The sequence below is a fragment of the Streptomyces sp. NPDC048275 genome (assembly GCF_040652275.1).
In the GTDB taxonomy this organism is placed as follows: Bacteria; Actinomycetota; Actinomycetes; order Streptomycetales; family Streptomycetaceae; genus Streptomyces.
Map to the genome: position 1 here is coordinate 1 of NZ_JBEZLR010000048.1, position 57,671 is coordinate 57,671.

The following is a 57,671-nucleotide window of genomic DNA, read 5'->3' on the forward strand; positions in this document are numbered from 1 at the left end:
TCCGAGACCAGCCGGCCCGCGATCACCACCGTGCGGGTCTGCAGGGTCGACCTGGGCCGAAGCAACGTCCGGCTCGCTCACCCGTGCCAGGACCGCCACAGCGCCGCATAGGCACCGTCCGCGGCGACCAGCTGATCGTGGCTGCCCAGTTCGCTGATCCTGCCGTTCTCCACGACGGCGATGACATCCGCGTCGTGGGCGGTGTGCAGTCGGTGCGCGATGGCGACGACGGTGCGGCCGTCGAGAACGCGGGCCAGCGAGCGTTCCAGGTGACGGGCCGCGCGGGGGTCCAGGAGCGAGGTCGCCTCGTCCAGGACCAGCGTGTGCGGATCGGCCAGCACCAGCCGGGCCAGCGCGATCTGCTGGGCCTGGGCCGGGGTGAGCGCGAGCCCGCCCGAGCCGACCTCGGTGTCCAGGCCGCCGTCGAGGGCCTGGGCCCAGCCGTCGGCGTCGACCGCGCCGAGCGCCGCCCACAGCTCGGCGTCGACCGCTCCGGTCCGGGCCAGCAGCAGGTTGTCGCGCAGGGAGCCCACGAAGACGTGGTGCTCCTGGTTGACCAGGGCCACGTGGGAGCGGACCTCTTCGGCGGGCATCCGGGACAGTTCGGCGCCGCCGAGCGTGATGCGGCCGTCGCGGGGCGCGTAGATCCCGGCGAGCAGCCTGCCCAGCGTGGACTTGCCCGCTCCGGACGGGCCGACCAGGGCGAGCCGGGTGCCGGGTGCGACCTCCAGGGAGACCTCGCGCAGCACGTCCACGCCCGCGCGGTAGCCGAAGTGCACCTGGTCCGCGAGCACGTCACGTCCGTCCGGGGCCACCGACGGGTCGCCCGCGGCCGGCTCGATGTCCCGGACACCGACCAGCCGGGCCAGCGAGACCTGGGCCACCTGCAGCTCGTCGTACCAGCGCAGAATCAAGCCGACCGGGTCGACGAGCATCTGCGCGATGAGTGCACCCGTGGTCAGCTGACCCACACTGATCCAGCCCTGCAGGACGAAGACGCCGCCGACCACGAGGACCGAGCAGAGGACGGTCACGTGCGTGACGTTGACGACCGGAAAGAGCACCGAGCGCAACCAGAGGGTGTAGCGCTCCCAGGCCGTCCATTCCTTGATCCGGCGCTCAGACAGGTCGATGCGGCGCGCGTCCAGGCGATGGGCCTCGACGGTGCGTCCGGCGTCCACGGTCTCGGCGAGCGCGGCGGCGACGGCGGCGTAGCCGGCGGCCTCCGACCGATAGGCGGACGGCGCCCGCTTGAAGTACCAGCGGCAGCCGACCACCAGGATCGGTACGGCGATCAGCACCGCGGGGGCGAGGGGCGGCGCGGTCACGGCGAGTCCGCCGAGCAGCAGTGCCGCCCACACCACGCCGATGGCGAGCTGCGGCACGGCTTCGCGCATCGCGTTGGCGAGCCGGTCGATGTCCGTGGTGATGCGGGACAGCAGGTCGCCCGTCCCGGCCCGCTCCAGGACGCCGGGCGGCAGCCCCACCGACCGTACGAGGAAGTCCTCGCGCAGATCGGCCAGCATCCGCTCGCCGAGCACGGCGCCGCGCAGTTGCACCTCTCGTACGAACACGGCCTGGACGACGAGCGCGACGACGAACAGGGCGACGGTGCGCTCCAGATGGAGCTCCCGAGCATGGTCGGAGACCCGCTCGACGACGGAGCCGAGCAGATAGGGGCCGACCATCGAGGCCACCACGGCCACCGTGTTGACGGTGATGAGCAGCACGAAGGCCCGGCGGTGCCGTTGGAACAGTTCGGCCACGTAGGCGCGTACGGTCGCGGGGGCACCGACGGGCAGGGTGTTCGCCGTCGTCGGGGCCGCCGGGTCGTACGTCGGTGGCGCCACGCCGATCATGCGGTCTCCTCGATTTCTTCCAGTTTTTCCAGTTTCTTCAGGTCATCCAGGCTTTCCAGCTTCTCCAGCGCGCCGCGCGGAGCGGGCTCGTCCTCGGTCTCCCGGGTGACCACGGCCCGGTACCGGGGCTCGCTGTGCACCAGCTCGCGATGTACTCCGACCGCCGCGACCTCGCCCTCGTGCACCAGTACGACCCGGTCCGCGTGGTCCAGGAGCAGGGGCGAGGAGGTGAAGACGACCGTCGTACGTCCGGCGCGCAGGGAACGGACGCCGTCGGCGATACGTGCCTCGGTGTGCGAGTCGACGGCGGACGTCGGCTCGTCCAGGACGAGCACCCCGGGATCCGTGATCAACGAACGGGCCAGCGCCAACCGCTGGCGCTGGCCACCTGACAGGGACCGTCCGCGTTCCGTGATGCCGGCGTCCATCGGGTCCGCGGCATCCAGCGCCCCCTGGGCGAGTGCGTCCAGGACGTCGCCGCACTGGGCGGCGGCCAGTGCCTCGGCGGCGCTCACCGCACCAGAGGAGGGCACGTCGAGCAGCTCGCGCAGCGAGCCGGACAGCAGCACCGGATCCTTGTCCTGGACGAGGACGGCCGTGCGCGCGGAACCGAGCGGCAACTCGTCGAGCGGTACGCCCCCGAGGAGCACCGAGGTGCCCTCTTCGGCGGGGTGGCCGCCCAGCCGTTCGGCGAGCAGACCCGCCGCGTCCGGATCGCCGCACACCACGGCGGTGAGCCGTCCGGCGGGTGCGAGCAGTCCGGTCGCCGGGTCGTACAGATCGCCCTGCGGCACCTCGGCCGAGCGAGATCCGCCGCTGTCCATGGCCCGTTCGAGGGACAGCACCCGGGCGGCCCGCTTGGCGGACGGGCGCGAGAAGGAATACGCCATGGCGATCTCGGTGAAGTGCCGTAGCGGGTAGGTGAGCAGCATGACCGCGCTGTACACGGTGACCAGTTCGCCGACCGTGATCCGGCCGTCGCGGGCCAGGTGCACGCCTTGCCAGATGACAGCGATCAGCAGCAGTCCGGGCAACAGCACCTGAATGGCCGAGATCAGCGACCACATCCGGGCACTGCGCACGGCGGCCCGGCGGACCTCCTGGGAGGCGCGGCGGTAGCGGTCGAGGAACAGTTCCTCGCCGCCGATGCCGCGCAGTACCCGCAGGCCCGCGACGGTGTCCGAGGCCAGCTCCGTGGCGCGTCCGGCCTTCTCGCGCTGGAAGTCGGCACGCCGGGTGGCGCGGGGCAGCAGCGGAAGTACGGCGAGGGCCAGGGCCGGCACGCCCACGGCGACGATCACGCCGAGCGCCGGCTGGTAGACGACCAGGCCGACACAGACCAGCACGACGGTCAGTGCGGCCGCCGCGAACCGCGACAGGGCCTCCACGAACCAGCCGATCTTCTCGACGTCGCCGGTGGACACGGCGACGACCTCACCCGCCGCGACACGCCGGGTCAGCGCGGCGCCCAGCTGAGCGGTCTTGCGGGCGAGCAACTGCTGGACGCGCGCGGCGGCGGTGATCCAGTTGGTGACCGCGGCACGGTGCAGCATGGTTTCGCCCAGTGCGACGCCGACGCCACACAGCACCATCAGCCCGCCGGTCAGAGCGAGTCGCGCGCCGGAGCGGTCGACGACGGACTGGACGCCGAGACCGACGCAGAACGGCAGCGCGGAGACGGCCACGAAGTGCAGCAGCCCCCAGGCGAGGGACTTGAACTGTCCGCCGAGCTGATTCCGGCCGAGCCACCACAGGAATCGGGGACCCGAGCGGGCGTCAGGCACACCCGGGTCGGGATACGGAAGGTCTTGAATCTGCATGACGTCCCAGTGGCTCGTGTCAGGGGGTGAGGGCGGCTGTGGAATTCCGGCGACCGGCCGCCCGCGGAGGTCGCCAACAAACCGTGAAAGGGTCGCGTCACGACGTAGCCGAAAGCAAACGGTTTTTCTCCTCAGGGCAAGGATTCGGCCCCGGCGTGGGTACGTCCCCGGGCGCAGCCACGGCCCTGGCTGCGGCTACGCCCGTGACCGGGTCCGTAACCGGGTCCGTTTCCCGGCACTCCGTCAGATGCTCAGGCACGCACCGCATACCCGGTCACGCGCCCATGCCCGATTACCCGCCACGTGCCCGGAGCGGGCACAGGCCCAAGCGGCGTAAGGAAAAGTGTGTTTATCCGATATGTGGTGAAACGATGGGCCGCATGCGAAAAGACGGTGCGATGCGTAGGGGGCTTGTCACGGCAGCGTGCGCTGTCCTTGCTGTGCTCCTGTCGGCTTGCGGTGGTCCGGAAGGACGGAATGAGGTCGTGAAGGGGCGCGGCGGGGCCGGCAGTAAGGCCGCGATCACTCCGGCGCCCGCGGTCGAGCGCCCACGGATCCCGGGCATCGGGGATCGGATGCAGGCGCGAATCCCGTCCCGTTCCCGCCAAGTTCTGGCGGTGTACGGAGACGGCAAGGACTCCGCCGACTCCATGGCCGTCCTGTATGTGAAGTCTGGCTCCACCTGGGTCGAGCGGGCCAAATGGCCGGCGCACAACGGGAAGAGGGGTTGGACCACAGACCATCAAGAGGACGACTTGCGCAGTCCCGTAGGGGTGTTCACGCTCAGCGACTCCGGCGGTTTGCTCGACGACCCGGGCACCCGGTTCCCGTACGACCAGTCGGAGTCCTATCAATCCCCTTATTACTGGGACGAGTCGCACTGGCACGACTTCGACTACGTCATCGCCATCAACTACAACCGCCGCGAAGGTACCCCGCCGGACGACCCGATCCGCCCCCTCGGTCAGTCGAAGGGCGGCGGTATCTGGCTGCACGTGGACCACGGGAGCGGGACGTTGGCGTGTGTGAGCGTGTCCAGGGAGGCCATGGAGTATCTGCTGCAGACGCTTGACCCGGATCAGCACCCGGTGATGGTGATGGGGGACAGGGAGAATCTGAAGGCGTAGTCGTCGTGGCCGACCGGCGTGCACCGCGATGCGGGGTCCCCGAGTGCCCATTGCGGCGCGGGTCGACTCCCCCGTAGAACACCGCACATGAGAAGACGGATCATCATGTCCATGCTCGCCGGAGCGACCCTCGTGGCGAGCACCTTCCTCGGCGCGGGCCCGGTCCGGGCCTCGGCGGCACAGCTACCGGTCGCGGCGGTGACCGCGGACGGGCCCGCCGAGTTCGGCACCGACTGGCACGACCCCCTGATCGCCGCCCCGCCCATCGAGAAACCCGCCACCAAGTCCTGCGAAGTGACGCTCGCCGAGGCGCAGTTCCGTGACTTCACACCGTACCGGGGCACATACACGCCGCCCAGCGGCTGCGGCGACCGCTGGAGCAAGGTCATCCTGCGGCTCGACGGCAAGGTCAAGGGACGGCAGTTCGACCGACTCGGCTATGTGCACGTCGGCGGCGTGGAGATCTTCCGCACGTCCACCCCGCAGCCCTCGCCCGACGGCATCGAGTGGTCCGTGGAGAAGGACGTGACGCGTTACAGCGACACGTTCCGCGGCGGCCGCGACGTCGAGATGCTCATCGGGAACGTCGTCGACGACACGTACACCGGAGTCCTCGACGTGAAGGTCACGCTCACTTTCTACTCCACCGAGAAGACCGCCAAGCCTGCCGCCGCGACGACCCCGGACCGCGTCCTCACCCTCCAGAACGGCACCCTCACCACCCCGCGCAACAGCGAGCGCATCGTCGCCGAGGTGTACGCGACCGGGTCCGGCGGCGGCTGTGAGGAGTACTGGTATCTGACGGTGCCGGACTCCGCCCCGTACTCCTGCAAGGCCGAGGGCGGCCCCTACCGCGAAGTGCAGATCAAGGTCGACGGTCAACTCGCGGGCATCGCCGAGCCGTTTCCGACCGTGTGGACCGGAGGCTGGTCCAACCCCTTCCTCTGGTACGTGATTCCGGGCCCGCGCGCCTTCGACATCAAGCCGATCGAGTACGACCTGACACCTTTCGCCGGGCTCCTCAACGACGGTCGCCCGCACCGGGTCGACGTATCCGTCGTGGGCGTCCCCGAGGGGCAGACGGGCTGGAGCACGCCGGTCAACGTCCTCGTCTGGCAGGACGCGCGGCGCGCTCACGTCACGGGCGAGCTCGCCCGGGTCGAGACGGGCGACCTCGCCAACTCGTCGACGTACACACCCGGTTCGGAACACCGCCTCGACACCGAGGGCGGTCACCGACTGACGGTCGCCGGATACGTCGACACCTCGCACGGACGAGTGACGACCACCGTCAGGCGAACGCTCACCAACGCCTCCGTGCACCGCTGGAGCGACGGCGAGAACACGGACGGGCTCAAGGCCACCTGGACCGACGACGAGACGGTCACCGTCGACGGGCGTGGACCGGCCAGGGTGACGCGTACTCATCACATGTACACGATGGACGGCACGACGACGCTCGGCGCGGGGGACCGGCTGCGGACCGTGCTGACGCTCGGCGACCTGGCGGCGGTCGACGAGACGCACGGCGGGCGGCGCACCGCGTGGTCACGGCTCGACGACACCTACGTCGGCGACGCGACGTATACGGCGAACGTGCCGCGCGATCAGCGGCACGCCGTCGGCACGACCAGCGAGCGCTACCGCCTGTACGGCTCGGACGGCTGCTACGACCGGGAGTTGGTCACTGCGCAGGGTGTGCTGACGCGGGACCGTGGCGGCTGCTGAGAACGCCGAGTCCATCGATGAGGAACGGTACGGCAGTTCCATGATTTACATGGACGTGACACGAAAGTATCCGGCGGCATAAGGAACTCCTCAATAGTGATCGGCGCGGAAGTGCTTTTCCGCATACCAGAAGTCCCCTCTGGAATCCGCTCTGGAAGCCCCCCACGGAGGAGTGCCCCGTGCCGCCGTCTGTACCGTCCCCGCGACGCGTCGCACGCATACTGCGTACCTCACTGTTCGTGCAGGTCCTCTGCGCGCTCATGCTCGGAATCGTCGTCGGAAGGTTGTGGCCGGACACGGCCACGACCTTCCAGCCGCTCGGCGACGGCTTCGTGCGTCTCATCAAGGCGGTGATCTCACCGCTCGTGTTCTGCGTGGTCGTCGTCGGCATCACCAAGGCCGGTGACCTGAAAGCCTTCGGCCGGATCGGGCTCAAGGCCCTGATCTGGTTCGAGGTCGCGACCACGGCCGCGCTGCTGCTCGGCCTGATCGCCGCCAACGTTGTCAGTCCGGGCTCCGGCATGAACGTCGACCCGTCGACGCTGGACGCCTCGGCGGTCGACGGCAAGACCGGGGGCGGCTCGTTGCCCTCGACCAGTGAGTTCATCCTGGAGGCGCTGCCACAGAGCGCGGTCGGTGCCTTCGCCGAGAACTCACTGCTCCAAGTCCTCGTCCTCGCCTGCCTGGTCGGCGCGGCGCTACTGCACCTCGGCACCACCAAGGTGCCGAAGATCCTGCCGGCCATCGAGCAGGTCCAGGATGTGGTCTTCGCGATCGTCGGCTTCATCATGAAGCTCGCCCCGCTCGCGGTGTTCGGCGCGATGGTGCACCTGGTGGGGGAGTACGGGCTGGGCGTCATCAAGACGTACGGCAAGCTGATCATCCTGTGCTACGCGGTCGCGCTGCTGTTCCTCGCCCTGCTCGCCATCGCCCTCAAGGCGGTCACCGGGCTCAGCCTCTGGAAGTTCGTCCGGTACACCCGCGAGGAGATGCTGCTCGCGCTCGGCACCGCCTCAAGCGAGACCGTGATGCCCCGCATGATGCAGAAACTGCGCCAGGCGGGCTGCCGCGACGACGCGGTGGGTCTGGTGCTGCCGACGGGGTACTCCTTCAACCTCGACGGCGCCTCGATCTACCTCTCCATCGGCACGCTCTTCATCGCCCAGGCCGTGGGCGTGGACCTCAGCCTGAGCCAGCAGATCACCGTGATCCTGGTGCTCATGCTGACCAGCAAGGGCATGGCCGGCGTGCCCGGTTCGGCCTTCCTCGCCCTGTCGGCGACGGCCTCCTCTCTCGGTGTCATCCCCGCCGGCGCCGTCGCCCTCCTCCTCGGCGTGGACCGCATCATGGACTCGATGCGCGTCGCGACGAACCTCCTCGGGAACTGCGTCGCGGTCTTCGCGGTGTCCCGCTGGGAGGGCGCGCTCGACATGGAGCGGGCGAAGAAGGTGCTGGACGGGGAGATCGCGTTCGTGGAGGAGGACGACGAGCCGCAGGGCGCAGGGCCCGCGCGGCCTGAGCCGGCCAAGGCCGAACTGCCATCCCGGTCCGAGGTGGAGGCGGAGGCGGCCAAGGCCGACGTACCCGCACAGTCCGTGCCGACCGAGGCCGATGGACCCGCGCGGTTGGCCAAGGAGCCTGCCCCCGAGGTGAGTTGACCGACGTATCCGGCACGGGGCGCGGGCTTCAACTCCGAGAGTGCGGAGTTGAAGCCCGCGCCCCGTCGTGCTGTCCACAAGGCGGCCTGAACTGCTTGCAAGGCCACCCCGGCGCCGCAGGCGGTCTCAGCAGCGGGGCTTCAGCCTGGGCATGCCGTCCACCAGTGTGTCCAGCAGTCCGCCGAGCACCTCGCGCTGCTCATCCGTCAACGGGGCCAGGATCTCCTCCGCCGCGGACCGGCGCGCACCGCGCAGCTCACCCAGCGCCGTGCGCCCCTCGTCAGTGACCTCGATCCGGATCACCCGCCGGTTGGTCGGATCGGGGACCCGTCGCACCTTGCCGCTCGCCTCCAGGCCGTCGACCAGGGTGGTCACGGCCCGGGGGACCACTTCCAGGCGCTCGGCGAGATCGGCCATGCGCGGCGGCGAGCTGTAGTGCGCAAGTGTGCGCAGCAGCCGGGACTGGGCCGGGGTGATACCCAGACCGCGCCGCTCCAGATGGCGCTTCTGGATGCGGTGCACGCGGCGGGTCAGCCGCAGCAGTTGCTCGGCGAGCAGGCCGTCGGCATCGGGGGTGGTCATGAGGGAACAATATCAGGATGCCGTTCATTGTGAGTATAGGTAACAATGAGCTAAGCTCCGCTGCAGTAACCGTCGCCTCACCTCCCGTAGGAGCCCATGCGTCCCGACCAACCCACCTGGACCCCGTCGCCTGCCGAAAGTGAACAACCACGGCAGGTGCGCCGCATCCTGAAGCTTTTTCGGCCCTACCGCGGCCGTCTCGCGATCGTCGGCCTGCTGGTCGGCGCCTCGTCCCTCGTCACCGTCGCCACGCCCTTCCTGCTGAAGGAGACCCTGGATGTCGCGATCCCTCAGGGCCGCACCGGCCTTCTGAGCCTGCTTGCGCTGGGCATGATCGTCAGCGCGGTCGTCACCAGTATCTTCGGCGTCCTGCAGACCCTGATCTCCACGACGGTCGGCCAGCGCGTCATGCACGATCTGCGCACCGCCGTCTACGGCCGGTTGCAGCGCATGTCGCTCGCCTTCTTCACCCGGACCCGCACAGGAGAGGTCCAGTCCCGCATCGCCAACGACATCGGTGGCATGGAGGCGACCGTGACCTCCACCGCCACCTCGCTGGTCTCGAACCTCACCAGCGTCATCGCCACGATCATCGCGATGATCGCCCTTGACTGGCGGCTCACCGTCGTCTCGCTGCTCCTGCTGCCGGTCTTCGTGTGGATCAGCCGACGCGTGGGCAATGAGCGAAAGAAGATCGCCACCCAGCGCCAGAAGCAGATGGCCGCGATGGCCGCCACCGTCACCGAGTCGCTCTCCGTCAGCGGCATCGTGCTCGGCCGCACGATGGGCCGCGGCGATTCGCTCACCAAGGCCTTCGCGGCCGAGTCCGACAGCCTGGTCGGCCTCGAGGTGAAGTCGAGCATGGCGGGGCGCTGGCGCATGGCCGTCATCGGCATCGTCATGGCCGCCATGCCCGCCGTCATCTACTGGACCGCGGGCATGGCCCTCCAGTTCGGCGGCCCGTCCATCTCGCTCGGCACGCTCGTCGCCTTCGTCTCGCTCCAGCAGGGGCTGTTCCGCCCTGCCGTCAGCCTGCTGTCCACCGGTGTCCAGATCCAGACCTCGCTCGCGCTCTTCCAGCGCATCTTCGAGTACCTCGACCTGCCCATCGACATCACTGAGCCGACGGACCCCGTCCATCTCGACCAGGTCAAGGGTGAGATCCGTTTCGAAGATGTCGAGTTCCACTACGACGACAAGAGCGGCCCGATTCTCGACGGCATCGACATCACCGTCCCCGCCGGAGGCAGCCTCGCGGTCGTCGGCCCGACCGGCTCGGGCAAGTCCACGCTCAGCTATCTGGTGCCACGGCTGTACGACGTCACGGGCGGGCGGGTCACGCTGGACGGAGTCGACGTACGCGACCTGGACTTCGACACGCTCGCGCGCGCAATCGGTGTCGTCTCCCAGGAGACCTACCTCTTTCATGCCTCGGTCGCGGACAACCTGCGCTTCGCCAGGCCCGACGCCACCGAGGAGGAGTTGCGGGCTGCGGCCAGGGCGGCCCAGATCCACGACCACATCGCGTCGCTGCCCGACGGATACGACACGGTCGTGGGTGAGCGCGGCCACCGTTTCTCCGGCGGCGAGAAGCAGCGCCTGGCCATCGCCCGGACCATCCTGCGCGATCCGCCGGTCCTCATCCTCGACGAGGCGACCAGCGCCCTGGACACCCGCACGGAGCACGCTGTTCAGGAGGCCATCGACGCGCTGTCGGCCAACCGGACGACGCTGACGATCGCGCACCGGCTCTCCACCATTCGGGACGCCGACCAGATCGTGGTCCTGGACTCCGGCCGCGCGATCGAACGCGGCACGCACGAGGAACTCTTGGAGCGGGAAGGGCGCTATGCGGCCCTCGTCCGCCGAGACGCCCAGGTGGAGCCGAAGGGACTTCAGCTGGATCCGACAAGATGACGATATGCCGGGTTTGTGGTCATTGGCGGGTTACCGTGCCCGCATGCAGATGAACACTCCGCCACGGAGCACGATTCGACTGACGCGCCGGGGCCGGGTCGCCCTCATCGCGACCGGAGCCGTCGTGGCGGCCGCCGCCGTGGCGGTGCCGCTGCTGCTGACCATGGGTACCGAGAAGACGCGACCCACGTCACTCGTGATTCCGGAGGGCTGGCGCGCCGGCCAGATCTACGAGGCCGTCGACAAGGCCCTTGCCCTACCCCCGGGTGCCACCAAGAAGTCGCTGGCCAAGGCCAAGCTCAAGCTGCCCAACGACGCCGAGGGCAACCCCGAGGGCTACCTCTTCCCGGCTACGTACCCGCTCGAGAAGAAGGCGACCCCGGAGTCCCTGCTGACGTTCATGGTCGACACCGCGAACAAGAAGTTCAGCGGCAGCCCGATCACCGCGGGCGCCCAGCGCAACGCGATGAACGTCTATCAGGTGGTCACCATCGCGAGCATCGTGCAGGCCGAGGCCGCCACCAAGGCCGACATGGGCAAGGTGGCCCGGGTCGTCTTCAACCGCCTGCAGCGAGGCATGCCACTGCAGATGGACTCCACCCTCAACTACGCGCTGAACCGCTCCACGCTGACCACGACCATGGACGACACGAAGCTCGAGAACCCCTACAACTCCTACCAGCGCATGGGGCTGCCGCCCACGCCGATCGCCAACCCCGGCGAGGAAGCGCTGCACGCCGCGATCAGTCCGACCCCGGGTGACTGGCTGTACTTCGTCACGGTCAAGCCGGGCGACACTCGCTTCACGGCGAGCTATGAGGAGCAGCAGCAGAACGTCGCGGAGTTCAACAGATATCGCAAGAGCGCGTCGGCCTCGCCCACGGCGTCGTCCACGGTCTCGTCCACGGTGTCGTCCACGGCCTCGCGCTGAGCCCCGTCGACCGGCGCGGCCCGTGGTCAGGTGCCGACCGGCACGCCCGCCAGCAGCCGTCTGATGTCCCGTACCGCCGCGCGCCCGGCCCGGTTGGCGCCGATCGTGCTGGCCGAAGGCCCGTAGCCGACCAGATGGATACGCGGATCGGCGACCGCGCGGGTCCCCTCGACGCGGATGCCGCCGCCCGCCTCACGCAGCCGCAGCGGTGCCAGATGGTCGATGGCAGCGCGAAAGCCGGTCGCCCACAGGATGACGTCGGCGTCCAGGCGCCGCCCGTCGGCCCACTCCACACCGTCGGGGGTGATCCGGTCGAACATCGGCTGGCGGTCCAGCACGCCGTCGTCCAGCGCCTGCCGGATCGCGTCGTTCAAGGGCAGCCCGGTCACCGAGACGACGCTCTTGGGTGGCAGTCCCTGGCGGACGCGTTCCTCGACGAGTGCGACGGCCGCCCGGCCGATGTCCTCGCTGAAGGGCCCCTCGCGGAAGACGGGCGGCCGCCGCGTCACCCAGGTCGTCTCGGCCGCGTACGGGGCGATCTCCATCAGATGCTGAGTCCCGGATGCACCCCCGCCCACGACGACCACCCGCTGCCCGGTGAACTCCTCGGGCCCGGGGTACTGCGCTGTGTGCAACTGCCGCCCCCGGAAGGTCTCCTGGCCCGGATAACGCGGCCAGAACGGCCGGTCCCAGGTGCCCGTGGCGTTGATCAGCGCCCGCGCCGACCAGGTACCGTCGGAGCTCTCGACAAGCAGTCGCCCGTCGGATCCTTCCCGCACGGCCTTCACCTCGACCGGCCGCCGCACCCGCAGATCGAAGGTCTGTTCGTAGGTGTCGAAGTACTCCGCGATGACGTCGGAGGACGGACGGGCGGGGTCCGCGTCCGTCAGTTCCATGCCGGGCAGTGAGTGCATTCCGTGCACCTTGCCGTACGTCAGTGACGGCCAGCGGAACTGCCAGGCACCGCCCGGCCGTGGCGCGTGATCCAGCACCACGAAGTCCCGCTCCGGCTCGAAACCGGTGCGCCGCAGGTGATAGGCGCTGGACAGTCCTGCCTGCCCAGCGCCTATGACCACGACATCTACTTCGCGCGCCCGCGCCTCGGTGTTGTTCACGCTTCTACTAACTCGGCCGAGGGCGGAGATCTTCCCGCCCTTCGGCGTCCACCGGCGACCCATCACCGACCGGAGGTGTCGGCGGCGCCCCTCGGGCAAAACGACACCGCGACAACGGGTGGGGCCCACTCGGGTGTGGAGCCTGCGGTGCGGGTGAGAATGGGATCCATGTCCGATGCCTTCACCACCCGACTCCTGACGCTCTCCACCGGTTCGGTCGAGACCGTGGTTGACCTCACCCACGAATGCGGGGCCTTCTTGAGAGAGGTGGCCGCCGGCCGCGACGGCCTCCTGAACGTCTTCGTGCCCCACGCCACCGCCGGAATCGCGATCATCGAGACCGGCGCCGGAAGCGACGACGACCTCCTCGCCGCTCTGCACTCCCTGCTTCCCGCGGACGACCGCTGGCAGCACCGCCACGGCAGCCCCGGCCACGGCCGTGACCATGTACTCCCCGCCTTCGTCCCACCCCACGCGACGCTGCCGGTGCTGGGCGGGAGGCTGGAACTGGGGACGTGGCAGTCGGTATGCCTGGTGGACACGAACATTGCTAAAGACAACCGTCAGGTTCGTCTGAGCTTCCTCGGCTGACCAAGATCACTCGCGGGGGCCGTGCCGCCAATTCTCCGTACCATGCGTGCGCGAACGGAGAGAAACATGCGCGGTACGGACCCAAGTGTGATCGAACGTCCCTATGACGGATGCGGCAAATGTCTGCTCGGAGTGCGGCGGCTGTCGCGCGTGAAGCTGGCAACGTCGTCCCCCGAGCGCCAGCGGGAGAACGTGCTCACTGCCGCCGCCTCCGTCGGCGCGCACATCATCGGCTGGGCGGATGACTGGGAGGTCTCGGGCGCCACCGACCCCATGACCCGCCCGAAGCTCGGCCCTTGGCTTCGCGACGAGAGGGGACCTTACGACGGCTTGGTCGCGGCTGTGGTGGACCGGCTCGGTCGCAACGTCGTCGATTGCCTGAACACCGGATACAAGATGCGGGATGAGGAGAAGATGCTCGTCACGTACGGGCACGATGGCGCCTGGGATCTTGACGATCCCGCCGACGAGAATCGTTTCACCATGGAGGCCTGGGGCGCACAGATGGAACTCCGCGCGATCCAGCGCAGGAACCGCGACGCGACGATCAAGACCCGTGCTGCCGGCCGCCCCAAGGGCAAGCCGTCCTACGGCTTCCAGTATGTGCGGAAGGTGATGGGAGGCAAGATCGATCATGTCGAACTGCACCCGCACGCCTCCGAAGTGATATGCGAGGTCGCCCGTCGCATCCTGGCCGATCCCGACAACGTCACCACCAGTAGTGAGGCTGCACGCCTCAACCGTGCCGGAGAGCTGTCGCCTGCAGATCACCTGGCCGTGATGTACGGCAAGTCGGCCGGGGGACGCCCATGGTCTCCGCAGAGCCTGAGGAACATCCTCCTGTCGGAGGCCACCCTCGGCTACCTGATGCACCGGAACAGGCCGGTGCTTGGAAGGGACGGCAACCCCGTAAGGCTCTGCGAAGGACTGTGGGACCGGGCGACGCATGAGGCGTTGAAGAAGGCCGTACTCGATCGGAAGGTTCCTTGGACACGCCACTCGAACCGTGAGTACCTTCTGACGTACGTCGCCCTGTGCGGACAGTGCCACACGCGCTTGTACACCCAGACGTCGAAGGACGCTCCTCCGCGCTATACATGTACAGCCCGGAACAAGGGCTGGCGGCATGCTCAGCCTCGATCCACCGCGCGATAGTCGGTCTGCGGGCGACGAAATGAAAAGAGGTGCCCGCTGGCCTGGGATGATGGGAGTTCCTACGCCCTCATCAGTCCCACGAAGCAAGGCACCTCGTAAGTGAAAGTCTCCCACAGCCCGGCGACGCTGTTCGCCGCGTTCGACGACCCGGACCTGATCGCGCATGCCGGGCTGATCCCGACGATCCGGCTGGCCGAGCGGTGTGGTCTGCCCCGGTTGGTGGCCGAGAAGGTGAAGCTCACCGGCGCGAGGAACGGTGCCGGTACGGCAGCCGACGCAAAGGCCCTGTCGATCGTGGGCGGCATGATCGCCGGGGCGGACAGCATCGACGATCTGGACGTTCTTCGGCACGGTGGACTGTCCCGCCTGTTCGGCGGGGTGCGCGCCCCGTCCACGCTGGGGTCGTTCCTGCGTGCCTTCACCTGGGGCCACGTACGCCAACTGGAGTCCGCGATGCGGGCGTTCACCTGCAATCTCGCGGCACACACCGGCCTGGTCCCCAAACGGGACGAGGTGGTGTTCGTCGACATCGACTCAAAAGTCAAGCAGGTCTACGGGCCGGCCAAGCAGGGCGCCTCGTTCGGCTACACCAAGGAGCGCGGCCTGCACTTCCAGTGCGTCACCGTCAAGACCGCAACCTGTGCTCCGGTCATCGTCGCCACCCGGCTGCGCAAGGGCTCGGCAGGCTCCGGCAAGGGGGCGGCGAGTCTGCTGCGCGAGGCCCTCGCCACGGTCCGGGCGATGGGCATCACCGCGAAGATCATCGTGCGTGCGGACTCGGCGTACTTCTCCCACAAGGTGGTGGACGTGTGCTGGAAGGCGGGCGCGCACTTCTCGCTGGCCGTAGCGGTGAAGAAGACGATCCGCGAGGCGATCGCGGGCATGGACGAGTCCGCCTGGACACCGATCAAGTACACCAGTGCGGTGTGGGACGCCGCCGAGGAACGCTGGATCTCCGACGCCGAGATCGCCGAAGTCCCGTTCACCGCGTTCACCAGCAAGAAGAAGGTATTCCACACCACCGCCCGGCTGATCGTGCGCCGCGTGAAACGGCTGAACCCGAAGAGCGTGCCCGAGGGGCAGGCCGAGCTGTTCGGCGTCTGGCGCCACCACGTCATCTTCACCGACAGCCCCTTCGTCCTGGCCCAGGCCGAACCCATGCACCGCGAACACGCCGTCGTGGAACAGGTCTTCGCCGACCTGGAAGACTCCGCGCTCGCCCACCTGCCGTCGGGGAAGTTCACCGCGAACGCCGCATGGCTCACTCTCGCAGCCACCGCCTACAACCTCACCCGGGCCGCAGGTCACCTCGCCTCTACCTTCCATGCCAAAGCGCGGACCGGCACCATCCGCCGCCACCTCATCCACGTTCCGGCCCGGATCGCCACCAGGGCGCGGACGATCACCCTGCACCTCCCTCAACGCTGGCGCTGGGAAGCGGACTTCACCGATCTGTGGACCGCCACCGGCCAGCACCTGCGGACCTGACCCAGCTGTCCGACGCCCGCCCGCGACCAGGAGGAACCTTCGGAGAACCCGCCACCGGGACGGCCACCCGGCAAAACGTGCTGCCCAAACCCGGAATCAACACCACAACCCCACCCGAAATCGAAGATCAGAATTCACGCGGTGGATCGAGGCTCAGGAGCTCGCCGCCGAGGTCGCCGGCGAACGCGTCGACGCCCCAGTCGCCCGGGTTCGCGGCAATCATCCGTACGCCAGGTGTGGTCGACCCGGCCAGCTCGGTGATCATCTTCTCGAAGTCGTCCCTGGCGCCGCCGAGCCCCCCGCTGCGGACGATGTGGACCGCGAAGCTGATGGGAGGCACCCCGGCCCCGACCGCGTGTGGTTCCCGCACTGTTCCCCGCTGATTGGCCTGCCCCACCCTCGAGGCTCTTTGTTAATTCTCGTGACGCAGGGTCAGTGCGACCGTAACCCCGGCCGCTTGATGGATCAAGCCCAGTGTGATGAAGACAGCTCCTGGATCAGGCTCTCGGCTCGGCATCTCATTCCGATGGTGTTTCGGCAGCCTGCTGGATCGGCCACCGGATGGGGCGCGAAGGTGCTGCCGGTTCGCGGGCCCAACGCGGGCTGCGCTCAAGAAGCAGGAGGCCTCGGCCAAGCGCCCAGCCGAGGCCGCGGTGTCCCAGCGGATGCTGTAAACGGTGGCCGCTACCACCGGAGTCTCCCTGGACGGAACGACGTCCGCGGTGCAGGCGAAGGCCGAGGAGTGGATCACGCCCAAGCCCCAGCACGATGCCGTTTCCGCAGCGTTGACAACCGCGATCTCGCCCGAACTACGCGGCCTTGGGACACTCCGCACGCGCTCCTGGCGCGGATTCATGGACTACGCCGTACTGGAGCGACAGAGCGGTCGGTGCGGCATTTTTTCCCTGGACACCGCCGACTTTGCCAAATTTTGATCTTGCGATGCGGTCTCTTGGCATTGACTTTACGATCACCCGCATCGTTATGTACACATCTCAAGTGTGAATACGTTGTGAGTGAGTGATGACAGGTATATGGGCCCGACAACCGGGCCGTAGTAGAGCAGTTGGCGCACTGCTCGGTGTGATGCTGGCCGCCGGCCTGGTTCCAGGAACCGTCGGCTACGCCATGGCCGAGACGCCGACACCCGCCAGGGCAGGTACGGGGACCACCGACAGCCCTGACGGCCCGGCCGCCGCGGCGTCCGAGGCCCAGGCGCTGGCCGAGGCCGAGAAGTCCGGCGAGGCGGTGGAGGTCCTGTCCCAGCGGGGAGAGACCACTGAGGTGTTTGCCACTCCGGACGGGAACTTCGAGGCACGGGAGTATCTGCGGCCGACGTGGACGCGTGCCGAGGACGGCTGGAAGCGCGTCGATACCGAGCTGGCCGCCACCGAGGGCGGGACGGTCGCGCCCAAGGCGGCCACCGTGAACCTGGAGTTTTCCGGGGGCGGGGCCCAGGATCCACTGGTGCGGATGGAGCGTGCTGGGCGGACGATGAGCCTGTCGTGGCCCACCGCGCTGCCCGAGCCGCAGCTGTCGGGGGCTATGGCGACCTACCCGGACGTGCTGCCGGACGTCGACTTGCGGATGACCGCGCAGGAGGACGGTTTCACGCAGCTGCTCGTGGTCAAGTCGGCCGAGGCCGCCAAGAATCCGAATCTCGCCGAACTGCGGTTGGGGCTCGGGTCTGACGGTCTGAAGGTCAAGGAGAACGCCCAGGGTGGCCTGCGCGCGGTCGACGGCGCCACGAACGGCACCGTCTTCGAGGCGCCGAAGCCGGTCATGTGGGACTCCAGCCCCGGCGAGTCCGCCCAGGCCCCGAGTGTTTCTGGCAAGACCCTCACCGCCACGACCGCCACCTCTGGCGCCCCGGCCGGTGAGCCCGGCGCCGGTGAGTCCGGCAAGCTCGCCCCGGTCGGCGTGGACCTCCCGGCCGGCGAGAACGAGCTGGTGCTGACCCCGGACCAGGACGTCCTCAAGGGCGCGGACACCAAGTACCCGGTGTTCATCGACCCGCAGTGGTACTCGCCGCGCGCATCCGCGTGGACGATGGCGTCGAAGTACTGGGCGTCGTCGCCGCAGTGGAAGTTCAACGGCGACTCGGACGCGGGCCTCGGCTACTGCGGCTGGTACTACTGCCAGCCGTACGACACCAAGCGGCTCTTCTACCGCATGTCCACCTCGGCGTTCGCGGGCAGGACGATCCTGGAAGCCAACTTCGTGGTCCGCAACACCTGGTCGGCTTCCTGCTCGGACCGCACGGTCGAGCTGTGGGACACCGACCCCATCTCGGACCAGACAACGTGGAACTCCCAGAACGTGGCCGGGTTCTGGAACAAGCAGCTCGCGTCGGACTCGTTCGCGTACGGCTACTCGGGTTGTTCCTCCGCCGACGCGGAGTTCAACGTGAAGTCCGCGCTGCAGGCGGCCGCCAACGCCAGGGACCCGTCGATGACGTTCGGTCTGCGCGCGGCCAGCGAGACGGACGAGTACGCCTGGAAGCGGTTCTCCGACAAGGCGTTCCTGCGGGTGGAGTACAACCGCCCGCCGGGGCAGATCAAGATGTCGCAGCTGACGATGGAGTACGGGGGCACCTGCAAGGCCCCGTCCAAGCCCGCGCGGATTCGCACCCTGGGCACGATCTACGCGAACAACATCACCGACCCCGACGGCGACAGCGTCTCGCTGGAGTTCCAGGCGAAGTGGGACGGCGGTTCGTGGACCCCCGGCCGGAGCACGACGAGGTCCTCGGGTTCCTCCTTCGCGATCAGTCTCCCTTCGTCGATCCCGCCGAACAAGACGGTCAACTGGTACGTCCGCTCTTACGACGGAGGCCAGTTCTCACCGTGGTCGAACGCGGGTGACCCGACCGGCTGCTACTTCGTCTACGACACGAACGTGCCGAAGGCTCCCTCGATCACCTCGGGCGAGTACCCCAAGTCCAACCCTGAGGACCCCGAGGACCCGTGGTTCGACGGCGTCGGCAAGTACGGCTCGTTCACGATCGACGGCGTAGAGAGTGATGTGACGAAGTACTGGTTCGGCTTCAACGCCGACCCCAGTTCGAAGAACACGCTGCTCACGAGCGGCGGTGCGCCACAGATCGCGAAGATCCTGCCGGACGAGCCCGGTCTGAGGTTCGTGACGGCCCAGGCCTTCGACTCGGCGGGCAACGGCAGTGAGATCCGTACGTACCAGTTCCGCGTGAAGACGGGTCAGCCGGAACGCTCCATGTGGCAGCTCGACGAGGCCGCGGGCGCGACCACGGCGACGGCCACTGCGAAGGACCGCCCGGCGACGCTGTACGGCGGCCCCACGCTGGGCACGGCCGGCGCCAAGGGCAGCGCCGTGACGTTCGACGGCGTCGACGACTACGCCAAGACGGACATCCCCACCGTGGCCACCGACGGCGGCTTCTCGGTGTCGGCCTGGGCGCGGCTGTCCAAGGCGCCCGGCACGGCGGCGGTCATCGCGGCCCAGCCCGGCAACCACGCGCCCGGCTTCGAGCTGTACTACTCGAGCGCCTACGACCGCTGGGCGTTCAACCAGTACACGGCGGACACCGCCTCCGCGACGCCCGTGCGCGCGATGGCGCCGACCGCGGGCGGGGTCACCGTCGGCAAGTGGACCCACCTGGTGGGCACCTACAGCTCCGGCGCCGACGAGATGAAGCTGTACGTCGACGGCGTACTGGTGGGCACGACCGCGTACTCCACGCCGTGGGACGCTCGCCGGGGTCTGCAGCTGGGCGCCGGTTCCTACAGCGGAGCGCCCGGCTCGTTCTTCCCGGGTGACATCGACGAGGTGCAGATCTTCGACAAGCCTCTGTCGCAGTCCGAGGTGACGGTGCTGGGCGGCAAGACGTCGCTGAGCGCCGGGCGTCCGGCCCGGATGGTCTTCGCGATGGACGAGCCGGCTCCCGCGACCGAGCTGATGGGCAAGCAGGAGCTCGTCGACGCCACCTACCAGGGCGGCCCGACCGCCGGCGCCGAGGGCGTCGCAGGCAACGCACTGACCCTGGACGGCACCGACGACTACGCCACCACCAACCGACCGCTGCTGGACAACCAGCGCAGCTTCGCGGTGTCGGCGTGGGCGAAGCTCCCGTCGGCCAAGCCGACGCACGCGGGCGTCATCGCCACGCAGCTCGGCACCACCAAGCCGGGCTTCGAACTGTACTACTCCAGCTCCTACGACCGCTGGGTGTTCAACAACTACTCGGCGGACTCCGCCACGGGCACCCCGATCCGCGCCATGCAGGCCGAGGGCCAGGTCGCCCAGGCCGGTACCTGGGCGCATCTCGTCGGCGTGCACGACACGGTGGCCAACAAGCTGCTGCTGTACGTGAACGGCACGCTCGCGGGGTCCACGACCCTGTCGACGAGCTGGTACGCGGGCGGCGCCTTCCAGATCGGCGCCAGCAAGAGCGACGGCACGACCACCTCGTTCTTCCCCGGGCAGATCGACGACGTACGAATGTTCGACCGTGCGGTGTCGGGCGACGAGGTGTACCAGCTGTTCAAGCAGCGTCCGCTGGTCAAGAGCCGCTGGATGTTCGAGACGACCGCCGGAACGGCCCCGGTCACCACCCCGGACGCCGTGAGTACCACCAACCCGCTCACGCTGCACGGCGGTGCCGTCCAGTCGGGCACCGCCTTCATCGACGCCGGCTCCATGGAGCTGAACGGCACCACCGCGTACGCGACCGCCGCAAGGGTCCCGGTGGACACCTCCGGCAGCTTCACGCTGACGGCGTGGGCGGTGACGCCAGCTATACCCGGCGGGCCCGTGACCGCGTTGAGCGCGGAGGGAGCCAACCGCAATGCGTTCAACGTGCGGTTCGTCCCCGACACCGTCGACCCGGAGGGCAAGCCCGGACGCTGGCAGCTGTCGCTGACCGACACCGACGACCCGGCCGAGACGCCCACCGTGGTGCAGGTCGACAACGGTCTGCTCTCCGACGCACGCCAGTGGAACCACCTCGCCCTGGTCTACGACGGTTTCACCAAGGAGGCCCGTCTGTACGTCAACGGCAACATCGCCGAAGTCGCCTGCAAGGACGACAACGGCGACGGCGAGGCGGACGAAGCCGGATGCGAGGACCTGGTCCCGTGGGCGGAGAACGCGCTCGCGTTCAAGTCCACATCGCTGCAGATCGGCCGCTCCCGCTCGGGCACGGCCGCCGCGGGCACGTACTTCCCCGGCCTGGTGGACGACGTCTGGACCTTCCAGGGCGCACTGACGGACGCACAGGTCGCAAAGCTGTCGAGCACGTGGTTCGACGTGCCGACAAAGGTGCCCGGCGACTGACCAGGCCCTGATCAGACAGGGTGCCCGGGGCCGCTGCGTCCCGGGCACCCCTTGATTTCCTCTTGATCGAAGAAACGAGTTTATTCATGGATGGCAGAGCGCGCTCCTGGCGCGTAGCCGCCCTGGGGCGCAGAATCGCCTTGGCGACATCGGCGGTCATGGTCGCCACGCTGCTGCAGGCAACGGCGTTCACGCCGGTCGCCGAGGCAGCGGGCAAGGGACGCCCCAAGGTGTCCGAACCGGACAAGCCGGTGGCAGGCACGGCCGGCACGAAACTGAAGCCGCGCACGGTCCAGAAGGGCCCCCGCACCCCGAAGGACGAGCCGAAGGCCGACTGGCCCGACGCGGGTTCCACCCTCGTCACACTGAAGGAGCCTGCCGCCAAGGCCGGTAACCCGGTGGCGGCCAAGGGGCTCCCGGTCGCGCTGAACACCCCTGCGAAGAAGGTGAAGTCGGCGACCGGCGGCACCATCGAGGCCAAGGTCGTGAGCCACACGGCCGCCTCCAAGGCCGGTGTCGACGGGGTGCTGTTCACCCTGAAGGCCAAGAACAAGGCATCCTCCGGCACGGTGGGCGCCACTGTCGACTACGCGGACTTCGCCGAGGCGTTCGGCGGAAGCTACGCCTCCCGGCTCACCCTCGTGGAGCTGCCGGCTTGTGCGCTGACCGCGCCGAGGAAGAAGGCCTGCCGCACCACCACCCCGGTGGTCACGGACAACGACACCGAGACACAGACGCTGACCGCCCGGTCGGTGTCGGTGAGCAGCAGCTCGCCGACCCTGCTGGCCGCGACCGCCGGGGACGCGGGCAAGACCGGTGACTACAAGGCGAGCCCGCTGTCGCCGTCGGCGACCTGGAGTACCGACCTCAACACCGGTGACTTCGGCTGGTCGTACGAGATCCCAGTGCCCGAGGTGCCGGGTGGCCTGGCTCCAGGCCTGGGCCTGACGTATTCCTCCGGATCGGTCGACGGTCGTACCGGCAACACCAACAACCAGTCCTCGTGGGTCGGTGACGGCTTCGAGCTGTCGCCCGGCTTCATCGAGCGCCGCTACAAGCCGTGCGCCGACGACGGGCAGACGGCCCCCGACGGCATCAACAAGCCCGGCGACCTGTGCTGGGGCTACGACAACGCCTACATCACCTTCAACGGCAAGGGCGGCGAGCTCGTCCCGACCGGGACGACCGACGAGTTCCGACTCAAGAAGGACGACGGCACGCTCGTCAAGCGGCTGCGCAACACGACGCTGGCCAACGGCGACGACGACGGCGAGTACTGGCGGGTGACCACCCCCGACGGCGCGCGCTACTACTTCGGTTACAACCGTCCGTCCGGGTGGGCCGCGGGCAAGGATGAGACGAATTCGTCGTGGACCGTGCCCGTGTTCGGCGACGACTCCGGCGAGCCGTGCAACAAGACGACATTCGCAGACTCCTGGTGCCAGCAGACGTGGCGGTGGAATCTGGATGCCGTCATCGACGCGCACGGCAACAGGATGACGTACTACTACGGCAAGGAGGAGAACTCCTACGGCCGCAACCTCAAGGCTGCCGACGACACCCCCTACACCCGCGGCGGCTACCTGAAGCGGGCCGAGTACGGTCTGCGTGCCTTCTACGACCAGCCTCTGGCCAAGGTGGAGTTCACCAACTCCGAGCGGTGCATACCCGACGCCAACACCACCTGCTCGTCCATCTCCACGGACTCCTACTACTGGTACGACACCCCGTGGGACATGAACTGCGCGGCGGCCACCGACTGTGACAGCGGGCGGCTCTCGCCGACCTTCTGGACCCGCAAGCGGCTGACCGGCATCACCTCCTACGTCCTCAACGCCGGCGCCTACAGCAAGGTGGATTCCTGGGCGCTGACCCACCGCTGGGGCCAGGCGGACGTCGACTACCAGCTGCTCCTGGACTCCATCCAGCACACCGGCCACACCGCCACCACGCCGATCGCCCTGCCGAAGACGACGCTGGCCTACACCCAGCTGGCCAACCGGCTGGACCAGACCGGTGACGGCTACGCGCCGTTCATCAAGGCGCGTCTGTCGAGCGTCGCCGACGAGCACGGCGGCCAGATCGACGTCAACTACTCGGCTCCGGCGTGCAGCGCAGGCTCCCTGCCGACCCCGGAGACCAACAGCACCCGCTGCTTCCCGCAGATGCTGGGCGGCTCCGACACCCAGGCACCGGAGCAGCACTGGTTCAACAAGTACGTCACCACCTCGGTGACCGCCACCGACCGCACCGGCGGCGCGCCGGACGCGGTGACCGCCTACGAGTACCTGGACGGTGCTGCGTGGCACTACGACGACGATGACGGTCTGACCAAGGAGAAGAACAAGAGCTGGTCGCAGTGGCGCGGTTACGGCCACGTCCGGGTCAAGACCGGTGGTCAGGGCGGCGCCGCGTACCTCAAGACGCAGCAGGACAGCTGGTTCCTGCGCGGCATGGACGGCGACCGGCTGAACAAGGACGGCGGCACCAAGTCTGTCAGCGTCACGCTCGGCACCGGTGAGGGCGACCCCATCACCGACCACGAGTCGGCGGCGGGCTTCACCTACAAGACCGCCAAGTACTCCGGTCCCGGCGGCAGTGTCCTGGAGAAGACCGTCGAGCGGCCCTGGCGCCACGAGACCGCGAAGAAGACGCGCTCATGGGGCACGATCACCGCGAACTACACCGGCACGGACGAGTCACGGACCTGGACATCGCTGGACGACGGGGCGGGCAGCCAGTGGCGCACCACTCTGGTGGACTCGACGTACGACACCGTCGCGGGCCGTGCCACCCAGGTCGACGACAAGGGCGACACGTCCGTCACGTCCGACGACGTCTGCACCCGCACCACGTACGCCACCAACGCCACCGCCAACATCCTCACCCTGCCCTCGCGGGTGGAGACCGTCTCGGTGAACTGCGCGGCCACGCCGGACCGCACCAAGCACGTGGTCTCCGATGTGCGCAGTGCCTACGACGGCGGTGCCTACGGCGCGGCGCCGACGAAGGGTGACGAGACCGCGACAGCCAAGCTGACCAAGCACAGCGGCACCACGGGTACCTACCTGGAGTCCGGTGCCACGTTCGACACCTACGGCCGCCCGCTGTCGGTCACGGACCTGACGGCGAACGTCACGGCCACCGAGAGCACCGCGCCGGTGCGCACCGCGCGTACCGACGGTCTGACCAGCACCACCGCCTACACCCCGGACACCGGCTTTCCGACGACGGTCACCAACACCACGCCGCCTGCCAAGGCGGGCGACACGACGACCACGCAGACGATCACCACCACGATGGACGCGCTGCGTGGTCTGCCCACCCAGGAGAAGGACACCAACGGCAAGACCAAGAACTTCACCTACGACGCGCTCGGCCGCGCCGACAAGGTCTGGATGGCCGACCGCCTGACCGGTCAGACGCCGACCTACGACTTCGACTACTTCATCGACGAGGGCAAGCCGGTCGCGGTCCGCACCCTCACCCTGGACAACGGCGGTGCCCAGACCATCGCCTCGTACACCCTGTACGACGGTCTGCTGCGGGCCCGCCAGACCCAGGACGTCGGCCCGGACGGCGGGCGGCTGATCAGCGACAAGTTCCACGACGAGCGCGGCTTGGTGGCCAAGGAGTTCGCGTCCTACTACACGACCGGCGCCCCGAACCGGGAGCTGTTCAAGCCCATCGACGCGCTGAGCGTGGAGACGCAGACCTGGCACACGTACGACGGTCTGAACCGCGAGATCACCACCAAGCAGATCGCGGGCAACGGTGACGGCGGTGCCGACCTCGGCACTACCACGACCACCTACAACGGCGACCGCACCACGGTGATCCCGCCCACCGGCGCCACCGCGACCACATCGCTGACCGACGCCCGCGGCCGGCTCGCCGAGCTGCGCCAGCACCACACGCGCAGTGCGACCGCCACATACGACGCGACCAAGTACGCGTACACGCCGTCCGGCAAGGTCTCCCAGGTCACCGACCCGGCGGGCAACGACTGGTTCTACGAGTACGACCTGCTCGGCGCCCGGACCAGGGCTGTCGACCCCGATCAGGGCGAGAGCTTCAGCACCTACGACGACCGCGGCCGGCTCCTCACCACCGAGGACTCCGAGAACCGGATCCTGTACAGCGTCTACGACCAGCTCGGCCGTCAGACCGAGCTGCGCGACACCAGCGCGACGGGCACGCTGCGCGCCTCCTGGACGTACGACACGATCATCGGCGCGAAGGGCCACCTGGCCTCGGCGACCCGGTATGTGAACGGCGCTCAGTACATCAGCAAGGTCACGATGTACGACCAGCTGTACCGCCAGATGCGCACCTCGATGACGATCCCGGCCAGTGAGGGTGCCCTCGCCGGCACCTACCAGACGGGCACCAGCTACAAGCCCTCCGGTCTGGTCGCGGGCGTGACCTACTCGGCGGCGGGCGCCCTGCCCGGCGGCTCGTACAGCTACAGCTACGATTCCGCCCTGCGTCCGGTGTCAGTCCTCGGCGACGGCTTCCAGGCCGACACGATCTACTCCAACACCGGCAAGCCGCTGCAGTACGCGTACGCCTCCACGGCGGCGGGCGCGAAGAAGACCTGGGTCACCAACACCTACGAGTGGGGCACCCAGCGCCTGGCCACCTCCCGTGTGGACCGCCAGGACATCGCGGGCGTCGACCGGCACAGCACCTTCGGCTACGACCAGACGGGCAACGTCCTGTCGGTTGCGGACGTCTCCCGTGCCGGTACCGACACCCAGTGCTTCGTCTACGACCACCTGCGCCGCACGACCGAGGCCTGGACCGAGGGCGACACCGCCTGCTCCGCCACGCCCGCGTCGGGCGTCGTCGGCGGCGTAGCGCCGTACTGGCACTCGTACACCCACGACAAGACGGGCAACCGCAAGACCGAGACCCTGCACAACGCCACCGGCGACACCACCCGCTCCTACGTCTACCCGCCGGCGGGCGGCCCCCAGCCGCACGCGCTGACCGAGGTCAACGAGTCCGGCCCGAACGGCACGTCGAAGACCAGCTACCTCTACGACAAGACCGGCAACACCACCGACCGCGTGATCCGCGGCACCACCCAGAAGCTGGTGTGGGACGCCGAGGGCCACGTCACCAAGGTCACCCAGCCCGTCGAGGGCAAGCCCGACGAGATCACCGACTACGTCTACGACACCGACGGCAACCGGCTGATGGCCCGCGGCCCGAACGAGACCACGCTGTACGTCGGCAACACCGAGGTCGTGCTGCCCAAGGGCGCCACCACGGCCAAGGCCACCCGCTACATCGACCTCGGCAGCGGCAGCCAGGCCGTCCAGTCCGACGACGGCACGATCACCATCACCGTCGCCGATCACGTCGGCACCGGCCAGCTCCAGATCAAGACGGCCGGCCTGGGCCTGTCCCAGCGCCGCACTCTGCCCTTCGGCGGCAACCGCGGCACCGCGACCGGCACCTGGACCGGCAACAAGGGATACGTCGGCGGCACCGACGACACCAAGACGACCGGTCTGACCCATCTCGGGGCACGTGAGTACGACGCCTCGCTCGGGCGGTTCATCTCCGTCGACCCGGTCATGGACCCCAACGATCCGCAGCAGATCAACGGGTACGCCTACGCCAACAACAGCCCCGTCACCTTCGCCGACGCCGACGGCCTGAAGTACTACCCCGTCTCCGGCCCGTGCGTCCCCTTTCCCACGGCCGGCTGCAAGTGGAAGGACGACGGCCCCGGCATCGCCACTAGCAGCAAGGGCTACTACGACGAGCCCAGCAAGAACGGCAACGGCAACCAGTCCAACACCGGCTCTCCCGGTGCTGACTACCGCTGCGGATACTCGGGCTGCTCCACCTCCGGTATCACCGGTTACGGGTCGGGCGCGGACAAGGCCACCGAAGCGGCCATGGGGCACGACGGGCCCGTTCCCACTCCGATCAGCTTCTGGGACATGGCGAAGGCCATCGTTCTGCCGGACATCGACGAATGGAAGGCGTGCAAGAAGAACCCCGGGCTCAACTCCCACTGCGGCTGGGCCGCGACGGACCTGCCTGCGGCCAAGGCGCTGAAGCTCCTGAAGGTCCTCCCGCTGGGTAAGGCGAAGAAGGTGGACTGCAAGTGCTTCCTCGCAGGCACCGACGTCCTCATGGCCGATGGCAGCACCAAGAACATCGAGGACATCGAACTCGGTGACAAGGTCGTCGCCACAGACTCGGAGACGGGGGAGAGCAGTGAACGCGAAGTCACCGCGACCGTCGTCACGGAGGAAGACAAGCGCTTCACCGAGCTGACGATCGCCACGGAGAATGGCGAGGAGCACCTCACCGCGACCGACGGGCACCCGTTCTGGTCCGTCTCGGAGCACGACTGGATCAGGGCCGGTGACCTGAAGCCGGGCATGACCCTTCGCACCGACGAGGGCCGCTCGGTTGAGGTGGAGGCCACGCGCCACTACACGGACCACGTGCGGACGTACAACCTCACCGTCGAGGGAGTCCACACGTACTATGTGCTGGTTGGCGACACTCCGGTCCTCGTGCACAACACCGAATGTCCGACCGGGGACGAATCGGCTTCGTCCTCATCCTCCAAGAAGAAGCGCGTGGAACACCTTCAGCCCGACCGGAAGGCCGAGGGGGACCACACGGTCTTTGGATTCGACGAGAACGGGCGGGTGATCCGCTACCAGACCTGGCTCCTTGAACCGCGCGCGCCGTCGGGATGGCGGCTCGGCCCCCGGTTCCGGGGAATCGGCAAGCCGCACAGTGGTGTAAATCCGCCTCTGTACTATCCCAAGGGTGGCGGGTACGGAGAGTCCGCCACTGGCGACAACCTTCCTCTGGGGTATTAGGCATGGGCATCCATGAAGCCGCGGACGACGTGCTCAGGAGGAGTGCGAGTGCTTCGTTCTCCGAGGCCGCAGACCTCTACGTCGCTCTGTCTCTGGGCCGTCTGTACTGGCCGGAGACCAGGCTGGTGAACGAAGCCGTCTTCCTCGCCCTCAACCCAGGGGACGCGGAGGAGATCGAGCGTCGAGTTGCCGCGTGGAACGAGTCCGGCGAAATGACCTGGAGTCAGTTCGTCGACAGTTTCAACGCTTTCGACGTCCGGTATCTGTTCGCCCAGTGGCCGGGGCATCCAGAAGCCCTGGAAGAGGCCGAGATGCTCCTCGCGCAGCTCCTGCTCGAAGCATGGGCAGCCAAGCTGCGAGCCGATTTCCCTGATCGCGCGTTCAGCGTCGAGCTAGACGACGACATCGAATCGGACGGCCCACGCATCTTGGTGCGACAACCCCGCACCCGACAGTAGGTCCGGCTGACATAGGGGCCCCGCCAGGTTTTCCTGGTGGGGCCCCTCTTCGGCGTTCAGGGCCCACTCGCGTCAGGTTGCTTCTCGCCCTGGTCTCGCGTGGCGAGGGTCTGGGGCGTCGCTCGCTGGCCTCTGCCATGGCGGAGGCGACCTGGGCTCTGGAAGACACCCGTCGCCCCACAGTCGACGACCTTATGCTGCTCACCTGCGACGAGGTCCAACGACTATTTATCGCCCTGGTCATATGCCCCGTCCACGACGCTACCTACGAGCTCGGCTGGTCCACCTGGCGACGCTGCCACCAGGCCCGATCCCAGGCCAGCCACTACCGGCGCCAAGCCGCACAGGGACGAAGGTCACGAACTACGGCTGGAGTACTGGCCCCTTCAGTTGTAGTTCAGGGCGAGTTCACGAGTCCGGCGTCTGCGATGGTGCTCGTTGGCGTCGGCCTGGTGATGTCGTCGCCAGCGTGACCACCACAGTCCGTGGGCGGCCCGGCCGTGCTCGGGTGGGGGCGGCGGGTGGATGAGCGTAAGGAGCTTGCGGATCTCGGCCGCGGTGTAGGGGATGAGCGGTTCGGGGCTGATGATGTCCTCGTGCTCCCCCCTTTGGGCTCCTCATCAGGCTCGTCACCGCTGAGGGCTTCCCAGAGCGGTGCGGGGGCGTCGGCGTCGTCTGTGGCGGCCTGTACCGCCAGGAATGCGGCGGCCAGCATCGACAGGGTGATGTGCCGGTACCAGCCGTGCCAGTGGCGCACCTCGTAGTCGGCCAGCCCGCACTGATGCTTGCCGAGTTTGATCGCGTTGGGTGTGGCCGATGGTGAATCGGGCCCGCTCAGGTCGCCTGCTTCAGGCGGATCCGGGGTCCACACTCCGTGAGTGCGAGGGTTGCAGGACAACGCTTCCCGGCTGTGACCACCCTGAGAGGGGCGGCCGCAGCAATCGGCCGGGTGTGTGGCGGAACCGGGTAGCCTGGGTTGTCTTAACGGAGTTTGGTGGATACGAACAGGGATAATCCCAACCGTCAGGTTCGCTTGTCGTTTCTCGGACAGCCCTGATGCGGCCATGATTGTAGGGCCGATTCCCTGACCTCGGGCAAGGTCACGAAGCCGGACGGCACGGGCGCCCTGGCCTCCACCACCTACGGCCTGTCCTGCGGTGGATCTGGGATGACGTCCGACCGTTGGATTGCCTGGATGACGCCGGATCCGAGGAGAGTCACCATGAGAGCCCCGGCCGGTGCGGTACCCACGGTGGATGCGAGATTCTGGGCCGCAGTGTTGGAGAGTGCTCTATCCGGTGGCCTCTCCTCTCCCGACGTCCCCAGCCACCGACGCCTCACCGTACGCGAGTTCGCTCGCCAGGAGAGCGGCGCCCACGACCCCCGCGCGGGGGCCGAGTTCGGACATGACGATCGGCAGATTGCCGGTGGCGAGGGGAAGCGAGCGTTTGTACACGACGCTGCGGATCTCGGCGAGCAGGGGATAGCCGAGCCCGGACAGACCGCCGCCGATCACGATCATCGACGGGTTCATGAAGCTGACCAGCGTGGCGAGGACCTGGCCGACCCGGTGGCCGCCGGCCCGGACCAGGTTGACGCTCGTGCTGTCGCCGCCGCCAGCGCACTCCGCGACATCCAGGGCGGTCAAAACCCCCCGCTCGGCGAGCCGTTCGGCAAGGGCGGGCGACTGGCCGGACCTCGCGGCCTCCGTGGCGTCCCTGGACAGCGCCACCCCGCCGAAGTACGCCTCCAGACAGCCGGTGTTCCCGCAGGAGCAGACAGGACCGTCCGCCTCGGCCTCGACCTGGACGTGCCCGATGTCGCCGGCGCACCCCTCCGCGCCCCGGTAGATACGGCCGTGGTGCTGCATGCCGGAGCCGATTCCGCTGCCGATCTTCACGAAGAGTAGATGGTCGACGGTCCGAGCGACCCCGCTGTGCTGCTCCCCGAGGGCCATCACGTTGACGTCGTTGTCGACCACGACGGGGCAGCCGTGCGCGCGGGCGAGGGTGTCGCGTACCGGAAAGCGGTTCCAGCCCACCATGATCGGCGGCGAGACGGGTACGCCCTCGCGGAAGCTGACCGGACCCGGCAGACCGATGCCGATTGCGTCGAGCCGCGTGTAGTGCCCCTGGTCGGCCATCTCGCGCAGGAGTTCACTGACGCGCCCGAGTACGGCGACCGGTCCGGAGCGGATGTCTGCGGGCTCGGAGCAGGAGGCCACCGGCGCGAGCGCGCCGTCGGTGATCTCGATGTCGATGGAGCTGGCGCCCAGATCGACGGCGGCGAACCGCACACCAGGGTCGAGCTGGACGAGGGTGGAGCGCCGCCCGCCGCGCGACGCGGCGGGGCCCGCCTCACGGACCCGCCCGGCGGCGAGCATGCGGTCGAGTTCGCCGAGCAGCCGCGGGCGCGGAACCTCCAGCCGGTCCGCGAGTTGGGCGCGGGACAGCGGGCCGTTGTCACGCAGCAGACTCAACACGCGGTACTGGATGTTCACGGACTCACTTCCTCTGGACGCCCTTGGACAGCTTTCGGGGTTGTCGCGGGGGCGGTACGGGGCCGGGCACCGTATCGCCCGGCAGGGCTCGTGCTCGCGGGGCCGCAGGGGTGCGGGCGACTTCCGGCAACTTTTTCACAGAACGCCGAAAGTTGCCGCATCGTTGACGGAACTCCCTCGGCGGGGACCTCACCGCCCGGAAACAGGCCCCCGTCACGGAGTCCGGGGACAGAACTGCCCCGCCGATGACAGCGGGGCAGCTCCGTCCGTCCCGGTGTCAGCCGGTGGCGCCTGTCTTCAGCGCCCGCGCGCTCCGTGCCAGGGCCGCGCCCGCCGCGCTGTCCGGCACCAGGGCGGTGTCGGACGTGTAGCCGGCGAACGATTCCAGCACGGCCGCGGCCTGACTGGTGCGGCCGGCGTCGGCGTGCGCCTCGGCCTGGGCGAGCCGTACGGTCAGCCGCTGCTGTCCCTGCGCCGTGATCAGGCCGTCGGCCCGCAGCTGGGTGATCAGCGCGCGGATGTCCGCGTAGGAGGTACGGGTCGTGAACGCCACCGTCTTCGTGGTGGTGTTGCCGGCCTTGTCCCGGGCCTTGACCGTGAGGTCATGGTTCCCGAGCGGCAGCCGCCACAGCTCCAGCGCCTGGCCGGAGGTGACGGACTTGCCGTCCAGCGTGGCCGTCGCGGTGGCCCCGCCGGACACCGCGTCCTGTGCCGAGAAGACCGGCGTCGGGCGCTTGGAGTTCCCGTAGACGCCGTCGGCGTCGAGACCGTTCACCGCCACCGTGGGACCGGTGCGGTCGATCCGTACGGTGAGCGAACCGACCTCGGAGACGTTGCCGCCGTTGTCGGTCGCCCGGTAACGGACGGTCGTGGCACCCTCATTGGACAGAGTGACGGTCGCGTTGGCCGACTGCCACGTCGTCCCGCCGTCGACCGAGTACTGACGGCTGGCGACCGTCCCGTTGTCGGTCGCCGAGACCGCGAGCGACACGTTGCTGGTGTACCAGCCGTCGTCGCCGTTGGGTCGGGGCGGGGTGAGCGTGGCGGTGACCTTGGGCGCGGTCTTGTCGGCGACGCCCGCGCCCTGGAAGGTCAGCGAGTCCAGTTCGACACCACCGGAGCTGGTGACGAAGACCTCACCGCTCCCCGAAGGGGCGTTCGGAAGCGCGGTAGTGACGGACTGCCAGCCCTCTTCGGCAGGAATCGACACCGTGGCGAACGGCTCGGCGTCGGCCGCGCCCCAGCGCAGCGCCAGGGTGCCGGCGCCACTGGCACGGGTCTTCACCCCGGTTATTCCGGCGAACGACACCGGGTCGTACGCGATCCAGTCACCCGCGTCGAAGGAGGTCAGCTTGCGCTGTCCGGACGCCGTGGTGTCGTCCGTGATCGTGACGCCCTCCGCCGAGTCGTAGTGCTCGGCTTGCATGACGGCGGGGTTGAGCACCACCTGGGCGTCACCGGTCGCCGGCGGAACGCCGCCCGCGCCCTTGTCGGTGTAGGTGATCCCAAGGACGCCGAAGACGTTCTCGGTGTCACCGTGCCCCGCGTCGGTCGGGGTCGCGACGCCGCCCGTGCAGCCGGTGCCGCTGTTGACCGGGTGCCCGTGCTGGTTGTGCCCGAGACCGAAGGTCCAGGCGGCCTTGGCGCAGTCCGGCGTGGTGCCGTCCTCCGGGTCCTCGACAGCTATTCCGTACGGCACCGCGTCGCCCCAGTTGAAGAACCCGCCGTCGGGCGGTGAGGTGATCCGTACCGTCGGCGCGGTGTTGCCCACGGTGATCTGACGGCTCGACAGGCCGAACTTGCCCTGGGGGTCGGAGACCTTCAGTCGGGCCTGGAACTGCCCATTCTCCGGATACGTACGGCTGGCCGTGGGCCCGGTGGCGTCGAAGGTGCCGTCGCCGTCGAGGTCCCACTGGTAGGTGAGGCCGCCGTTCTCCGGGTCACTGGAGCCGGTGGCGCTGAACGAGACCTCCAGCGGGGCCTGGCCGGACGTCTTGTCGGCCTTGATCACGGCGGTGGGTGCCTTGTTGCCCTCGGCGTAGTCGATCCGGTAGAGACCCGCGTCGGGATTCTGCCGGAAGAAGCCATCGCCGTAGTCGAGGACGTAGAGCGCGCCGTCCGGGCCGAACTCCAGGTCCATCGGGTTGTCCCACTGCGGGATGCCGTTTTGCGAACGCTCGCTGTTGGGCAGGAGGTTCTCCAGCTTGCTCACGGGACCGTCGGGCCCGTCGAGCGTGAACGCGGCGACGTAATCCTGGGAGAATTCCGCGAAGAACGCCTTGCCGTCCCAGTACTCGGGGAACTTGCCCGGTGAGGGGTTGTCCGCGTCGTAGTGGTACACCGGACCGCCCATCGGGGCCTGACCGCCGGGACCGCCGGGACCGCGGAAGGCGGTCAGCTCGGGCCACGGCTGGTCGGTGTCCCGGTCGCCGTACCAGAGCGTGGCCGGCACCGACGCGGGCAGCTCGGTCAGGCCGGTGTTCCAGCGGGAGTCGTTGACCGGCGCCGCGCAGTCGAAGGCGGGGCCGGGCGTGAGGGTGGCGAAGTCGAAGTCCCGGTAGGGCTTGCTGTTGTCACCCGTGCAGTACGGCCAGCCACTGTTCATGGCCTTGGTCGTGGTCTGCCACTCGACGTATCCCATCGGCCCGCGGTTCGGGTCGGCGGTGCCGGCGTCGGGGCCGTAGTCGCCCCACATCACGGCGTCGGTCTCGCGGTCCACCGCCAGCCGGAAGGGATTGCGCAGGCCCATCACGAAGATCTCGGGACGGGTCTTGGCCGTGCCTGGCTCGAAGAGGTTCCCCTCCGGGATGGTGTAACTGCCGTCCTCCTGGACGTCGATCCGCAGGATCTTGCCCCGCAGGTCGTTGGTGTTGCCCGAGCCGCGGCGCTCGTCGAGCCCCGGGTTGTAGCCGGCCGCGTCGTTGATCGGCGTGTAGCCGTTGACGTTCGGACCCGACGCCGGGGTGTTGCCGCCGGTCGCGAGGTAAAGGTTCCCCTTCCCATCGAAGTCCACGTCACCGGCGACGTGGCAGCACTGGCCGCGGTTGGTGTCGACCCGGATGATCTCCTGCGCGGTGGAGAGGTCGAGCTTGTCGCCGGTCCACTTGAAGCGGGTCAGGGTGTCGTACCCCTCCCACTGCTTCCAGTACGAGTCGTTCTGCCCGGCGGGCAGTTGGAGCGGGGCGGAGCCGGCCGGGGTGTTCAGCGGCGGCGAGTAGTACAGGTAGACCCACTTGTTGGTGGCGAAGTCCGGGTCGAGCGTGACGGTCTGCAACCCCATCTCGGAGTTCTGGTACACGTCGACGTGGTTGACGACCTTCGTGACACCGGTGCCGGGGTCGGTGAGCCGTACGTCGCCGTTGCGGGCGGTGTGCAGGACGCGGTTGTCGGGCAGTACGGCGAGGTCGATCGGCTCGCCGGTGTCCTTCGTCAGAGTGACTTTCTCGTAGTTCGACCAGTCCAGGGCGTGTTCATGGCCCGGGTGCGCCTGGGCGGCGGGCGCGAGGGCCACACCGCCCAGCGCGGGCAGTGCCACGAGCAGGACCCCCGTGATCAGGCGTCTCAAGGTGCGGTGCACGGTGATGTCTCCTCGATCGCTGGCGGTAAGGAGCGGACACGGAGGCGCCCCCGCGCGGAGGTGCCTCTCTTGTTCTGGGGCTCTTTCAGTCGAGGAGTCCCTTGAGCGCCGTGAAGCTGCGCTGCGCCGCGCCGAGCGAACCCGGCGGATTGGGCTGGGCGTTGGGCGCGGTGTCCTGCTCCCAGATGCCGACGTGCGAGGCGCGCGGCCCGATGTCGCGGACGAACCTCTCGTACGGAAGGTCACCGGCACCGAACTCGACTATGTCGAAGCCGTTGGCGTTCGCCGCGTTGGCGTCGCCGTCCTTCATGTGGAACAGCGGATAGCGGTAGGGCTGGTTGCGCACGTACGCGGCGGGGTCGAATCCGGGCCAGCGGTACTGGCCCACGTACGCCCAGTAGACGTCCAGCTCCAGATAGACATGGCGCGGGTCGGTGTTCTTGAGGAACACGTCGTACAGCCGGACCGACGGCTGGTCGGTGGCGAACGCGAACTCGCCCGCGTGGTTGTGCTGGTAGAGCTTCAGGCCACGCGCGGTCGCCGCGGCCCCCCAGACGTTGAACTCGTCGGCGGCGGCGCGGTACCCCGCGACGGTGTTGACGTTCGAGGGCGCGTTGGCGGTGCCCACGTGCGGCATCCCGAGGATCTGCGCGGCGTCCAGCTCGGCCTGGAGGTTGGTGCGCAGATTACCGATGCCGACGTGGCTGCCGACGGCGCGCAGTCCGTGGTCGTCGAGCACCTTGCGGATCTCCGGGAGAGTGATCTGCCGGCCCAGGATGGACGTGGACTGGGTGTATCCGGCGAACTCGATCTCCTTGTAGCCGATCCGGGCCAGTTCGGGGAGGACGACAGCGAAGCCGAGCGCACTGACCTTGTCGCGGATGCTGTAGAGCTGGATGCCGATGCGGTCCTTGGGGATGGACAGACTGCTCGGCGCGGCGGCGGCGGAGGTTGCGGCGGCCCCGGTGACGGAGGCGGCGGCGATGGCCACGGTGGTGCCGGCGGTGGCGCGCAGGAAGTCTCTGCGGTCGAAGGACTTGTGAATATGACTCACGGTCACTCCTGGGAAATGAGGAGAAGAAGGTGCGGATCGGGGCGCGCGGCCGGGCTGCTGCTCGGCGGTGCGCGCCGCGACGGCGGATCCACGGACTCCGGAACACGACGGAACGAGCGCGGGTGGGTGGTCGGTCGGCGACGGGAAGGGAACCGCCGCGCGGTGCGGAGGTACGGCGACGGGGTCGGACGCCGTCACTCGCCGGTGTCGCCGCGCGTGTCGCTGGCTGCGCCGCTCGGCGTCAGAGGCGGGACTTGCCCGCCTCGTGGGCGTCTGCCCGTGCCGCCGCGGCGCGGGCGGCGGCCTTCTCGGCGAGGTCGGCACCACGGTCCTGCGGCGCCGCCTCCTTGGCCGAGCGGGAGGAGGACGCGCCGGCGGCGGCGGTCTCTCCGGTGACGGCGCCACGGATGCGCGCCAACTCGCCCACGACCAGGACGGGGTCGTTGCCGGTCGCGGTGAGCCCGCCGCGCACGATCGCGTTGTCGAGTACGGCCTTCGCGGTGTTGTCGGTGACCGCCAGGTTGCCGCCGAAGTACGAGGCGCCGGCGCAGGATCCGAGCAGGCCCTCGCCGCCGAGCTGGAGGTTGTCGGCGTTGCCCGAGTACTTCGCCGCGCCGTATACCTCGCTGGCGCAGAACACGCCGCCGAGGGTGTTCCCGTTGACGGTGAGCGCGCCCTTGACGGTGGTGTCGTACACGTCGCTGTACTGGTTGCCGTCACCCGTCAGCGAGCCGTTGAGGGTGCTGCCGGAGACATACAGCTCGCCGGCCTCGGTGCTGACGTTCCCGCCGAGCGTCGAGTCGACCGCGTAGACGAATCCCTCGGTGGCATCGACCCCCTTGAGGTTGCTCTTCTCCAGGTGCGCGCCGAAAGCGGAATGGGTGGTCAGCGCGCCCTTGACGGTGGTGTCGGTGAGGTCGAGATAGGCGTTCTCTTCGACGGTGACCGCGCTGTTGAAGGTGGCGCCCGTTGCCACGAGGTCGGCTCCGGCCTCGACCGTCACTGTGCCCTTGACTCTCGTGCCGGTGAGGGTGCAGGACTTCCCGGCCGGTACGACCAGGTCGTTGCTGACGGTCACGGCCCCGCCGTCACCGACACAGGTGGTGTAGAGCGCGGCCTGGGCGGAGCCGGAGAAAGCCACCAGGCTCCCGGATGCCACCAGTGAGGCCGTGGCGATGAACGTAAGAATCTTCATGTCGCTTCCCTTCCGCTGCGGTCACGGCAGAGTCGGTGACCCGGCCGGTTTCCCCGTACTTCGACGGGGTGCTGAAACGGTGCGTGAGCGACGACCGCTGTGACAGCGATCGCGCGGTGCCTCGTGACGGGCGGTGGCCCGGCCATGGGGGGAGAGACGTGGAAAGACTCGTGAGGAGAAGAGCGTTCGAGGGAATGCCGATCGGCTGCGGTGTTACCGGGACGAAACACATGTCTCGATGGGCCGAGAGATTAGGGCGCCGCGTGGGGGACTGTCCAGAGGTTCGGTACGAATCTCTGGAACTTTCTGATGATTCATCAAAAGATGTGTGGTGCCAGTGGAAAAGGAGAGGGAACGTTCAGGGCGTCGGGGCAACGGCGCGGCTGTGTCGTCACGTTGGCAGTCGCGAAGGGGCCTGGAGGGCTCAACGGCTCGGCGGAAGCGCGGCAGCGGGGGCGAGGCCCGGGGGGCAGCCGGTGATGTCGTTCAGGTACGGCGCGTACGGCGCGTACGGGGCGGCCGGTCGGGGACCACGAGGTTCCGGGCGGTCGCAGGTCGTTCTCTCCACCCTGTCGTTCCTCGGGTAGCCCTCGTTCGGCCACGGCTGCAGGGCCGATGTCCGGCCGCATCAGGTGCGAGGGTGCGGGGCGACGCGTCGTAGGGGCAGGCCCGACGACTTGGCAACATGGCTCAGGAGGGTGGAAGGGGCCGTCTCAGGCCGGCTTGCGCCACACGGAGATGTGCTTCGCGGAGTCCTGGGTGAACGGTGCGCCGTCCCAGTCCGCGACGCGCTGTTCCAGCTCGAGCCCCGCGATCCGGGCCATCAGGTCGAGCTCCGCCGGCCACGCGTACCGGTGCCGGGAGTGCCCGCGACGGTAGCGGCCGTCGTCGCCGTCGCGGGTGAGGTGGTGCGACACGAGAATCTGCTCGACCAGGTCGAAGGTGTCGAAGCCGAGATGTCGCTCGGAGACGTCGAACGGCACCGCGACCTGCCCGGGCGGCAGGAACCGCAGCGGCGGCACGCCCAGCTCGATGACGAATCGGCCGCCAGGCGTCAGGTGGCGCGCGGCGTTGCGGAAGCACTCGACCTGCTCGTCCTGCGTGAGCAGGTTCGTGATGGTGTTGTAGACGAGGTAGACCAGGGTGAACTTACCGGGGACGACGGTCGTGGCCATGTCCCCGAGGGTGACCGGGAGCGTGTCCTCGTCGATCTTGAACCGCAGGACCGCTGCCATGTGTTCGGACAGTTCGATGCCCGCTACTGGCACGCCGCGTTCCCGGAGTGGGACGCCCACCCGTCCGGTTCCGATGGCGAACTCCAGCGCCCGGCCGTCGCCTGCGAGTTCGGCGAGGAAGTCGAGAGTGGGTCCCAGAACAGCAGCCGAGGACATCTCGCTCTCCTCGGCGTCGTAGCGGTCGGCGGTCGCACGGGTCCACAGCTCGCTGCTCGTCACGAGCAGCCACTTTGCCCGGCACGGCGAGGCGGTGTCCACGCATTTACCCTCAGGCAAGTGAGCATCGGACGTCACCCGGTGACGCACTCGCATGCTTGAAGCGACCGGCAAATGGATCACCTTGGCTCGACTGCGTGGTGGGGCCACTGCCCGCGGTCTTCCGGAGTGAGGAAGAAGAACCAGCCTGGGGTGACATGGTAGGCACCTTCGCAGGTGGCGATGTTCGAGCCGTTGTGTACCGCCGCGCGGTAGGCGATGCCGCTTCCGAGGTAGTCCATGCTGTCCGCTCCCACGAGGAGAATGAGTGCCACGGCCAGGTGAAGCATCGGACGCAGGGGACGGCGGGAGGGTGTTCTGACGGCCCAGACCGTTCCGGTGACGGACACGGCCGCGGCGGTGACGATGAACAGGACCGAAGCCAAGGAGAGCGCCTTCAGGGATCCTGGGGTTCGACACAGGATGTAGAACTGGGGCGACGGAACCGCGGCGGGCGCGCGCTCATAGAGGGCGAGCCAGACGGCTGCCATCCCTGATGCGGGGCCAAAGAGCCACAACGTGTAGATCCTCGAGCGCCGTCCGGCTATGGGTTCACCCTGCATGCATCTTCCTCCTTCGGCACCGGCACCGGTCGGCGCCGACCTTCGTCCCTTGCGCATCGGCGGCGACCGACCCCCTCACTGAGGAGCACGAGCCCTGCCAAGCCTGGTTGCGGACGCCTCAGCATCCTTGTTTCCGGGCGCTGGGGCGTTCGGCGATATCGATGACTCGCAGCTGGGTTGTCCTTTGACATCAGGCCCGGTGCTCGCACACCGGTGGCCGGTCAGGCAGGGATGTCCCACAGCACGTGCAGGGTGAGGGGCTTGCGGAAGACCAGACCGTACGGTGCGGTGGGGCGGTCCGGGTCCAGGCGCAGGGCGGGGAGGCGCTCGAGCAGGGCATCGAGGGCGATGCGGGTTTCAAGGCGGGCCAGGTGCGCGGCGAGGCAGTAGTGCGGGCCGTGTGCGAAGGCCAGTTGGAGACGTGCGTTCTCGCGGCGGACGTCGAACCGGTCGGGGTCGGGGAAGACGGCAGGGTCCCGGTTGGCGCCCGTCAGGGAGACGGTGACCAGGTCACCCCGGCGGATCGTGGCCGGGCCGAGGACGGTGTCACGGGTGGCGTACCGGTCCACGACTGCCGCGCCAGGTTCGAGGCGCAGTGATTCCTCGATGGCGCCATCCAGCAGATCTGGGTCGGCCTGGACCAGGGCGAGTTGGTCGGGGCGTTGCAGCAGATGCAGCAGCGCGTTGGTGATCATCGCCTCGGTGGTCTCGATGCCTCCGAACATCAGCACCGCGGCATTGGACGCCACCTCGGGCGCTGTCAGCTGCCCGGCGGCCGAGACGAGGAGCGAGGCAGCTTCCCGGTCGGTCACGGTGGCTTCCACGGCGGTCCGTAGTTGGGCGTACGCCGCCGCGCCGGCGGGCTCCGCCGCATGTCCCGCGGTGATGTCCGAAACCGACTGCACGATGGCGTCGTACCAGGAGAGCACCGTGCGCGGCGTGGTGCCGACCAGCCCCAGTGCCTGGGTCACGACGGCGACCGCGAGCGGGCCGGCGAAGGCACGTCGCAGTTCGACGGCGCCCGCCGGCCGCAGTGCGGTGATGAGCCGGTCGGTCTCCCGCTCGATGAACGAGGCGAAGCCCTCACGCACCGCCCGCGGCCGGAAGGGAGCGGTGAAGGGCTCGCGGTGGCGGGTGTGCTGGTCACCGTCCAGGGACAGCATGCTCGGGCCGACGACCTGCGCGGTGGAGAACCGGGGGTCGTCGACGGTGAAGGTCGCCGCGTCCCGCATCACGCTCAGCGCGAGGTCGCGACGGGTCACCAACCAGCCATCGAGCTCGGGCAACCAGGACACGGGTTCCTGCGCACGGAGCAGCGCCAGTCGCGGATGCGGATCCCGGGCGAGTTCGGCAAGCGTGGTCGCGGCACCGAGCGGGAAGGAGTCGACGACGCTCAACGCGCACTCAGGCCGGGTATGGCGAAACCGATCACACCACCGAGGCTAACAACCGCTTCGAAGGCGAGGCGGACGGGGGCGCCGCGCTCCCGGCGTGAGGGCCGTCTCCAGCGCGGCGACGCCCTCGGGTGCTGCTCTGCCCCCTACCAGCGCGGCAACGAGAGCGGTTGGGACAACGCCACATCATTCGACCCCGAGTGCGAGGTCGTCACCGCCGACCTCGCCGCGTTCCTCGTCCCGCCCCTGCGCGAACGCGCCGCGACGGGCGCGGACCGGACACGCGGGACCGGTCCGGCCGGAGGCGATCACGAGGGCTCCGGCCTGAGGGTGTGCCCGTGCGGCACGTCTACCGGGCGATTGCCTCACGCGCCTCACGCGACGAGTGGTGTCGGTCGTGCAGGGCGAAGTCGGCGCGGACGACCTCACCGGAGTGCAGTAGCAACTGGTGCACCACGGGCTGTCGGCCCGAGGACGTGACGACCACGCTGAGGTAGCCCTCGGGCAGGCCGGTCACGGCGTAGTCGCCGTGCGCGTTCGTCGACGTGGAGACCAACTGGCGACCGCTCGGATCCAGGACGGTCACCGCTGCGTGACGCAGGGGCCGCTGTCCGGAGTCGCGGACTGTGCCCACCAGGTCGGGCACCGGTTCACCGATGTGGTGGCGGTGGACGGGGAGCGCGGTGGGTGTCGGTGCCTCGAGGGACGGGTCGTCCACGGGCGGCTCCTCCACGTCCTCCTTGGTCTCCGCGTCCCTCCGGGCCGCCCTGCGGCGATGCGCCCAGGCGTCCAGGCCCAGCAGGGCGGCGCCGGCCGCGATCCACGCACACAGGACGAGGACGGGCTTGAGCAGCCCGGCGCCGTCGAAGTAGAGCACTCCGCGCAGGGCGTCCACGGCGTTGGCGAGGGGCATGACGGCGTGGACGTACTGGAAGAATGTCGGCAGCATCGGGGCAGGCGCCACGCCGCCGCTGGTGGGGATGGACAGCACGATGAACAGGGTCATTCCCACGGCGGGGAAGAACTGCCGCGTGAACGGGGCGAGACCGGAGGCGAACGTGGCCACCGCCGCGGTGAGCAGGAAGGCCACGACCATGGCCGCGGGGTCGTGGGGGAGGTAGCCGAGTCCCGCGCCGACGAGGAAACCGACGACGCTGAACAGGGCGGAGACGCCCGCGATGGACAGCAGTTTCCTTCGGCGGTCGAAGGCCACCGCACGCAGCAGTGTGGTGGCGAGGATGTAGCCGGGCACGCTCCATGCGATGCCGAAGTAGACGAGGGTCGTCCCCATCAGGTCCTGGCTCACGGTGGGTGCCACGTCCCGGATGGCGAGCTTCCGGTCATGCTGATCGGCGACCTCGGTGAAGGCTTTCGTCAGAGCTTGTTCCAGCGACATCCCGTTGGCTTTGGCCACGTAGAGCACGGGGCGGTCACCTCCGGCGAAGCCGGCCACGGCCGTCCGGTCGAGTACGGCCCGGCGGGCCTCCCCGGCACCGGATACGGCGGAGACGTCGAATCCACCGGGGTGCTGTAGCTGCAGGGCGGAGTCCACTTGGCGTGCCGCGGCCGGGCCGGCGACCACCACCTTCGCGTGGTGCGGCTCGGGAGCGTGCAGCGCGGGGGCGAAGCAGAACAGGAACCCCAGGAAGAGGGCCGCGGGAAACCAGAGGGCCTCCGCGAGGGTTCTGGTCGCCGGGATCCGGGGAGGCTGCCCCGCCCGGTCGGTGCCCGTCTGTCCGGCGTCTGCCACGGTCCTTGTACCCGGCCCTCTCGTGGGATCTCTCACCGGCCGGCGACCGAAGAGCACTCATATGCATGTAGGGTACATCAATATTTCGTGCGGACTCGGCGCGAAGTCGGGTCGTGGTGGGGCCTGCCGGTCAAACGGCCTGGTCGAGGCCTTGTGCATCCTGCCCGGGGCTCCGGCGGACATGCCGCTGGGAAAACGCTTGGACTCGGCGAGCGCCGTCGCGGGACACTGCGATTCCTGGCCTGTCCGTACTCGCACGTGGGGATCGCCGCGAGCTGCGGGGGCTCCGTCGTCGTGCCCCGACTGTCGGAGGGCGACTCGAGCGAGGGCACTCGAACCAAAGCTCCGCACGGCCATTGAGGCAACAGCATCTCACCACAGAAGCACGTGGGGGCTGCCGTACGACAACACGGGGTGGGGATGGGATCGCCTGAATCGCGCGAGGTGCCGCCGGGCAAGGGCCCGGTGCTTCTCGCACTTCGTTATTACGGACGGGAGATGGCCCGGCTCCGGCGGCTGACGGCGCCCGCGATGCTGCTGCCGGCGCTGGGCAACATCGGCATCAACTACATCGCGCCGCTGGTCGTCGCCAAGCTCGTCGGCCGCATCGCCGGCGACACCGGTATTGCCGTCGGGGCGGCGCTGCCCTACGTCTTCGGCTTTGCCGGCGTCCTGCTGCTCGCGGAGATACTGTGGCGCATCGGCCTGCACTGCCTGAACCGCCTTGACGCCCGCGGCATCGAGCACCTGTACGTGATCGGCATGGACGAGCTGTTCGCCAAGGACGCCGCGTTCTTCCACGACAACTTCGCCGGGTCGCTGACCAAGCGGGTCCTGAGCTTCGCCTCCCGCTTCGAGGAGGTCGTCGACACGCTGACGTTCTCCGTCGTGGGCAGCTTCGTGCCGCTGGCGTTCGGGTCGGTGGTGCTGTGGCTCTACGAACCGCTGCTCGTTGTCGGGCTCTTGGCGATGATTGCACTGACGGCGCTGTGCGTGGTGCCCCTGATCCGTCGCCGCCAGGCGCTCGTCGACCAGCGCGAGGAGGCAATCGCCCGGGTGTCGGGCCATGTCGCCGACAGCCTGATGAACATGGACACCGTCAGGGCGTTCGCCGCCGAGGAACGCGAGGCCGCAGAGCACCGGTCCCGGGTGGCGCAGTCGCGACGGCTCACTCTGAGGTCGTGGGACTACGGCAACCTGCGCATCGACACGCTGGTCGCACCGATGTCCGTGCTGACCAACGCGCTGGGCCTGCTGCTCGCGGTCGCGCTCGGTGGGGGCGGCAACGGCGTGGAGGAGGTCGTGGTGGCCTTCACGTACTACACCAACGCGACGCGGATCATGTTCGAGTTCAATCAGATCTACCGCCGCCTGGAGAGCTCGATGACGGAGGCCGCGCAGTTCACCGAACTGCTGCTCACGCCGCCGACCGTGCTCGACCCGGCGTCGCCGGAGCCGCTGCTGCCAGGGGCCGCCGACGTCCGCTTCGAGCAGGTGACCTTCGCCCACGCGGGCGCGGATCCGCTCTTCGAGGGCCTCGAACTGGCCGTGCCCAGTGGGGCGAAGATCGGTCTTGTCGGCCGGTCCGGCGGGGGCAAGACCACGCTCTCCCGGCTGCTGCTGCGGATGACGGACATCGACGCCGGCCGGATCCTGATCGGGGGTCAGGACATCAGCAGGCTGCGCCAGGCCGACCTGCGCAGCCTGATCGCCTACGTGCCGCAGGACCCGGCGATGTTCCACCGAACGCTGCGCGACAACATCGCGTTCGCCCGGCCGGACGCCACCGACGCCGAGATCCGCCGCGCGGCCGAGGCGGCGCACGTCACGGAGTTCGCCGCCGCGCTGCCGGACGGCTTCGACACGATGGTGGGAGAGCGCGGTGTCAAGCTGTCCGGCGGACAGCGCCAGCGGGTCGCCCTCGCCCGGGCGATCCTGCGCGACGCGCCGATCCTGCTGCTCGACGAGGCGACCAGCGCCCTGGACTCCGAGAGCGAGATCCTCGTCCAGGAGGCTCTGTGGCGGCTCATGGAGGAGCGGACGGCGCTCGTCGTGGCGCACAGGCTGAGCACGGTCGCCACCATGGATCAGCTCGTCGTCCTCGACCGCGGACGGATCGTCGAACAGGGCACGCACCAGGAACTGCTCGCGTCGGACGGCGCCTACGCGAAGCTGTGGCAGCACCAGTCCGGCGGCTTCCTCGACGACAGCCCCGCGCGGGCCGACCTGCACTGAACGCGGGCGCCGACGCCGCGGAAGACGTCGAGGCCGCCGTATATCCATTCCTGCCGCTCGATGAGCCTGGGCACGGGAGTGGTTGGCGGTGAGGAGAGTGGCGAACGTGGTGATGTGCTCATCCGGACGCCCATCGGCACAGCGGCCGGTCGCCGCGTGTCCACAGTGGAGCCCTCATCGGGGTGGACGGCGGCGACCGGCGATGGTGAGTCGCGGGAAGGTCAGCCCCGGTCCAGGACCGCCGCGAGAGCCTCCCGCAACGCCGTTCTCGGGTCCGCCGACGGTCCTTCCGACCTCCACGCGACGAACCCGTCGGGGCGCACCAGCACCGCACCGTCGGCGCTGACGCCGTGCACCTTTGCCCAGTTCTGGTCGCTCGCGGGGGACAGCTCCGCGTCGGGCCCACTGCCGATCCGGTACGAGTCGAGCGGCACGGACAGTTGCTTCGCGACGCCCGCCGCAGCGGCGTGCCACTCGCCGGCGCCGCCCGCGGAGCTCAGGAGCACCAGGGAACGCTCGTACAGGTCCAGGGTGGAGATGCGGGTGCCGGAGCGGTCCAGCCACATGTGCGGCGCCCGGCTCCCGGGCTCACCCGTCATCCGCATGCCCTCGGGCACGACGGGCATCGCCGGATCGGCCCCCAGGACGGCGCCGCGCGGATAGCCGTAGCCCAGCGCCACGTTGAGGATGCCGCCCTTCTTGCCGCCGGGACCGCCCGGGCCACCGGTGCCGCCGGGGCCGCCGACTCCAGGATCGGGGGTGTACCCGGGGTGGCTGTGCTCGACCGAACGCGACGAGGCGCGGGCGCTCGTCGCCTCCGCGACCGGCCGGCGCTCCATGTCGTAGGACTTCAGCAGACCGGTGCCGGCCCAGCCGTTCAGCACGGCGGCCAGCTTCCAGGCGAGGTTGTGCGCGTCCTGGATACCGGTGTTGGAGCCGAACGCCCCGGTGGGGGACATCTCGTGGGCGGAGTCGCCGGCGAGGAACACCCGCCCGTCCGCGTACCGTTCGGCGACCCTCTCGGCGGCGTGCCAGGCAGCTCGACCGGTGATCCGCACATCGAGGTCCGGCACCCCGACGGCCCGCCGGATATGGTCCGCGCACCGCTCGTCGGTGAACTCCTCCAAGGTCTCGCCGTGTTCGGGGTGCCAGGGAGCGTGGAACACCCAGTGCTCCCGGTTGTCGACCGGCAGCAGGGCCCCGTCGGCCTCCGGATTGGTGAGATAGCAGACGATGAAGCGCCGGTCACCGACGACCTCCGCGAGGCCGTGGGAGGTGAAGGTGACGCTCACGTTGTGGAACAGGTCGCCCGGCCCGCTCTGCTTGATGCCGAGCTGCTCGCGGATGGGGCTGCGTGGACCGTCCGCCGCGACCAGGTAGTCCGCCCGGATGGTGGTGTGCTCGCCGGTGTCACGACTCTTGACCCGCGCGGTAACCCCCTCGGCGTCCTGCTCGAACGACATCAGCTCCGTGGAGTACCGCAGATCTCCGCACAGCTCCCGAGCGCTCTTCAACAACACCGGCTCCAGGTCGTTCTGGCTGCACAGACACCACCCGCCGGGGCTGAAACGCGCGAGCCCGCCGCCGGGGTCGATCTCCTTGAACAGCCACTCACCCGCATCGCCCACCAGGGTCGGCGTCTGCATGATGCCGTGATTGTCCGCCAGCACCGAGGCGGCTTCCTCGATGCGCCGCTGCACCCCGGCCACCCGGAACAACTCCATCGTGCGCACGTTGTTCCCGCGCCCACGTGGATGGATCGAGGTGCCTGAGTGGCGCTCGACGAGCGTGTGAGGCACGCCGAGACGCCCCAGGAACAGCGAGGTGGACAGGCCCACCAAAGAGCCGCCGACGATGAGGACCGGCGTGTGGTGACCGACCTCGCCGGCCTCTTTCAATCGGTTCATTGAATGCCTCCAGGGTCACCTGCGAGGTGAGTCAGGGATGGGGATGCAGTTTCCATGCCCTGTGAGGACCGGTTCGCGCGCTCGGGGCACCCGGATGGCCCGCGGTTCACTCGTCCGCCCCGTGGGGCTCGCGCTCATCGGGGCTCCCGTCAACGATCGGCTCATGGCGACCCCGGCCTTTCGGATACCGCGGTCGTTCCTGACCTTCCGTGAAAAAGAGGAGAGGTGTTCCGAATGACCAGCACGGGACGCATATCGCAATCGGCTTTCGACGGCTCCAGGCTGCGGGTGATCCTGCTGCTCGATCTGTACGAAGGGGCCCAGCAGCAATTCCTCGACGCGTACGAACTCATGTGCAACCAGGTCGCGTCCGTTCCCGGTCACATCAGTGACCAGCTCTGCCAGTCCATCGAGAACCCCTCGCAGTGGCTCATCACCAGCGAGTGGGAGAGCGCCCCGCCGTTCCTCGCATGGGTGAACAGCGAAGAGCACGTCGAGACGGTCAGGCCGATGCACAGCTGCGTCCGGGACACCCGGTCGATGCGCTACAGCATCCTTCGGGAGACCAGCCCCAACCAGCCGCGCGGCCCGAAGGCGGCCAAGGCGGGCATGCAGGTGGAGGCCCGCGTGGGCGACGGTGTGGCACGCCACGCCCTCACCTTCACCGTCAAGCCGGGCTCCGAATCGAAGGTCGCCGAGATCCTGGCCGGGTACAGCTCGCCCCAGGCCCAGGTCGACGACACCACGCGGCTGCGTCGCACCTCGCTGTTCATGCACGGCAACCGCGTCGTGCGGGCCGTGGAAGTGGAGGGCGACCTCCTCGCGGCACTGCGCCACGTGGCGCGCCAGCCCGAGGTGCGGGCGGTCGAGGAGGCCATCAACCCGTATCTGGAACAGGACCGGGACCTGACCGACCCCGACTCGGCGCGGGTCTTCTTCACCCGGGCCGCGCTGCCGGCCGTGCACCATGTGGTGTCCGGCCGCAAGGCACCCGCCGACCTGCGGCGGCACGCGCTGTACTACCCGGCCAAGCGTGGCTCGGGAATGGAGCTGGCCCGGTTGCTCGCCCACCAGGACGAGGCCGCGGCCGACGACCCGAAGAGCCCGGTGCACAGCAGCACCGTCTTCCAGCGCGACGACATCGTGGTGCGCCTCATCGACATCGAGGGCGAGCTCGACAGCGACCCTGTCGCCTCCCTCGGTCTCAAGGGCGCCAAGAAGAGCGCGGAGCTGGAGCGCCTCCTCGACGGTGCCGCGATCGGTGTCGAGGGCTCCCTGGGGACGGAACGCAACGTCAACCGCCTCCTGTCGCACGCCGACATGATGCCGATCACCGACCGCAGCTCGGCGGATTCCTGACGGACTACCGCAGCCCGAGTCCGGTCCGTTCCACCCGGACGTCACTGCCACACCCGGAGGTGTCAACCATGATCAAGCAGCATCCACGCATCGTGGACCTGAGCGAAACGGAACCCAACCGCAGACGCGGGGGCGACATCCGGGCCATGCTCACGCCCGCAACGTGCGGCTCCACCAGCGGCTTCATGGGCCTGGCCATCGTCCAGCCCGGCGAGCGCATCGGCGAGCACTACCACCCGTACTCCGAGGAGTTCGTGTACGTCGTCAACGGCGCGCTCGAAGTGGACCTGGACGGCGAGACGCATGCGCTCAAGCCCGATCAGGGTCTCCTGATCCCGATCAACATGCGCCACCGCTTCCGCAACGTCGGCCGTAAGGAAGCGCGCATGGTCTTCCACCTGGGCCCGCTCGCTCCGCGTCCGAGCCTCGGCCACGTCGACACGGAGGTGACCGACGGCACCGCGCCCAGCCCCGAGTTCGCCATCGCCGGGACTGACCTGTCCGCGCCGGACCACGGACAGCCGTCCGAGCGAAGTGGGGCCATAAAGTGACCCGGCGGGTGGCCGTCACCGGCATCGGTGTGGTCGCTCCGGGCGGCACCGGGGCGACGGCGTTCTGGGACCTCCTCACCAACGGCCGTACCGCGACCCGTGGCATCACGCTGTTCGATCCGGCGGGTCTGCGCTCGCGCATAGCCGCCGAATGCGACTTCGACCCTGTCGCGCACGGCCTGGACCCGGAGCTGCGTGACCACGCCGACCGGTACATACAGTTCGCCGTGGTTGCCGCCGCGGAGGCCGTACGCGACTCAGGACTCGACACCGGCCGGGAGGACCCCTGGCGGATCGGAGTCTCCCTGGGCAGCGCCGTCGGCGGCACCACCCGCCTGGAACACGACTACGTCCTGGTCAGCGAAGGAGGGCGGCGCTGGGACGTGGACCACCGCGCCGCCGAACCCCAACTGCACCTGGCGTTCTCGCCCAGCACGCTCGCCTCGGTGGTCGCCGAGCAGTTCGGCGCCCAGGGCCCGGTACAGACCGTCTCCACCGGCTGCACCTCCGGCCTCGACGCGGTCGGCTACGCCTTCCACACCATCGAAGAGGGCAGGGCCGACGTCTGCATCGCCGGGGCGTCGGACTCGCCGATATCACCGATCACCATGGCCTGCTTCGACGCCATCAAGGCGACGTCGCCCAACAACGACGACCCCGAGCATGCCTCCAAGCCCTTCGACGCTCACCGCAACGGCTTCGTCATGGGCGAGGGTGGCGCGGTGCTCGTCCTGGAGGAGTACGAGCACGCCCGTGCCCGTGGGGCGCACGTGTACTGCGAGATCAGCGGCTACGCCACCTACGGCAACGCCTACCACATGACCGGTCTCACCGGTGAAGGGCTGGAGATGGCCCGGGCGATCGACACCACGCTCGACCAGGCCCGCCTCGACCCCTCGCTGATCGACTACGTCAACGCGCACGGCTCGGGCACCCGACAGAACGACCGGCACGAGACCGCAGCGGTGAAGCGGTCCCTGGGCGCCCATGCCTACGACACACCCATGAGCTCCATCAAATCCATGGTGGGGCATTCGCTCGGCGCGATCGGCGCGATCGAGGTCGTCGCCTGCGTCCTCGCTCTGACGCACCAAGTGGTACCGCCGACGGCGAACTACGAGACACCCGACCCCGAGTGCGACCTGGACTACGTGCCGCGCACCGCACGCTCGCGGAAGCTGAAGAACGTGCTCTCCGTCGGCAGCGGATTCGGTGGTTTTCAGTCCGCGGTGCTTCTGACCAGGCCGGGTGGGAGGACACGATGAGCAATCAGCGCCCCCGGCGCGCGGCCATCACCGGGATCGGTGTGATCGCGCCCAACGGATTGCGCGCCGACGCGTACTGGAAGTCCATCAAGGAAGGCCTCGGCGTTCTGGACCGGATCACCCGCGAAGGTTGCGAGCACCTGCCGCTTCGCATCGCGGGCGAGGTCCGGGCCTTCGACGCCGCGGCCCTCATCGAGGAACGCTTCCTGGTCCAGACCGACCGGTTCAGCCACTTCGCCATGGCCGCGGCCGCCCTCGCCCTCGAAGATGCCGGCCTCGGCAGCGGTGACCCCGCTCAGCCGTACGACATCGGCGTGGTCACCGCGGCCGGGTCCGGAGGCGGCGAGTTCGGCCAGCGGGAACTGCAGAAGCTGTGGGGGCAGGGTTCCCGATACGTCGGCCCGTACCAGTCCATCGCCTGGTTCTACGCCGCGAGCACCGGCCAGATCTCCATTCGGAGCGGCTTCAAGGGGCCGTGCGGGGTGGTCGCCAGCGACGAGGCCGGCGGCCTGGACTCCATCGCGCACGCCGCCCGGGGGGTACGGCGTGGCACCGGCGTCGTGGTCGCCGGTTCCGCGGAGGCACCCCTCGCCCCGTACTCGATGGTCTGCCAGCTCGGATACCCCGAGCTCAGCACCGTCGAGGAGCCCGATCACGCCTACCGGCCCTTCACCAAGGAAGCGTGCGGATTCGCACCCGCGGAGGGCGGCGCCATGCTCGTCGTCGAGGACGAGAACCGCGCCCTCGACCGCGGAGCGGACGTCCGGGCCATCGTGGCCGGCCACGGCGCCACCTTCACCGGCGCCTCCCGCTGGGACCGGTCCAGAGAGGGGCTCGCCCACGCGATCCGGGGCGCCCTCGACGAGGCGGGCTGCGCCCCTGAGGACATCGACGTCGTGTTCGCCGATGCCCTGGGCGTACCGGAGGCGGACCGCGCCGAAGCCCTGGCCATCGCCGACGCCCTGGGGGCGCACGGTACCCGCGTACCTGTGACGGCTCCCAAGACCGGAATGGGGCGGGCTTACTGCGCGGCACCCGTGCTGGACACCGCGGCCGCGGTGCTCGCGATGGAGAACGGCCAGGTACCCCCCACTCCCCACGTGTTCGACATCTGCCACGACCTCGATCTGGTGATGTCCAGCGCTCGCCCCGCCGAGCTGCACACGGCCCTGGTCCTCAGCAGGGGACTCATGGGTTCCAACGCGGCGCTGGTAGTGCGCCGCGGTGGTGAATCCGCCCGGTAGGACCGGGCGGGAAGGAGAGCACACATGATCATCGAAGTCACTGTCGACGAACTGGCCAAGCTGATGAAGAAGGCAGCCGGAGTCACCGTCGACCCCCAGGAGCTCAAGCACGCGTCGGACTCCCCCTTCGGCACCCTCGGCCTCGACTCGCTCGGCCTGCTCGGCATCGTCGGCGAGCTGGAGAACCGGTACAGCCGGCCGCTCCCCGTCGACGCGGAGCGCTGCAAGACCCCCCGCGAGTTCCTCGAGCTCGTCAACACCACCCTCAAGACTGGAGCCTGAAAGTGGCAGGACACACCGAGAACAGCATCAGCATCGACGCCCCTCTCGACCTGGTCTGGGACATGACCAACGACATCGAGAACTGGCCGCAGCTCTTCAGCGAGTACGCGTCCGTCGAGGTGCTGTCCCGCGAAGGCGACACGACGACCTTCCGCCTGACCATGCACCCGGACGAGTCCGGGAAGGTCTGGAGCTGGGTCTCGGAACGGATCACGGACCGCAAGGGGCGGACCGTCCGGGCCCGCCGCGTCGAGACGGGACCCTTCGCCCACATGAACATCCTGTGGGAGTACAAGGAGACCGCGGACGGCGTCCACATGCGCTGGGTGCAGGACTTCGCGATGAAGCCCGACGCTCCGGTCGACGACGCCTGGATGACGGACAACATCAACCGCAACTCCCGCACACAGATGGCCCTCATCCGGGACAAGATCGAGCAGGTCGCCCGCGACCGTAGCGTCGCGCCCGTCATGCCTCGCTGATCGCCGGCTCAGGAAGGAAGGACACTCGATGCACCACGCCCTGATCGTCGCTCGTATGGAGCAGGGTTCGGCGCCGGCGATCGCCGACGTGTTCGCCGCTTCCGACCGCGGCGAACTCCCGCACCTGATCGGCGTCAACCGGCGCAGCCTCTTCCAGTTCGGTGACGTGTACCTGCACCTCATCGAAGCCGACAAGGACCCCGCACCCGCCATCGCGAAGGTGGTCGGGCACCCCGAGTTCCGGAGCGTCAGCGAGCAACTGTCGGCGTACGTCAGCGCGTACGACCCGCAGACGTGGCGCAGCCCCAAGGACGCCATGGCGCAGTGCTTCTACCGCTGGGACCGGAACGCCGGTTCCTGAGCGAGCGCCCGGACAAACCCCGAGGCCGCCGGCTCCGCGACAGACGCGGAACCGGCGGCCTCGGGGTTTGCGTTTTCTCCGGCTCAGCCGGGGATGGTGCACTCGAAGGCGTGCAGATACGGGTTGACCGGGCGGACCTCGCCGATGACCAGACCGGCGTCCGTCAGCCGCTCGACCATGCTCTGCCGGGTGTGCTTCGCGCCGCCGACGTTGAGCAGCAGCAGCAGGTCCATGGCCGTCGTGAACTTCATCGACGGGGTGTCGTCCACGAGGTTCTCGATGACGACGACACGAGCGCCGGGCCGCGCCGCCTTCCGGACGTTCGCCAGCGCCCTGCGGGTGCTTTCGTCGTCCCACTCCAGGATGTTCTTGATGATGTACACATCCGCCTGGACCGGGATGTCCTCGCGGCAGTCCCCGGCGACGATACGCACCCGTCCGGCCAGCGAGCCGCCGCTGCGCAGGCGCGGATCGGCGTTCTCCACCACGCCCGGCAGATCGAGCAGCGTGCCGTGCATCTTGGGGTGCTTCTCCAGCAGGCTGACCACGACCTGCCCCTGGCCGCCGCCGATGTCCGCGACCGAGGACACGCCGCCCAGGTCGAGAAGGTTCGCCACGTCCCGCGCCGACTGCTCGCTGGACGTCGTCATGGCGCGGTTGAACACGTACGCCGACTCGGGAGCCTCTTCGTTGAGGTAGTCGAAGAACTCCCTCTCGTACACGTCCTCGAAGACGTTACGTCCGGAGCGGACCGCCTCGTCGAGCTTCGGCCAGACGTTCCACGTCCACGGCTCGGTGCACCACAGGGCGATGTACCGCAGGCTGTGCGGATCGTCCTCGCGCAGCAGCCGGGACATCTCCGTGTGCGCGAAGGTGCCGTCCGGGCGTTCCGTGAAGACCCCCTGGCAGGACAGTGCGCGCAGCAGTCGCCGCAGTGTCCGCGGCTGGGTCTTCACCGCGGCCGCCAGGTCGTCCACGCTCATGGGCGTGTCCTCCAGGGCGTCGGCCACACCCAGGCGGGCGGCCGCGCGTACGGCGGCGGCGCACGCCGCCCCGAAAACGAGCTCCCGCAGCCGCATGGGCGGTGGGGGAGTCTGATCAACGATCGTCATCTGTTGCCTCGCTTCTGCTGTCATGCGGTGTGAGGGGTCCGGGGAGCCGACCGGTCAGCACATGCCGGCGGGCTCGGAGACCCGGCACCAGTTGCCGTGGAAGGTGTTGCTCTTGGTGGTGTCCCGGTTGGCCAGATCGGCCGTGCCGTTGCCCAGCACCACGTTGTCGCGGATCTCGTTGCGCTGGTTGGGGGCACCGACGAAGCTCTTGAACAGCACGATCCCGCCGGACAGCGGGGACTTGCCCTTGTTGCCCTCGACCACGTTCTCCGTCACCAGCGTGTCCTCGGTGCCGGTGAGGACGATCCCCGAGCCCTGCAGGAAGGGCAGCCGGGGGGTCTTGGGACAGTACTTGTTGTTGTCGTGGATGTAGTTCCGGCGCACGTTCAGGTTCCCGGCGCGCGGCTTGGACTCGTCGCCCACGACGAACACCGCGGCGCAGTTTCCCGTGGCTTCGTTGTGATCGACGGTCAGGTTGCGCAGGCGGCGCACCGTGATGCCGATCCGGTTGCCGAGCAGGCGGTTCTGACTGATCACCGCCCCCTTGGAGTCGCGGGCCCCTTCCTCGGTGTCGACCGTGTTGGCCAGGAACACCCCGGCGTCGCCGTTGGACCGCGCGATGTTCTGGCGGAACGCGCCGCGGACGGACCTCTCCTGGGCGAAGCCCCACTGACCGTTCTTCTCGGAGGTCACGCCCCGGACGGTCAGCCGATCGGTTCCGGACGCCCACAGGCCGTTCTTGGCGAAGCCTCTGATGGTCAGTGAGCTCACGGTGACGCGCGCGACGCGCTTCTTGTCGGTTCCGGTCACGCAGATGCCGTGGCCGGCCTTGGCGCACGTGTTCTTGGCGGAGGACTTGGCAGGGACGATGACGGACGGTTGGGTGCCCGAACCACGCAGGGTCAGGTCCGGCACGGTGATGCGGACGCTCTCTCGGTAGGTGCCGGGGGAGAGGACAACGGTGTCCCCCGGTTTCGCGGCGTTCACGGCCTTCTGGATGGATTGGCCGGGGCTTACCCGGTGCACCCTCAGGTGGTCGGTGGACGGTGCGGCAGCGCCGAGTCCCGACGCCACGACGACCGCGGTGCATGCGAGATAGGCCATCTGTTGTTTGGTCATAGGCCGAAGCTATGAGCGGGTGTTCCGGCCCGCCACCGCTGATCACCCAGGTGGGCCGCTTCTGTCGCCCCTGGGAGTGCGAAGGAGTGACGGTTGGTCAGCTCACAGGGGCCTTCCCCGCCTCACTTCGGACTCGGCGATGTCGACCGTCGCGCGCCGTCGCGTACTTCTGATCCCCGCCGGTCGGTGCGTAGCCCAAGTCCTGAGCCAAGCCAGATGCGCGGACACTCGCGTGCACGCGCACCGGTCATCTCCGAGGGCCGGTTAGGACAGTCGGCCCACGTGGGCCAGGGCCTGCTTGAGGAGGGCTCCGTGCCCGCCCGCCATCTCGCCCAGGACCACGTCGGAGGAGGCCTCCTCAGGGCTGAACCACACCAGGTCGAGGGCGTCCTGACGGGGGCGGCAGTCGCCGGTCACCGGGACGATGTAGGCGAGGGACACCGCGTGCTGGCGGGGGTCGTGGAAAGCCGTGACCCCATGCGTCGGGAAGTACTCGGCGACGGTGAAGGGCTGCAGCGAGGCGGGGATTCGGGGCAGCGCCACCGGGCCGAGGTCCTTTTCCAGGTGGCGCAGCAGGGCGTCCCGGACCCGTTCGTGGTGCAGGACCCGGCCGGAGACGAGGGCGCGGCTGACCGTTCCGTCCGGCCCTATGCGCAGCAGTAGCCCGATGAGGGTGACTTCGCCGTTGTCGTCGACTCGGACCGGCACGGCTTCGACGTACAGGATCGGCATGCGTGCCCGTGCCTGGTCGAGCTCGTCGGAGGTCAGCCAGCCGGGCGTGGTCTCGGTCATGTCAGACATTGGGTGATCATACTTTCCCGGCCCGCGGCTTCGCGCGCGCCGTGTGCCGCGCCGGAGGATCGGTGCCGACAGCCGGACGGGCATCGTCGACATGGTCCGCTCCGGCGCGGACGGCTCGGTAGCCGACCACCGTCGGCTCAGTAGGGGAGCAGCCGCCCCGACGGTGTCCTCCGGTCGATCTTCACCTCGCGCCCCGCACTGGGGCGGGGCTTAGGACGAATGCGGATCTGGCGGTTCATGACACCCTCCTCGAACTCGTACGTCCAGCTTCCGCGCCGCCGTGTCCGGGCGCGTCGTGCTCACGGAGGTGCCCGCCCCTCACCCTGAGGAGCAGGCACAGGACCAGGGCGTACTACCAGGGAAGGATGCCGACCCTCACGGCCCCCGCAACGGGAGTTATTCCCGCGCCGCCTTCGCATACTCCGTCGCCGTGCCGCCGGCGAAGTCGTACACCACGGTCTGTTCGTCGCCGACGACCCAGGCGTCGTGTCCGGCCGTGCACAGCCCCTCCACTCCATCGTCTGCCTGTCCACTCGGCTCCGCCATCCGAGTCAGGGGCGGTCCCTCCACCCCGCTCGTGCGCGCGGCGTAGAGGGATAACCCTCGATCGCCCCTCGATTGCCCTCCGTGTGCATGACATGCCTTTGTCAAACTGCCATTCTTCCTCCACCTGTCGCACGGGCCCCACACGGCCCTCCCAGGGGCCCCGCACCGCACTGCTCAGCTCGTCCCGGGCAGCACATCCCGTCTGCCCGGGCTGTCACCGGCCGACAACGCGCGGCCGCAGCAGTAGGAGTACGAGTGAGACGAATCCCCCGTCCGGCGACCGCGGCCGGAGCACTGGCGGCCGCCGCCGCGCTCTTGGCAGTTGGCATACAGACGGTCCCGGCGGCCGCTAAACCCGCCCCCCACCCCAGTCCGCTGCGCACCGGTGGCCTGGAGGCCGAACTCACCCCGGTCCAGCACACCGCACTGCTGAAGAGCGCATCGAAGAAGACCACGGAGACCGCCGACTTCCTCGGTCTGGGGGCGAGGGAGAAACTCGTCGTCAAGGATGTCGTCAAGGACCAGGACGGCACCCTCCACACACGCTACGAGCGCACTTACGCCGGCCTGCCGGTGCTGGGCGGCGACCTGGTCGTGCACACCCCGCCGGCCTCCGTGGCCACCGGCACGGTGAGCAGCACGTTCAACAACAAGCGCACCATCAAGGTCGCCTCCACCGCCGCGACCTTCGCCAAATCGGCCGCGGAGACCAAGGCGCTGAAGGCCGCGAAGGCCCTGGACGCCGAGAAGCCCACCACCGACAGTGCCCGCAAGGTGATCTGGGCGGGCACCGGCACGCCCAAGCTCGCCTGGGAAACGGTCATCGGTGGTTTCCAGGACGACGGCACCCCCAGCCAGCTGCACGTCATCACCGACGCGACCACCGGCGAGAAGCTCTCCGAGTTCCAGGGCATCCAGACCGGCACCGGCAACAGCCAGTACAGCGGTACCGTCACCATCGGCACCACGCTGTCCGGTTCGACGTACCAGCTGAACGACACCACACGCGGCACCCACCGGACGTACAGCCTCAACAACGGCACGTCCGGCACGGGCACCCTGATGACCGACGCCGACGACACCTGGGGCACCGGCTCCGGCTCCAACACCCAGACCGCCGGCGTCGACGCCCACTTCGGCGCGCAGGTGACGTGGGACTTCTACAAGAACACCTTCGGGCGCAGCGGCATCAAGAACGACGGCGTCGCCGCCTACTCCCGTGTCCACTACAGCAGCGCGTACGTCAACGCCTTCTGGGACGACTCCTGCTTCTGCATGACGTACGGCGACGGCAGCGGCGGCACCCACGCCCTCACCTCGCTCGACGTGGCCGGCCACGAGATGACCCACGGCGTCACCTCCAACACCGCGAACCTGAACTACACGGGTGAGTCCGGCGGCCTCAACGAGGCGACCTCCGACATCTTCGGCACCGGCGTGGAGTTCTACGCCAACAACAGCAGTGACGTCGGTGACTACCTCGTCGGCGAGAAGATCGACATCAACGGCGACGGCACCCCGCTGCGTTACATGGACGAGCCCGACAAGGACGGCGGCTCCGCCGACTCCTGGTACTCCGGCATCGGCAACCTGGACGTCCACTACTCCTCGGGCCCGGCGAACCACATGTTCTATCTGCTCTCCGAGGGCAGCGGTACCAAGACCATCAACGGCGTCACCTACAACAGCCCGACCTCCGACGGTGTCGCTGTCGCGGGTATCGGCCGGGCCGCCGCCCTGCAGATCTGGTACAAGGCGCTGACGACGTACATGACGTCCAGCACCAACTACGCGGGCGCCCGTACCGCCGCGCTCAACGCCGCGACCGCGCTGTACGGCGCCAACTCCACCCAGTACGCGGGGGTGGCGAACGCCTTCGCGGGCATCAATGTCGGCGCCCATGTCACTCCGCCGACGAGTGGCGTGACCGTCACCAACCCGGGCAGCCAGTCCTCCACCGTCGGCACCGCGGTGAGCCTGCAGATCTCCGCCAGCAGCACCAACAGCGGCTCGCTGACCTACGCCGCGACCGGACTGCCCACCGGCCTGTCGATCAACGGCTCCACCGGGGCGATCACCGGGACCCCGACCACCGCGGGGACCTACAGCACCACCGTCACGGTCACCGACAGCACCGGCGCCAGTGGCACGGCGTCCTTCACCTGGACCGTCAGCTCCTCCGGCGGCGGTACCTGCACCTCGACGCAACTGCTCGGCAACCCCGGCTTCGAGTCGGGCAACACCACCTGGACCGCCACCAGCGGCGTGATCACCAACTCCAGCAGCCA

39 protein-coding genes and 3 pseudogenes (1 of these 42 running past the window's edge) are annotated in these 57,671 nt (G+C 68.9%); 22 read left to right on the plus strand and 20 right to left on the minus strand.

All coding sequences use genetic code 11. From position 1 onward, the window contains the following. Positions 1-77 precede the first annotated feature (77 nt). Both AB0D57_RS26050 and AB0D57_RS26055 read right to left on the minus strand, forming a co-directional pair. Complete coding sequence (locus AB0D57_RS26050; RefSeq protein ID WP_362077595.1) at positions 78-1,859, minus strand: ABC transporter ATP-binding protein; 1,782 nt, start codon at positions 1,857-1,859, stop codon at positions 78-80. Next, positions 1,856-3,679, minus strand: a complete 1,824-nt coding sequence (locus AB0D57_RS26055; RefSeq protein WP_362077598.1) for an ABC transporter ATP-binding protein — start codon at positions 3,677-3,679, stop codon at positions 1,856-1,858. Before AB0D57_RS26055 ends, AB0D57_RS26050 begins: the two co-directional genes overlap by 4 nt. Before the next feature lie 398 nt (positions 3,680-4,077). Between AB0D57_RS26055 and AB0D57_RS26060 the strand changes: the two genes are divergently transcribed. The 3 genes from AB0D57_RS26060 (at position 4,078) to AB0D57_RS26070 (ending at position 8,192) form a co-directional block, all read left to right on the plus strand. Next, complete coding sequence (locus tag AB0D57_RS26060) at positions 4,078-4,806, plus strand: L,D-transpeptidase family protein (protein ID WP_362077733.1); 729 nt, start codon at positions 4,078-4,080, stop codon at positions 4,804-4,806. Between the two features lie 87 nt (positions 4,807-4,893). Continuing rightward, positions 4,894-6,534 (plus strand): peptide-N4-asparagine amidase, encoded by a 1,641-nt coding sequence (locus tag AB0D57_RS26065; protein WP_362077601.1) that lies wholly within the window; start codon positions 4,894-4,896, stop codon positions 6,532-6,534. A 179-nt stretch (positions 6,535-6,713) separates the two neighbouring features. Further along, positions 6,714-8,192, plus strand: a complete 1,479-nt coding sequence (locus AB0D57_RS26070) for a cation:dicarboxylase symporter family transporter (RefSeq protein WP_362077604.1) — start codon at positions 6,714-6,716, stop codon at positions 8,190-8,192. 126 nt (positions 8,193-8,318) lie between these two features. Here AB0D57_RS26070 and AB0D57_RS26075 read toward each other — a convergent pair whose 3' ends face one another. Then, a complete protein-coding gene (locus AB0D57_RS26075) occupies positions 8,319-8,774 on the minus strand; it encodes a MarR family transcriptional regulator (RefSeq protein ID WP_362077607.1) in 456 nt (151 codons plus the stop codon). A 96-nt stretch (positions 8,775-8,870) separates the two neighbouring features. Here AB0D57_RS26075 and AB0D57_RS26080 point away from each other — a divergent pair, with 96 nt between their 5' ends. Continuing rightward, positions 8,871-10,691 (plus strand): ABC transporter ATP-binding protein, encoded by a 1,821-nt coding sequence (locus AB0D57_RS26080; RefSeq protein WP_362077610.1) that lies wholly within the window; start codon positions 8,871-8,873, stop codon positions 10,689-10,691. Between the two features lie 43 nt (positions 10,692-10,734). Then, positions 10,735-11,622: an endolytic transglycosylase MltG gene (mltG, locus tag AB0D57_RS26085; protein ID WP_362077613.1), complete on the plus strand. Its 888-nt coding sequence runs from the start codon at positions 10,735-10,737 to the stop codon at positions 11,620-11,622. Positions 11,623-11,648: 26 nt separating this feature from the next. Here mltG and AB0D57_RS26090 read toward each other — a convergent pair whose 3' ends face one another. Continuing rightward, complete coding sequence (locus AB0D57_RS26090) at positions 11,649-12,737, minus strand: NAD(P)-binding domain-containing protein (protein ID WP_362077616.1); 1,089 nt, start codon at positions 12,735-12,737, stop codon at positions 11,649-11,651. 168 nt (positions 12,738-12,905) lie between these two features. Here AB0D57_RS26090 and AB0D57_RS26095 point away from each other — a divergent pair, with 168 nt between their 5' ends. The 3 genes from AB0D57_RS26095 (at position 12,906) to AB0D57_RS26105 (ending at position 15,971) form a co-directional block, all read left to right on the plus strand. Then, positions 12,906-13,328, plus strand: coding sequence for a YjbQ family protein (locus AB0D57_RS26095; RefSeq protein WP_362077619.1), 423 nt, complete (start codon positions 12,906-12,908; stop codon positions 13,326-13,328). A gap of 21 nt (positions 13,329-13,349) precedes the next feature. Then, positions 13,350-14,483 carry a recombinase family protein gene (locus AB0D57_RS26100; RefSeq protein ID WP_362077622.1) on the plus strand — a complete coding sequence of 378 codons (1,134 nt, stop codon included), beginning with the start codon at positions 13,350-13,352 and terminating at the stop codon, positions 14,481-14,483. Positions 14,484-14,582: 99 nt separating this feature from the next. Continuing rightward, the gene (locus tag AB0D57_RS26105) at positions 14,583-15,971 is read left to right on the plus strand and encodes an IS1380 family transposase (RefSeq protein ID WP_362077625.1); all 1,389 of its coding nucleotides are present in this window, start codon (positions 14,583-14,585) and stop codon (positions 15,969-15,971) included. A 127-nt stretch (positions 15,972-16,098) separates the two neighbouring features. Here AB0D57_RS26105 and AB0D57_RS26110 read toward each other — a convergent pair whose 3' ends face one another. Then, on the minus strand, positions 16,099-16,311 hold the full coding sequence (locus AB0D57_RS26110) for a hypothetical protein (protein WP_362077628.1): 213 nt from the start codon (positions 16,309-16,311) through the stop codon (positions 16,099-16,101). Between the two features lie 337 nt (positions 16,312-16,648). Between AB0D57_RS26110 and AB0D57_RS26115 the strand changes: the two genes are divergently transcribed. From AB0D57_RS26115 to AB0D57_RS26135, 5 genes and pseudogenes are all read left to right on the plus strand, one after another. Continuing rightward, on the plus strand, positions 16,649-16,906 hold the full coding sequence (locus AB0D57_RS26115; protein ID WP_362077631.1) for a hypothetical protein: 258 nt from the start codon (positions 16,649-16,651) through the stop codon (positions 16,904-16,906). A gap of 151 nt (positions 16,907-17,057) precedes the next feature. After that, entirely contained in the window at positions 17,058-21,281 is a 4,224-nt protein-coding gene (locus AB0D57_RS26120; protein WP_362077736.1) for a LamG domain-containing protein, read from the plus strand. An 86-nt stretch (positions 21,282-21,367) separates the two neighbouring features. Further along, positions 21,368-28,138: a polymorphic toxin-type HINT domain-containing protein gene (locus tag AB0D57_RS26125; protein WP_362077634.1), complete on the plus strand. Its 6,771-nt coding sequence runs from the start codon at positions 21,368-21,370 to the stop codon at positions 28,136-28,138. A 2-nt stretch (positions 28,139-28,140) separates the two neighbouring features. Further along, positions 28,141-28,596, plus strand: a complete 456-nt coding sequence (locus AB0D57_RS26130) for a hypothetical protein (RefSeq protein ID WP_362077637.1) — start codon at positions 28,141-28,143, stop codon at positions 28,594-28,596. A gap of 176 nt (positions 28,597-28,772) precedes the next feature. Further along, a pseudogene (locus AB0D57_RS26135) lies at positions 28,773-28,943 on the plus strand (IS701 family transposase); the annotation flags it as partial. A gap of 50 nt (positions 28,944-28,993) precedes the next feature. Here AB0D57_RS26135 and AB0D57_RS26140 read toward each other — a convergent pair. From AB0D57_RS26140 to AB0D57_RS26185, 10 genes and pseudogenes are all read right to left on the minus strand, one after another. Next, positions 28,994-29,383 (minus strand): annotated as a pseudogene (locus tag AB0D57_RS26140) (hypothetical protein); the annotation flags it as partial. Between the two features lie 504 nt (positions 29,384-29,887). After that, positions 29,888-31,096 carry an ROK family transcriptional regulator gene (locus tag AB0D57_RS26145; RefSeq protein WP_362077640.1) on the minus strand — a complete coding sequence of 403 codons (1,209 nt, stop codon included), beginning with the start codon at positions 31,094-31,096 and terminating at the stop codon, positions 29,888-29,890. A gap of 277 nt (positions 31,097-31,373) precedes the next feature. Next, positions 31,374-34,673: a PQQ-dependent sugar dehydrogenase gene (locus AB0D57_RS26150; protein WP_362077643.1), complete on the minus strand. Its 3,300-nt coding sequence runs from the start codon at positions 34,671-34,673 to the stop codon at positions 31,374-31,376. Between the two features lie 85 nt (positions 34,674-34,758). Next, entirely contained in the window at positions 34,759-35,727 is a 969-nt protein-coding gene (locus AB0D57_RS26155; RefSeq protein ID WP_362077646.1) for a sugar phosphate isomerase/epimerase, read from the minus strand. A gap of 241 nt (positions 35,728-35,968) precedes the next feature. Further along, positions 35,969-36,922, minus strand: coding sequence for a hypothetical protein (locus AB0D57_RS26160; RefSeq protein ID WP_362077649.1), 954 nt, complete (start codon positions 36,920-36,922; stop codon positions 35,969-35,971). Positions 36,923-37,635: 713 nt separating this feature from the next. Beyond that, entirely contained in the window at positions 37,636-38,376 is a 741-nt protein-coding gene (locus AB0D57_RS26165; RefSeq protein WP_362077652.1) for a class I SAM-dependent methyltransferase, read from the minus strand. Positions 38,377-38,492: 116 nt separating this feature from the next. Further along, complete coding sequence (locus AB0D57_RS26170; RefSeq protein ID WP_362077655.1) at positions 38,493-38,975, minus strand: hypothetical protein; 483 nt, start codon at positions 38,973-38,975, stop codon at positions 38,493-38,495. Between the two features lie 221 nt (positions 38,976-39,196). Further along, positions 39,197-40,372, minus strand: coding sequence for a cytochrome P450 (locus AB0D57_RS26175; RefSeq protein ID WP_362077658.1), 1,176 nt, complete (start codon positions 40,370-40,372; stop codon positions 39,197-39,199). Between the two features lie 183 nt (positions 40,373-40,555). After that, complete coding sequence (locus AB0D57_RS26180) at positions 40,556-40,681, minus strand: hypothetical protein (RefSeq protein WP_362077746.1); 126 nt, start codon at positions 40,679-40,681, stop codon at positions 40,556-40,558. A gap of 37 nt (positions 40,682-40,718) precedes the next feature. Continuing rightward, positions 40,719-42,119, minus strand: a complete 1,401-nt coding sequence (locus AB0D57_RS26185; RefSeq protein WP_362077661.1) for a carboxypeptidase regulatory-like domain-containing protein — start codon at positions 42,117-42,119, stop codon at positions 40,719-40,721. Between the two features lie 420 nt (positions 42,120-42,539). Here AB0D57_RS26185 and AB0D57_RS26190 point away from each other — a divergent pair, with 420 nt between their 5' ends. Continuing rightward, the gene (locus AB0D57_RS26190; protein ID WP_362077664.1) at positions 42,540-44,354 is read left to right on the plus strand and encodes an ABC transporter ATP-binding protein; all 1,815 of its coding nucleotides are present in this window, start codon (positions 42,540-42,542) and stop codon (positions 44,352-44,354) included. Positions 44,355-44,575: 221 nt separating this feature from the next. Here the strand turns inward: AB0D57_RS26190 and AB0D57_RS26195 are convergent, their stop codons facing one another. After that, complete coding sequence (locus tag AB0D57_RS26195) at positions 44,576-46,261, minus strand: FAD-dependent monooxygenase (RefSeq protein ID WP_362077667.1); 1,686 nt, start codon at positions 46,259-46,261, stop codon at positions 44,576-44,578. Positions 46,262-46,495: 234 nt separating this feature from the next. On the opposite strand from AB0D57_RS26195, the gene AB0D57_RS26200 reads away from it, so the two are divergent. From AB0D57_RS26200 to AB0D57_RS26230, 7 genes are all read left to right on the plus strand, one after another. Beyond that, complete coding sequence (locus tag AB0D57_RS26200; protein ID WP_362077670.1) at positions 46,496-47,620, plus strand: SchA/CurD-like domain-containing protein; 1,125 nt, start codon at positions 46,496-46,498, stop codon at positions 47,618-47,620. A gap of 68 nt (positions 47,621-47,688) precedes the next feature. Beyond that, the gene (locus tag AB0D57_RS26205; protein ID WP_362077673.1) at positions 47,689-48,171 is read left to right on the plus strand and encodes a cupin domain-containing protein; all 483 of its coding nucleotides are present in this window, start codon (positions 47,689-47,691) and stop codon (positions 48,169-48,171) included. Further along, the gene (locus tag AB0D57_RS26210) at positions 48,168-49,436 is read left to right on the plus strand and encodes a beta-ketoacyl-[acyl-carrier-protein] synthase family protein (RefSeq protein WP_362077676.1); all 1,269 of its coding nucleotides are present in this window, start codon (positions 48,168-48,170) and stop codon (positions 49,434-49,436) included. The genes AB0D57_RS26205 and AB0D57_RS26210 overlap by 4 nt, the downstream gene beginning before the upstream one ends. Continuing rightward, positions 49,433-50,680: a ketosynthase chain-length factor gene (locus AB0D57_RS26215; protein ID WP_362077679.1), complete on the plus strand. Its 1,248-nt coding sequence runs from the start codon at positions 49,433-49,435 to the stop codon at positions 50,678-50,680. The genes AB0D57_RS26210 and AB0D57_RS26215 overlap by 4 nt, the downstream gene beginning before the upstream one ends. Before the next feature lie 24 nt (positions 50,681-50,704). Next, on the plus strand, positions 50,705-50,962 hold the full coding sequence (locus AB0D57_RS26220; RefSeq protein ID WP_362077682.1) for a phosphopantetheine-binding protein: 258 nt from the start codon (positions 50,705-50,707) through the stop codon (positions 50,960-50,962). Positions 50,963-50,964: 2 nt separating this feature from the next. Further along, a complete protein-coding gene (locus AB0D57_RS26225; protein WP_362077685.1) occupies positions 50,965-51,444 on the plus strand; it encodes an SRPBCC family protein in 480 nt (159 codons plus the stop codon). A 28-nt stretch (positions 51,445-51,472) separates the two neighbouring features. Then, on the plus strand, positions 51,473-51,805 hold the full coding sequence (locus AB0D57_RS26230) for a TcmI family type II polyketide cyclase (protein ID WP_362077688.1): 333 nt from the start codon (positions 51,473-51,475) through the stop codon (positions 51,803-51,805). Positions 51,806-51,888: 83 nt separating this feature from the next. On the opposite strand, the gene AB0D57_RS26235 is transcribed toward AB0D57_RS26230, so the two are convergent. From AB0D57_RS26235 to AB0D57_RS26250, 4 genes and pseudogenes are all read right to left on the minus strand, one after another. Then, the gene (locus AB0D57_RS26235; protein ID WP_362077691.1) at positions 51,889-52,917 is read right to left on the minus strand and encodes a methyltransferase; all 1,029 of its coding nucleotides are present in this window, start codon (positions 52,915-52,917) and stop codon (positions 51,889-51,891) included. 54 nt (positions 52,918-52,971) lie between these two features. Next, entirely contained in the window at positions 52,972-54,036 is a 1,065-nt protein-coding gene (locus AB0D57_RS26240; protein WP_362077694.1) for a right-handed parallel beta-helix repeat-containing protein, read from the minus strand. 264 nt (positions 54,037-54,300) lie between these two features. After that, complete coding sequence (locus tag AB0D57_RS26245; protein ID WP_362077739.1) at positions 54,301-54,828, minus strand: NUDIX hydrolase family protein; 528 nt, start codon at positions 54,826-54,828, stop codon at positions 54,301-54,303. A gap of 405 nt (positions 54,829-55,233) precedes the next feature. Beyond that, positions 55,234-55,341: pseudogene (locus AB0D57_RS26250) on the minus strand (cupin); the annotation flags it as partial. 297 nt (positions 55,342-55,638) lie between these two features. Between AB0D57_RS26250 and AB0D57_RS26255 the strand changes: the two are divergent. Then, positions 55,639-57,671, plus strand: the 5' portion of a protein-coding gene (locus AB0D57_RS26255; protein WP_362077697.1) for a M4 family metallopeptidase. Its footprint extends 358 nt past the window's final position; only the first 2,033 of its 2,391 coding nucleotides appear in the window; it begins with the start codon at positions 55,639-55,641; its stop codon lies off the right edge, out of view.

Bases quoted from the DNA above. Each gene is read 5' to 3' on its own strand.
- AB0D57_RS26050 (WP_362077595.1), bottom strand. From the start codon at position 1,859: ATGATCGGCGTGGCGCCACCGACGTACGACCCGGCGGCCCCGACGACG.
- AB0D57_RS26055 (WP_362077598.1), bottom strand. From the start codon at position 3,679: ATGCAGATTCAAGACCTTCCGTATCCCGACCCGGGTGTGCCTGACGCC.
- AB0D57_RS26060 (WP_362077733.1), top strand. From the start codon at position 4,078: ATGCGTAGGGGGCTTGTCACGGCAGCGTGCGCTGTCCTTGCTGTGCTC.
- AB0D57_RS26065 (WP_362077601.1), top strand. From the start codon at position 4,894: ATGAGAAGACGGATCATCATGTCCATGCTCGCCGGAGCGACCCTCGTG.
- AB0D57_RS26075 (WP_362077607.1), bottom strand. From the start codon at position 8,774: ATGACCACCCCCGATGCCGACGGCCTGCTCGCCGAGCAACTGCTGCGG.
- AB0D57_RS26080 (WP_362077610.1), top strand. From the start codon at position 8,871: ATGCGTCCCGACCAACCCACCTGGACCCCGTCGCCTGCCGAAAGTGAA.
- mltG (WP_362077613.1), top strand. From the start codon at position 10,735: ATGCAGATGAACACTCCGCCACGGAGCACGATTCGACTGACGCGCCGG.
- AB0D57_RS26095 (WP_362077619.1), top strand. From the start codon at position 12,906: ATGTCCGATGCCTTCACCACCCGACTCCTGACGCTCTCCACCGGTTCG.
- AB0D57_RS26120 (WP_362077736.1), top strand. From the start codon at position 17,058: ATGCTGGCCGCCGGCCTGGTTCCAGGAACCGTCGGCTACGCCATGGCC.
- AB0D57_RS26125 (WP_362077634.1), top strand. From the start codon at position 21,368: ATGGATGGCAGAGCGCGCTCCTGGCGCGTAGCCGCCCTGGGGCGCAGA.
- AB0D57_RS26130 (WP_362077637.1), top strand. From the start codon at position 28,141: ATGGGCATCCATGAAGCCGCGGACGACGTGCTCAGGAGGAGTGCGAGT.
- AB0D57_RS26160 (WP_362077649.1), bottom strand. From the start codon at position 36,922: ATGAAGATTCTTACGTTCATCGCCACGGCCTCACTGGTGGCATCCGGG.
- AB0D57_RS26170 (WP_362077655.1), bottom strand. From the start codon at position 38,975: ATGCAGGGTGAACCCATAGCCGGACGGCGCTCGAGGATCTACACGTTG.
- AB0D57_RS26190 (WP_362077664.1), top strand. From the start codon at position 42,540: ATGGGATCGCCTGAATCGCGCGAGGTGCCGCCGGGCAAGGGCCCGGTG.
- AB0D57_RS26195 (WP_362077667.1), bottom strand. From the start codon at position 46,261: ATGAACCGATTGAAAGAGGCCGGCGAGGTCGGTCACCACACGCCGGTC.
- AB0D57_RS26200 (WP_362077670.1), top strand. From the start codon at position 46,496: ATGACCAGCACGGGACGCATATCGCAATCGGCTTTCGACGGCTCCAGG.
- AB0D57_RS26205 (WP_362077673.1), top strand. From the start codon at position 47,689: ATGATCAAGCAGCATCCACGCATCGTGGACCTGAGCGAAACGGAACCC.
- AB0D57_RS26215 (WP_362077679.1), top strand. From the start codon at position 49,433: ATGAGCAATCAGCGCCCCCGGCGCGCGGCCATCACCGGGATCGGTGTG.
- AB0D57_RS26220 (WP_362077682.1), top strand. From the start codon at position 50,705: ATGATCATCGAAGTCACTGTCGACGAACTGGCCAAGCTGATGAAGAAG.
- AB0D57_RS26230 (WP_362077688.1), top strand. From the start codon at position 51,473: ATGCACCACGCCCTGATCGTCGCTCGTATGGAGCAGGGTTCGGCGCCG.
- AB0D57_RS26235 (WP_362077691.1), bottom strand. From the start codon at position 52,917: ATGACGATCGTTGATCAGACTCCCCCACCGCCCATGCGGCTGCGGGAG.
- AB0D57_RS26240 (WP_362077694.1), bottom strand. From the start codon at position 54,036: ATGACCAAACAACAGATGGCCTATCTCGCATGCACCGCGGTCGTCGTG.
- AB0D57_RS26245 (WP_362077739.1), bottom strand. From the start codon at position 54,828: ATGACCGAGACCACGCCCGGCTGGCTGACCTCCGACGAGCTCGACCAG.